This is a genomic window from Rhodovulum kholense (genome assembly GCF_003053725.1).
Taxonomy (GTDB): Bacteria; Pseudomonadota; Alphaproteobacteria; order Rhodobacterales; family Rhodobacteraceae; genus Rhodovulum; species Rhodovulum kholense.
This window is the reverse complement of record NZ_QAYC01000010.1, coordinates 1-55,256: the sequence shown is the minus strand read 5'-3', so window position 1 is coordinate 55,256 and position 55,256 is coordinate 1. Positions and strand designations below refer to the sequence as shown.

General features: G+C 68.5%; 53 protein-coding genes, 1 tRNA gene, 2 pseudogenes and 1 riboswitch (1 of these 57 running past the window's edge). Of the genes and pseudogenes, 18 read left to right on the top strand and 38 right to left on the bottom strand.

Annotated elements, in window-relative coordinates:
• The 3 genes in view from tkt to C8N38_RS13580 are tightly spaced (at most 17 nt apart) and all read right to left on the bottom strand, a layout consistent with a single transcriptional unit that may run on beyond the window.
• Window positions 1-1,867, bottom strand: the 5' portion of a protein-coding gene (gene tkt / locus C8N38_RS13590) for a transketolase (RefSeq protein WP_108027715.1). It extends 125 nt beyond the left edge of the window; 1,867 of the gene's 1,992 nt are visible here — the first part of the coding sequence; it begins with the start codon at window positions 1,865-1,867; its stop codon lies beyond the left edge, outside the window.
• A gap of 12 nt (window positions 1,868-1,879) precedes the next feature.
• Window positions 1,880-2,752 carry a phosphoribulokinase gene (locus C8N38_RS13585; RefSeq protein WP_108027714.1) on the bottom strand — a complete coding sequence of 291 codons (873 nt, stop codon included), beginning with the start codon at window positions 2,750-2,752 and terminating at the stop codon, window positions 1,880-1,882.
• A gap of 17 nt (window positions 2,753-2,769) precedes the next feature.
• Window positions 2,770-3,777, bottom strand: a complete 1,008-nt coding sequence (locus C8N38_RS13580) for a class 1 fructose-bisphosphatase (protein WP_108027713.1) — start codon at window positions 3,775-3,777, stop codon at window positions 2,770-2,772.
• A 110-nt stretch (window positions 3,778-3,887) separates the two neighbouring features.
• On the opposite strand from C8N38_RS13580, the gene C8N38_RS13575 reads away from it, so the two are divergent.
• The 9 genes from C8N38_RS13575 to C8N38_RS13535 all read left to right on the top strand — a co-directional run bounded on the left by C8N38_RS13575 (window position 3,888) and on the right by C8N38_RS13535 (window position 12,211).
• Window positions 3,888-4,814, top strand: coding sequence for a LysR family transcriptional regulator (locus tag C8N38_RS13575; protein ID WP_108027712.1), 927 nt, complete (start codon window positions 3,888-3,890; stop codon window positions 4,812-4,814).
• Window positions 4,815-4,968: 154 nt separating this feature from the next.
• The gene (locus tag C8N38_RS13570) at window positions 4,969-7,410 is read left to right on the top strand and encodes a heavy metal translocating P-type ATPase (RefSeq protein ID WP_108027711.1); all 2,442 of its coding nucleotides are present in this window, start codon (window positions 4,969-4,971) and stop codon (window positions 7,408-7,410) included.
• A complete protein-coding gene (gene cueR / locus C8N38_RS13565; protein WP_108027710.1) occupies window positions 7,407-7,796 on the top strand; it encodes a Cu(I)-responsive transcriptional regulator in 390 nt (129 codons plus the stop codon). Before C8N38_RS13570 ends, cueR begins: the two co-directional genes overlap by 4 nt.
• 39 nt (window positions 7,797-7,835) lie before the next feature.
• Window positions 7,836-8,035: riboswitch (cobalamin riboswitch) on the top strand.
• Between the two features lie 169 nt (window positions 8,036-8,204).
• A complete protein-coding gene (locus tag C8N38_RS13560) occupies window positions 8,205-9,197 on the top strand; it encodes a FecCD family ABC transporter permease (RefSeq protein ID WP_108027709.1) in 993 nt (330 codons plus the stop codon).
• The gene (locus C8N38_RS13555) at window positions 9,194-9,952 is read left to right on the top strand and encodes an ABC transporter ATP-binding protein (RefSeq protein WP_108027708.1); all 759 of its coding nucleotides are present in this window, start codon (window positions 9,194-9,196) and stop codon (window positions 9,950-9,952) included. The genes C8N38_RS13560 and C8N38_RS13555 overlap by 4 nt, the downstream gene beginning before the upstream one ends.
• 34 nt (window positions 9,953-9,986) lie before the next feature.
• Window positions 9,987-10,610, top strand: coding sequence for a MotA/TolQ/ExbB proton channel family protein (locus C8N38_RS13550; protein ID WP_108027707.1), 624 nt, complete (start codon window positions 9,987-9,989; stop codon window positions 10,608-10,610).
• The gene (locus C8N38_RS13545) at window positions 10,610-10,993 is read left to right on the top strand and encodes an ExbD/TolR family protein (protein WP_108027706.1); all 384 of its coding nucleotides are present in this window, start codon (window positions 10,610-10,612) and stop codon (window positions 10,991-10,993) included. Before C8N38_RS13550 ends, C8N38_RS13545 begins: the two co-directional genes overlap by 1 nt.
• Before the next feature lie 4 nt (window positions 10,994-10,997).
• Window positions 10,998-11,384, top strand: a complete 387-nt coding sequence (locus tag C8N38_RS13540; RefSeq protein WP_108027705.1) for an ExbD/TolR family protein — start codon at window positions 10,998-11,000, stop codon at window positions 11,382-11,384.
• Window positions 11,381-12,211 carry an energy transducer TonB family protein gene (locus C8N38_RS13535; protein WP_108027704.1) on the top strand — a complete coding sequence of 277 codons (831 nt, stop codon included), beginning with the start codon at window positions 11,381-11,383 and terminating at the stop codon, window positions 12,209-12,211. Before C8N38_RS13540 ends, C8N38_RS13535 begins: the two co-directional genes overlap by 4 nt.
• A 25-nt stretch (window positions 12,212-12,236) precedes the next feature.
• Here the strand turns inward: C8N38_RS13535 and C8N38_RS13530 are convergent, their stop codons facing one another.
• The 6 genes from C8N38_RS13530 to C8N38_RS13505 form a co-directional block, all read right to left on the bottom strand.
• Complete coding sequence (locus tag C8N38_RS13530) at window positions 12,237-12,458, bottom strand: formate dehydrogenase subunit delta (protein ID WP_108027703.1); 222 nt, start codon at window positions 12,456-12,458, stop codon at window positions 12,237-12,239.
• Window positions 12,448-13,266 carry a formate dehydrogenase accessory sulfurtransferase FdhD gene (gene fdhD, locus C8N38_RS13525; protein WP_108027702.1) on the bottom strand — a complete coding sequence of 273 codons (819 nt, stop codon included), beginning with the start codon at window positions 13,264-13,266 and terminating at the stop codon, window positions 12,448-12,450. Before fdhD ends, C8N38_RS13530 begins: the two co-directional genes overlap by 11 nt.
• A gap of 6 nt (window positions 13,267-13,272) precedes the next feature.
• Window positions 13,273-16,143, bottom strand: a complete 2,871-nt coding sequence (gene fdhF, locus C8N38_RS13520) for a formate dehydrogenase subunit alpha (protein WP_108027701.1) — start codon at window positions 16,141-16,143, stop codon at window positions 13,273-13,275.
• A gap of 259 nt (window positions 16,144-16,402) precedes the next feature.
• A complete protein-coding gene (locus C8N38_RS13515; protein ID WP_108027700.1) occupies window positions 16,403-17,917 on the bottom strand; it encodes an NADH-ubiquinone oxidoreductase-F iron-sulfur binding region domain-containing protein in 1,515 nt (504 codons plus the stop codon).
• On the bottom strand, window positions 17,914-18,378 hold the full coding sequence (locus C8N38_RS13510) for a formate dehydrogenase subunit gamma (protein ID WP_108027699.1): 465 nt from the start codon (window positions 18,376-18,378) through the stop codon (window positions 17,914-17,916). The genes C8N38_RS13515 and C8N38_RS13510 overlap by 4 nt, the downstream gene beginning before the upstream one ends.
• An 84-nt stretch (window positions 18,379-18,462) precedes the next feature.
• On the bottom strand, window positions 18,463-19,347 hold the full coding sequence (locus C8N38_RS13505) for a LysR family transcriptional regulator (RefSeq protein WP_108027698.1): 885 nt from the start codon (window positions 19,345-19,347) through the stop codon (window positions 18,463-18,465).
• 302 nt (window positions 19,348-19,649) lie between these two features.
• On the opposite strand from C8N38_RS13505, the gene C8N38_RS13500 reads away from it, so the two are divergent.
• The 3 genes from C8N38_RS13500 to C8N38_RS13490 all read left to right on the top strand — a co-directional run bounded on the left by C8N38_RS13500 (window position 19,650) and on the right by C8N38_RS13490 (window position 23,565).
• Window positions 19,650-21,407, top strand: coding sequence for a type I secretion system permease/ATPase (locus C8N38_RS13500; protein WP_108027697.1), 1,758 nt, complete (start codon window positions 19,650-19,652; stop codon window positions 21,405-21,407).
• Window positions 21,404-22,705: an HlyD family type I secretion periplasmic adaptor subunit gene (locus C8N38_RS13495; protein ID WP_108027696.1), complete on the top strand. Its 1,302-nt coding sequence runs from the start codon at window positions 21,404-21,406 to the stop codon at window positions 22,703-22,705. The genes C8N38_RS13500 and C8N38_RS13495 overlap by 4 nt, the downstream gene beginning before the upstream one ends.
• Window positions 22,706-22,794: 89 nt before the next feature.
• Window positions 22,795-23,565, top strand: coding sequence for an HpcH/HpaI aldolase family protein (locus C8N38_RS13490; RefSeq protein ID WP_108027695.1), 771 nt, complete (start codon window positions 22,795-22,797; stop codon window positions 23,563-23,565).
• Window positions 23,566-23,568: 3 nt separating this feature from the next.
• Here C8N38_RS13490 and rpoN read toward each other — a convergent pair whose 3' ends face one another.
• From rpoN to C8N38_RS13375, 23 genes are all read right to left on the bottom strand, one after another.
• A complete protein-coding gene (gene rpoN / locus C8N38_RS13485) occupies window positions 23,569-24,876 on the bottom strand; it encodes an RNA polymerase factor sigma-54 (RefSeq protein ID WP_108027694.1) in 1,308 nt (435 codons plus the stop codon).
• 126 nt (window positions 24,877-25,002) lie between these two features.
• Window positions 25,003-25,314: a ferredoxin family protein gene (locus C8N38_RS13480; protein ID WP_108027693.1), complete on the bottom strand. Its 312-nt coding sequence runs from the start codon at window positions 25,312-25,314 to the stop codon at window positions 25,003-25,005.
• Entirely contained in the window at window positions 25,311-26,621 is a 1,311-nt protein-coding gene (locus C8N38_RS13475; RefSeq protein WP_108027692.1) for an FAD-dependent oxidoreductase, read from the bottom strand. The genes C8N38_RS13480 and C8N38_RS13475 overlap by 4 nt, the downstream gene beginning before the upstream one ends.
• A 12-nt stretch (window positions 26,622-26,633) precedes the next feature.
• The gene (locus C8N38_RS13470) at window positions 26,634-27,725 is read right to left on the bottom strand and encodes an electron transfer flavoprotein subunit alpha/FixB family protein (protein ID WP_075786434.1); all 1,092 of its coding nucleotides are present in this window, start codon (window positions 27,723-27,725) and stop codon (window positions 26,634-26,636) included.
• Between the two features lie 12 nt (window positions 27,726-27,737).
• Window positions 27,738-28,670 (bottom strand): electron transfer flavoprotein subunit beta/FixA family protein, encoded by a 933-nt coding sequence (locus C8N38_RS13465; RefSeq protein ID WP_108027691.1) that lies wholly within the window; start codon window positions 28,668-28,670, stop codon window positions 27,738-27,740.
• Window positions 28,667-29,002: a nitrogenase-stabilizing/protective protein NifW gene (locus C8N38_RS13460; RefSeq protein ID WP_108027690.1), complete on the bottom strand. Its 336-nt coding sequence runs from the start codon at window positions 29,000-29,002 to the stop codon at window positions 28,667-28,669. Before C8N38_RS13460 ends, C8N38_RS13465 begins: the two co-directional genes overlap by 4 nt.
• The gene (gene nifV, locus C8N38_RS13455) at window positions 28,999-30,204 is read right to left on the bottom strand and encodes a homocitrate synthase (protein WP_108027689.1); all 1,206 of its coding nucleotides are present in this window, start codon (window positions 30,202-30,204) and stop codon (window positions 28,999-29,001) included. Before nifV ends, C8N38_RS13460 begins: the two co-directional genes overlap by 4 nt.
• Before the next feature lie 11 nt (window positions 30,205-30,215).
• Window positions 30,216-30,917 carry a NifU family protein gene (locus C8N38_RS13450; protein WP_108027688.1) on the bottom strand — a complete coding sequence of 234 codons (702 nt, stop codon included), beginning with the start codon at window positions 30,915-30,917 and terminating at the stop codon, window positions 30,216-30,218.
• A gap of 17 nt (window positions 30,918-30,934) precedes the next feature.
• Entirely contained in the window at window positions 30,935-31,258 is a 324-nt protein-coding gene (locus C8N38_RS13445) for a HesB/IscA family protein (protein WP_108027687.1), read from the bottom strand.
• Between the two features lie 591 nt (window positions 31,259-31,849).
• A complete protein-coding gene (gene fdxB / locus C8N38_RS13440; protein ID WP_108027686.1) occupies window positions 31,850-32,143 on the bottom strand; it encodes a ferredoxin III, nif-specific in 294 nt (97 codons plus the stop codon).
• A 3-nt stretch (window positions 32,144-32,146) separates the two neighbouring features.
• Entirely contained in the window at window positions 32,147-32,356 is a 210-nt protein-coding gene (locus C8N38_RS13435; RefSeq protein WP_108027685.1) for a CCE_0567 family metalloprotein, read from the bottom strand.
• A gap of 90 nt (window positions 32,357-32,446) precedes the next feature.
• The gene (locus C8N38_RS13430; protein ID WP_108027684.1) at window positions 32,447-32,920 is read right to left on the bottom strand and encodes a NifX-associated nitrogen fixation protein; all 474 of its coding nucleotides are present in this window, start codon (window positions 32,918-32,920) and stop codon (window positions 32,447-32,449) included.
• Complete coding sequence (gene nifX, locus C8N38_RS13425; protein WP_170120321.1) at window positions 32,917-33,360, bottom strand: nitrogen fixation protein NifX; 444 nt, start codon at window positions 33,358-33,360, stop codon at window positions 32,917-32,919. The genes C8N38_RS13430 and nifX overlap by 4 nt, the downstream gene beginning before the upstream one ends.
• A 13-nt stretch (window positions 33,361-33,373) precedes the next feature.
• Window positions 33,374-34,768, bottom strand: coding sequence for a nitrogenase iron-molybdenum cofactor biosynthesis protein NifN (nifN, locus tag C8N38_RS13420; RefSeq protein WP_108027682.1), 1,395 nt, complete (start codon window positions 34,766-34,768; stop codon window positions 33,374-33,376).
• A gap of 1 nt (window position 34,769) precedes the next feature.
• Window positions 34,770-36,245: a nitrogenase iron-molybdenum cofactor biosynthesis protein NifE gene (gene nifE / locus C8N38_RS13415; RefSeq protein WP_108027681.1), complete on the bottom strand. Its 1,476-nt coding sequence runs from the start codon at window positions 36,243-36,245 to the stop codon at window positions 34,770-34,772.
• Between the two features lie 174 nt (window positions 36,246-36,419).
• Window positions 36,420-37,502, bottom strand: a complete 1,083-nt coding sequence (locus C8N38_RS13410; RefSeq protein WP_108027680.1) for a 2'-deoxycytidine 5'-triphosphate deaminase — start codon at window positions 37,500-37,502, stop codon at window positions 36,420-36,422.
• Between the two features lie 80 nt (window positions 37,503-37,582).
• A tRNA-Pro gene (locus tag C8N38_RS13405) sits at window positions 37,583-37,658 on the bottom strand.
• A 65-nt stretch (window positions 37,659-37,723) separates the two neighbouring features.
• Entirely contained in the window at window positions 37,724-38,731 is a 1,008-nt protein-coding gene (locus C8N38_RS21990) for a MerR family transcriptional regulator (protein WP_245895753.1), read from the bottom strand.
• Between the two features lie 6 nt (window positions 38,732-38,737).
• Window positions 38,738-39,040 carry an integration host factor subunit alpha gene (gene ihfA, locus C8N38_RS13395; protein WP_075787578.1) on the bottom strand — a complete coding sequence of 101 codons (303 nt, stop codon included), beginning with the start codon at window positions 39,038-39,040 and terminating at the stop codon, window positions 38,738-38,740.
• Window positions 39,041-39,165: 125 nt separating this feature from the next.
• On the bottom strand, window positions 39,166-40,137 hold the full coding sequence (locus C8N38_RS13390) for a beta-ketoacyl-ACP synthase III (protein WP_108027679.1): 972 nt from the start codon (window positions 40,135-40,137) through the stop codon (window positions 39,166-39,168).
• A 2-nt stretch (window positions 40,138-40,139) separates the two neighbouring features.
• Complete coding sequence (gene plsX, locus C8N38_RS13385; RefSeq protein WP_108027678.1) at window positions 40,140-41,243, bottom strand: phosphate acyltransferase PlsX; 1,104 nt, start codon at window positions 41,241-41,243, stop codon at window positions 40,140-40,142.
• 27 nt (window positions 41,244-41,270) lie between these two features.
• Window positions 41,271-41,480, bottom strand: a complete 210-nt coding sequence (rpmF, locus tag C8N38_RS13380; RefSeq protein WP_108027677.1) for a 50S ribosomal protein L32 — start codon at window positions 41,478-41,480, stop codon at window positions 41,271-41,273.
• A gap of 297 nt (window positions 41,481-41,777) precedes the next feature.
• Window positions 41,778-42,374, bottom strand: a complete 597-nt coding sequence (locus C8N38_RS13375; RefSeq protein ID WP_108027676.1) for a YceD family protein — start codon at window positions 42,372-42,374, stop codon at window positions 41,778-41,780.
• A 101-nt stretch (window positions 42,375-42,475) separates the two neighbouring features.
• On the opposite strand from C8N38_RS13375, the gene C8N38_RS13370 reads away from it, so the two are divergent.
• Window positions 42,476-42,922: an outer membrane protein assembly factor BamE gene (locus tag C8N38_RS13370; protein WP_342750304.1), complete on the top strand. Its 447-nt coding sequence runs from the start codon at window positions 42,476-42,478 to the stop codon at window positions 42,920-42,922.
• A gap of 50 nt (window positions 42,923-42,972) precedes the next feature.
• Here C8N38_RS13370 and msrB read toward each other — a convergent pair whose 3' ends face one another.
• Window positions 42,973-43,392 (bottom strand): peptide-methionine (R)-S-oxide reductase MsrB, encoded by a 420-nt coding sequence (msrB, locus tag C8N38_RS13365; protein ID WP_108027674.1) that lies wholly within the window; start codon window positions 43,390-43,392, stop codon window positions 42,973-42,975.
• A 108-nt stretch (window positions 43,393-43,500) separates the two neighbouring features.
• Here msrB and C8N38_RS13360 point away from each other — a divergent pair, with 108 nt between their 5' ends.
• Together C8N38_RS13360 and C8N38_RS13355 are read left to right on the top strand one after the other, a co-directional pair.
• On the top strand, window positions 43,501-44,247 hold the full coding sequence (locus C8N38_RS13360) for a GNAT family N-acetyltransferase (protein WP_108027673.1): 747 nt from the start codon (window positions 43,501-43,503) through the stop codon (window positions 44,245-44,247).
• Between the two features lie 158 nt (window positions 44,248-44,405).
• A complete protein-coding gene (locus tag C8N38_RS13355; RefSeq protein ID WP_108027672.1) occupies window positions 44,406-46,238 on the top strand; it encodes an ABC-F family ATP-binding cassette domain-containing protein in 1,833 nt (610 codons plus the stop codon).
• On the opposite strand, the gene C8N38_RS13350 is transcribed toward C8N38_RS13355, so the two are convergent.
• Together C8N38_RS13350 and C8N38_RS13345 are read right to left on the bottom strand one after the other, a co-directional pair.
• Window positions 46,235-46,846 carry a hypothetical protein gene (locus C8N38_RS13350; protein WP_108027671.1) on the bottom strand — a complete coding sequence of 204 codons (612 nt, stop codon included), beginning with the start codon at window positions 46,844-46,846 and terminating at the stop codon, window positions 46,235-46,237. The genes C8N38_RS13355 and C8N38_RS13350 overlap by 4 nt on opposite strands.
• Entirely contained in the window at window positions 46,843-47,598 is a 756-nt protein-coding gene (locus tag C8N38_RS13345; RefSeq protein WP_108027670.1) for an SDR family NAD(P)-dependent oxidoreductase, read from the bottom strand. Before C8N38_RS13345 ends, C8N38_RS13350 begins: the two co-directional genes overlap by 4 nt.
• Window positions 47,599-48,760: 1,162 nt before the next feature.
• Between C8N38_RS13345 and C8N38_RS13335 the strand changes: the two genes are divergently transcribed.
• Window positions 48,761-49,024: a hypothetical protein gene (locus tag C8N38_RS13335; protein ID WP_108027668.1), complete on the top strand. Its 264-nt coding sequence runs from the start codon at window positions 48,761-48,763 to the stop codon at window positions 49,022-49,024.
• 299 nt (window positions 49,025-49,323) lie between these two features.
• Here C8N38_RS13335 and C8N38_RS13330 read toward each other — a convergent pair whose 3' ends face one another.
• Window positions 49,324-50,907 (bottom strand): ABC-F family ATP-binding cassette domain-containing protein, encoded by a 1,584-nt coding sequence (locus C8N38_RS13330; RefSeq protein WP_108027667.1) that lies wholly within the window; start codon window positions 50,905-50,907, stop codon window positions 49,324-49,326.
• Between the two features lie 218 nt (window positions 50,908-51,125).
• Window positions 51,126-52,553, bottom strand: a complete 1,428-nt coding sequence (locus C8N38_RS13325; protein WP_108027821.1) for an IS1182 family transposase — start codon at window positions 52,551-52,553, stop codon at window positions 51,126-51,128.
• Window positions 52,554-53,036: 483 nt separating this feature from the next.
• On the opposite strand from C8N38_RS13325, the pseudogene C8N38_RS13320 reads away from it, so the two are divergent.
• A pseudogene (locus C8N38_RS13320) lies at window positions 53,037-53,510 on the top strand (integrase core domain-containing protein); the annotation flags it as partial.
• Between the two features lie 53 nt (window positions 53,511-53,563).
• A complete protein-coding gene (locus tag C8N38_RS13315) occupies window positions 53,564-54,175 on the top strand; it encodes a hypothetical protein (RefSeq protein ID WP_108027666.1) in 612 nt (203 codons plus the stop codon).
• Between the two features lie 383 nt (window positions 54,176-54,558).
• Here C8N38_RS13315 and C8N38_RS13310 read toward each other — a convergent pair.
• Window positions 54,559-55,160, bottom strand: a pseudogene (locus tag C8N38_RS13310) (IS3 family transposase); the annotation flags it as partial.
• Window positions 55,161-55,256: the final 96 nt, after the last annotated feature.

The following is a 55,256-nucleotide window of genomic DNA, read 5'->3' as shown; positions in this document are numbered from 1 at the left end:
CCAGAAGCGGCGCCCAGCCCTGTTCCACGGCAGCCTCGACCCCGACCCGGGGTGCGTCGCCGAGGACGGAGGCACGGTAGGCCTCGTCCTGTGCTGCGAATAGCTCGAAACAGGGGGCAGAGACAACGGCCGCCTTGACGTCCTGGCGCGCCAGCTCGTCGGCCGCATTCATCGCGATCTCGACTTCCGAGCCGGTGGCGATCAGCGTCACGTCGCGTCCGCCCTCGGGCTCGCGCAGCACATAGGCGCCCTTGGCGGTCAGGTTCTCGATCCGGTGCTCGGTCCGCAGGCAGGGCAGGTTCTGGCGCGACAGCGCCAGCAGGCTCGGGGTCCTCTCCGAGGTCGCGGCGATTTCCCAGGCCTCGGCGGTCTCGACCACATCGGCGGGCCGGAAGACGTTGAGGTTGGGCATGGCGCGCAGGCTCGCCAGATGTTCCACCGGCTGGTGGGTCGGGCCATCCTCGCCCAGACCGATCGAGTCATGGGTCATGACATAGGCGACCGGCAGCCCCATCAGCGCCGACAGCCGGATCGCGGGCCGCGCATAGTCGGCAAAGACGAGGAAGGTGCCGCCATAGGGGAAGAAGCCCCCGTGGAGCGCGATCCCGTTCATCGCCGCCGACATGCCGAATTCGCGGATGCCGTAATGGATGTAGGTGCCGCCGTAATTGTCCTTGCTGACCGGCGCCATGCCCTTGGTCAGCGTCAGGTTCGAGCCCGTCAGGTCGGCCGAGCCGCCGATGGAATTGGGCAGGGTCGCGTTCACGACCTCCAGCGCCATTTCCGACGCTTTCCGGGTCGCGACCTTAGGCGCATCGGCCGAAAGCTTCTGCTTGTAGGCCGCGATGGCCTCGGCCATGGCCACCTTGTCGGGCCTGGCCAGCGATTTCTCGAAGGCGCCGCCATGCTCGTTGCACAGCAGACGCGCCTCCCAGCCCTCGCGAGCCTGACGGCCGCGCGCGGCAACCGCCTGCCAGGCGGCATAGACGTCCTTCGGCAGGGTGAAAGCCTCGTGGGCCCAGCCCAGCGCGGTGCGGGTCGCGGCGATTTCCTCGGCCCCCAGCGGCGCGCCATGAACCTTGTGGCTGCCCGCCTTGTTGGGCGCGCCCTGACCGATCACCGTCTTGCAGTCGATCAGCGACGGGCGCGGGTCCTTGCGCGCGGCCTCGATGGCGGCGGCGATGGCCTCGCGGTCGTGACCGTCGACCTCCTGCACATGCCAGCCGGCGGCGGCGAACCGCGCCTTCTGGTCGACCGAGGTCGACAGCTCGGTCGAGCCGTCGATGGTGATCTTGTTGTCGTCCCACAGCACGATCATCCGGCCCAGCTGCCAGTGCCCGGCCATGTCGATGGCCTCGTGGCTGATGCCTTCCATCAGGCAGCCGTCGCCCGCGATCACGTAGGTGTAGTGATCGACCAGATCGTCGCCGAAGCGCGCATTATGCATCCGTTCGGCCAGCGCCATGCCGACCGCGGTGGTGATGCCCTGACCCAGCGGGCCGGTCGTGGTCTCGATCCCGTCGGCATGGCCGTATTCCGGATGGCCCGCCGTGCGGGCGCCCCATTGCCGGAAGCTGCGGATCTGGTCCATGTCCATGTCGGCGTAGCCCAGCATGTGGTTGATCGAATAGACCAGCATGGACCCGTGCCCCGCCGACAGCACAAAGCGGTCGCGGTCGGGCCATTTCGGGCAGGATGGGTCGATCTGCATGAACCGGTTGAAGAGCACCGCGGCCACGTCGGCCATGCCCATCGGCATGCCCGGATGGCCCGAATTGGCGGCTTGCACCGCATCCATGGTCAGGACCCGGATGGCGGTGGCCATCAGCGCTTCGGCGCTGGTGTCGATCTTGGTGGGCGCGTTCATTCGGAACCCTCCTCAGGCGCGTTTCGATTCGGAGACGAGGCGATTGATCATCGGCGTCAGGATAAGCTGCATCGCGAGGTCGAGCTTGCCGCCCGGGATCACGATCGAGTTGGCGCGGCTCATCCAGGACCCGTGGATCATCGAGACCAGGTAGGAAAAGTCGATGCCGCGCGGGTTGCGGAACCGGATCACGACGAGGCTTTCGTCGGGGGTGGGGATCCAGCGGGCGACGAAGGGGTTCGAGGTGTCGACCACGGGCACGCGCTGGAAGTTGATGTCGGTCTGGGTGAATTGCGGGCAGATGCAATGCACATAGGCATACATCCGGCGCAGGATCACGTCGGTAATGGCCTCGGTGGTGTAGCCGCGCTTTTCCTTGTCGCGGTGGATCTTCTGGATCCATTCGAGGTTGATCACCGGCACCACCCCGATCTTGAGATCGGCGTGCTGGGCGATGTTGACCTCGTCATTGACGACCGAGCCGTGCAGGCCCTCGTAGAACAGCAGGTCCGACCCGTCCTCGAACGGCGCCCAGTCGGTGAACTCGCCCGGAGGCACGCCGTATTTCTCGGCCTCGTCGGCATCGTGCACATAGTGGCGGGTGCGGCCGGTGCCGGTCTCGGCATACTGGCTGAAGACCTTTTCCAGCTCCTTCAGCTCGTTCGCCTCATAGCTGAAATGGCTGAAGCCGACATTGCCGCCCGCGTATTGGCGGTCGAGCTCGGACTTCATGTCCTTACGGTTGAAGCGGTGGAAGGCGTCGCCCTCGATCGAGACCGCGTTCACGCCCTCGCGGCGGAAGATCTGGTCGAAGGTGTGCTTGACCGTCGAGGTGCCTGCCCCGGAGGAGCCGGTAACGGAGATGATCGGATGCTTCTTGCTCATGACTGTCCTCCAGGAACTCAGACGCGGAACAGGCCGCGATTGCCGAACAGGGCATTGACCTCTTCGTCCGGCAGGTCGTGATAGGCGGCGATGCGGCTGACCTTGTCGGTCGAGCCGAAGACGAACGGCGTGCGGGCATGCAGGCTTTCGGCGGTCTTGCCCAGGATCGGGTCCTGCGCGTCGGTCGCGAGCCCGCCGGCCTGCTGGATCACGAAGGCGATGGGCGCGCATTCATAGACCATCCGCAGACGGCCGCGCTCGTAGCCCTTGCGGGCATCGCCGGGGTACAGGAAGACGCCGCCCCGGGTCAGGATCCGGTGGGTTTCGGCCACCAGCGAGGCGACCCAGCGCATGTTGAAGTTCGAGGCGCGCGGGCCTTCCTCGCCGGCGAGGCAATCGTCGATATAGGCCCGGATCGGCCGCGACCAGTGCCGGTAGTTCGAGGCGTTGATGGCGAATTCGCGCGAGGTGTCGGGCACCTTCACGGCCTCGGCCACCAGCACGAACTGCTTGCTGTCGGGGTCCAGAAGGTATTCCTGGGTGCCCTTGCCGAAGGTGCAGACCAGCATCGTCTGCGGCCCGTAGATGATGTAGCCCGCGCCGATCTGTTCGCTGGCCGGGCGCAGCACGCTGGCATCGCCGGTCGCGGCCGCCTCGAAGATCGAGAAGATCGTGCCTATCGAGACGTTGACGTCGATGTTCGAGGACCCGTCGAGCGGGTCGATGGCAACGGCATAGGCGCCCGCGGGGTCAAGCTCGGCCACGACGTCCTGTTCTTCCGAGGCATAGAAGCGGACATTGGCGGTCTTGAGACGTTCGCAGAAGGCGTCGTCGGCCATCAGGTCCAGCGCCTTCTGGGTGTCGCCGCCCAGGTTTTCGCCGACCGCGGCCCCCAGCGCGCCGCCCAGCGGCCCGCGCTGGATCACCCGCGACAGGTCGATGCCGACCTCGCAGAGCGCGTTCAGGATGGGCTGAAGTGCGGCGGGGATATGCTGCAAATCCCGGATCGGATTTTCTCGTTGCATAAATTTCTCCCGAATCTGGCGACGCGTTGTCGATACCGGTTGCTAAAGGATGACGGCATGGTGGAGAATTTAAAAACGCGGAACCTGTGTTAGATTTTTTTGAAAACCTCATGTCGACACTCCGACCCGAAGCGGTAACCTTCAAGCAACTCAGGGCGTTGCGTGCCGTGGCCGAGCACGGGACCCTGACGGCGGCGGCCGAGTCGATCCACCTGACGACCCCGGCCGTCCATACCCAGCTGCGCCAGCTCGAAGAGAATTTCGGCGCCCGCCTGGTCGATCGCGGCCCCCAGGGCGTGGCGCGACTCACGCGCCAGGGCGAGGCGGTTCTGGTGGGCGCGCGCGCGATCGAGACCGCGCTCGAGGCCTGCGTCGATCATGTGCGCGCGCTCAACGAGGGGATGGAGGGGATGGTGACGCTGGGCGTCGTCGCCACCGCCAAGTATTTTGCGCCGCGCCTGGTGGCCGAGCTGCACCGCGCCTTTGCCGAGATCGACGTGATCCTGCGGGTGGGCTCGCGCGAAATGGTGGTGACGGCGCTGCAGGCGGCAAGCGTCGATATCGCGATCATGGGGCGGCCGCCCCGGGTGCCCGAAGTGCATGCGACGGTGCTGGGACCGCATCCCCATGTGCTGATCGCGCCGCCCGATCACCCGCTGGCCGGGCAGGAGCGGATCGCGGCCGAACGGGTGCTGGCCGAAACCTTTCTCGCGCGCGAGGTGGAGTCCGGAACCCGCGTCCTGATGGATCGGTTCATCGAGCGGCTGGGCAAGGGGCGTCCGCAACGGGTGATCGAGCTGGAAAGCAACGAGACCATCAAGCAGGCGGTGATGGCGGGGCTCGGGATCGCGCTGATCTCGCGTCACACGGTGGTCGAGGAACTGGCCGCCGGGCGGCTGGTCGAACTGGACGCCCCCGCGCTGCCGCTGGTGCGGCAGTGGTTCCTGGTCCATCGCAGCGATACCGCGCTCAGCGCGGCCGGTCGGCGCATCCACGGCTACATTGTGGGCCGCCAGGGCGCGTTCCTGCCGCGATAGGCCGGTCTCCGGCCCCGAATTTTCGCAGAAAATTCGCGCGAGCCCCCAGGCGGTCGGTTTCCCTGACAAAGCGCGGCAGGGCCCTTGACCTTCCAGCGACTGGAGGCCCTATCTGAGGGGCATCCAATCCGACGGACGCTGCACGGAGGCTGTCATGACCGCGATCACCACCACCAGGCTGAAGCTCGAAGGGCTGCATTGCGCGGGCTGCGTGCGGCGGGTCGAGCGCGCCCTGACCGAGCTGCCCGAGGTCGAGGCCGCCCGGGTCAACCTCGCGACCGGCACCGCCGAGGTCGAGCATTCCGGTCCGCCCGCGCCGCTGATCGGGGCGGTCGAGGGGGCGGGCTTCGGCGTCGCCCGGACCGACATCTCGCTCAACGTCGAGGGCGCGACCTGTGCCTCCTGCACCGGCCGGATCGAGCGCACGCTGCTGGCCCAGCCCGGGGTTCTGTCGGCGGCGATGAACCTCGCGACCGGTCAGGCCCGCGTGACCGCCGCCGAGGGCCTGGCCGATGCCCGTGCGCTGGCCCGCGCGGTGACCGAGGCAGGCTATCCGGCGACCCCGCTGACCGCCGAGGCGCGGCCCGAACCCGGCGCGGCCCAGGCCGCCGAGGCCCGCAAGCTCGCTCGCCGGGCCTGGATCGCGGGTCTGCTGGCGCTGCCCGTGGTGCTTCTGGAAATGGGCGGTCACGTGATCCCCGGCGCCCGCGAGGCGCTGGCCGGGATCGTCTCGGAAACCGGGCTGCGCGTCGTTTCGTTCCTGCTGACCACCGCGATCCTCGCCGGTCCGGGCCGGTCCTTCTTCCTGAAGGGCGTGCCGCTCCTGCTGAAGGGCGCGCCCGACATGAACGCGCTGGTCGCGCTCGGCACCGGCGCGGCCTGGGGCTATTCCACGCTCGCGACCTTCGCGCCCAGCCTGCTGCCCGCCGGAACGGCCCATGTCTATTTCGAGGCCGCGGCGGTCATCGTCACCCTGATCCTGATCGGCCGCACCCTCGAGGCCCGCGCCCGGGGCCGCACCGGCGAGGCGATCCGGCATCTGATGGGGCTGCAACCGCACAGCGCCCGGGTCGTCACTGAAACGGGTCTCGAGGACCGGCCCGTCGAGCTGCTTGCCCCCGGCGATCTGATCGAGGTCCGCCCCGGCGAGCGCATCCCTACCGATGGCGAGATCGTCGAGGGGCAGGGGCCGGTCGACGAATCGATGCTGACCGGCGAGCCGATGCCCGCCGACAAGGCGCCCGGCGACGCGGTCACCGGCGGCACCGTCAATGGCGCGGCCGCGCTGAGGTTCCGCGCCACCCGGGTCGGCCGCGAGACCGCGCTGGCCCAGATCGTGGCGATGGTCGAGACGGCGCAGGGCGCCAAGCTGCCGGTGCAGGCGCTGGCCGACCGGATCACCGGCATCTTCGTGCCCGCCGTCCTGGCCGCCGCCGCGCTGACCGTGGCTGTCTGGCTGATCGTCGGGCCCGACCCGGCGCTGGGCCTCGCATTGGTCGCGGGCGTCTCGGTGCTGATCGTCGCCTGTCCCTGCGCCATGGGGCTGGCCACGCCGACCTCGGTGATGGTGGGCACGGGCCGCGCCGCCGAAATGGGGGTTCTCTTCCGCAAGGGCGATGCGTTGCAAAGCCTGTCGGGCGTCGCGACGGTCGCCTTCGACAAGACCGGCACCCTGACCGAGGGCCGCCCCGAACTGACCGAAGCGCGGCTGGCCGAGGGCTTTGATCGCGGCGAGGTCCTGGCCGCGGCCGCCGCGCTCGAGGCCCGATCGGAGCATCCGCTGGCCCGCGCCATCCTGGCCGCCGCGCCAGATCATCCCGAGGCCGAGGGCGTCGAGGCGTTGCCCGGTTTCGGCGTCAGGGGCCGGGTCGGCGGCCGTGATGTCCTGGTGGGCGCCGAACGGCTGATGGCGCGCGAGGGCATCGCGCTTGGCCCCCTCGAGGCCGAGGCGGCGACGCTGGCCGCCACGGGGGCAACGCCCGTTTTCGTGGCCCTCGACGGGCGTGCGGCGGGGGTGCTGGCGCTGGCCGACCCGATCAAGCCCTCGGCGCGCGCGGCGATCGCGGGGCTGCACCGGATGGGTGTCGCGACCGCGCTGATCACCGGCGATACCGAGCCGACCGCGCGCGCCGTCGCGGCCGAGCTTGGCATCGGCCATGTGGTGGCAGGCGTTCTGCCCGGCGGCAAGGTCGAGGCGCTGCAGGGGCTCCGCGCCGAGGGCCCCGTCGCCTTCGTCGGCGACGGGCTCAACGACGCGCCCGCGCTGGCTGCGGCCGATGTGGGGCTTGCCATCGGCACCGGCACCGATGTCGCCATCGAGGCGGGCGACGTGGTGCTGATGTCGGGCGATCCGCAGGGCGTCGTCAACGCGCTCCATGTCAGCCGCCGGACGCTGGCCAATATCCGCCAGAACCTGTTCTGGGCCTTCGCCTATAACGTTGCGCTGATCCCGGTTGCGGCGGGGGTGCTTTATCCGCTGAACGGGCTCATGCTGTCGCCGATGCTGGCGGCGGGGGCGATGGCCTGCTCGAGCCTCTTCGTGCTGTCGAACGCGCTTCGGCTGCGCGGGCTCGGGCCGCTGGAGGCCCGGTCATGAATATCGGCGACATCTCGAAGGCGACGGGCCTGCCCGCCAAGACCATCCGCTATTACGAGGAGATCGGCCTGATCCGTCCGGCCCGGGGCGCCAATGGCTACCGGCATTTCTCGGAAACCGACCTGCACAACCTGACCTTTCTGGGCCGGGCGCGGTCGCTCGGCTTCTCGATCGAGGAATGCCGGGCGCTTCTGGCGCTTTATACCGACAAGGACCGGGCCAGCGCCGATGTGAAAGAGATCGCCCGCACCCATCTGGCGCAGATCGATGCCAAGATCCTGGAGCTGCAGGCGATGCGGGCGACGCTTGCCGATCTGATGGCGGCCTGCGCGGGCGATCATCGTCCCGACTGCCCGATCCTCAAGGGGCTGGCCGGAGAGCCCTGAGCCGCCCGCAATTGGGCTTTGACAATGCGCGCCGATGGGCTAGGCAGGAGCGACTTCGGTTCCGGCCCGCAAGGCCGGAGAAAAGGGAACGCGGTGCGCCCCCGCAAGGGCAACTCCGCGGCTGCCCCCGCAACTGTAGGCGGAGAGCGCGGCTGACAGACGCCACTGGGCCTGTCCCGGGAAGGCCAGCCAAGCGAAGACCCGCAAGCCAGGAGACCTGCCGAAGCGACGATCACCCTTTCCGGGCGCGGGGTGCGCCCCGGAGCGGCCAGACCGCAGCGGTGAGACAGATCACCGTCCGGGGGGCTGGCCCGATCCTGCCGCGCCCCGGACCGCCCGCAAGGGCAGGGAAGGCAGGGCGATGAACGATCCGGAGACAAGACCGGCCGACCGAGACGGAGCGCGCGCATGAGGGGGCAGGGGCTCTTCTGGGCGCTTGCGCTGCTGGTGGTGGCGCTTTTCGGGCTGTCGCTGCTGATCGGCCCGGCGGGACTGTCGGTCGGCGACAGCCTCTCGGCGCTGCTGGCCGGGCGCGGCGAGGCGGCGGTGCTGGTCATGCGCGAGATCCGGCTGCCCCGCGCGATCCTGGCCGTGCTGGTGGGCGCGAGCCTCGGGCTCTCGGGCGCGGCGCTGCAGGGCTACATGCGCAACCCGCTGGCCGAGCCCGGCCTGATCGGCGTCTCGTCGAGCGCCGCGCTGGGCGCGGTACTGGCGCTGCAGACGGGGCTTGCCTCGGCGCATGTGCTGGCGCTTCCCGCTTCGGCTCTGACCGGCGCGCTGATCGCCGTCTCGCTGCTGCTGCTTCTGGCCGGACCCCGCGGCGGGGCCTTCACGCTGATCCTCGCGGGCATCGCCCTTTCGGCGCTGGCGGGCGCGCTGACGCAACTGGTGCTGAACCTCTCGCCCAATCCTTACGCCACGGCCGATATCGTGTTCTGGCTGATGGGCTCGCTGGCCGACCGGTCCTTCACCCATGTCTGGCTGGCGCTGCCGCTGACGCTTCTGGGCTGGTTGATGCTGGCCGGGCTCGGCCGCGGGCTCGATGCCCTGACGCTGGGCGAGGATGCGGCGGCGGCGCTGGGCATCCGGCTCGGGCGGATGCGCCTCGCGCTGGTCCTGGGTGTCGCGGCCTCGGTGGGCGCGGGGGTGGCGGTCGCGGGCGCCATCGGCTTTGTCGGTCTGATCGTGCCGCATCTGCTGCGCCCGCTGGTGGGCGCCCGGCCCGGGCGGCTGCTGGCGGCCTCGGCGCTGGGCGGCGCGGCCCTTCTGCTGGCCGCCGATATCGGCGTGCGGCTGGTTCTGCCCGACCGCGATCTCAAGCTGGGCGTCGTCACAGCACTGATCGGCGCGCCGCTGTTCATCCGGCTGATCTACCGCACCCGGGCGGAGGCGGGCGCATGACCGGGCTTGAGCTTTCGCATCTGACCGTCCGGCGCGGCGCCTGCCCTGTGGTCGACGATGTCACCGCACGGCTGTCGCCGGGCGACTGCGTGGGCCTTGTCGGTCCCAATGGCGCGGGCAAGACCACATTGATGCGCGCAGCCCTCGGCCTTCTGCCGCACAAGGGCACATCGAGCCTCGCGCGCCTCCCCGCGCCCGAGCGTGCCCGCACCGCCGCCTGGCTGCCGCAAACGCGCGAGATCGCCTGGCCGGTCAGCGTCGAGACCCTGGTCGCGCTTGGCCGCACGCCGCATCTGGGGCCGGGCCAGCGTCCCGGACCTGCCGACCGTGCCGCCGTTGACGCCGCGATGGCCCGCCTCGAACTTGGCGGTTTCGCCACGCGCTGCGCGACCGAGCTGTCTGGGGGCGAACAGGCGCGGGTGCTGATCGCCCGGGCGCTGGCGCAGGAGGCGCCGGTGCTGATGGCCGACGAACCCATTGCCGGGCTCGACCCGGCGCATCAGTTTACCACCATGGCGCTGTTCGCGCGCCTTGCCGCCGAAGGCCGCCTGGTGATGGTCTCGCTCCACGATCTGGGGCTGGCGGTCCGGTTCTGCACCCGGCTCCTGCTGATGCATCGCGGCCGTCTGGTGGCCGACGGCCCGCCCCGCGCGGTGCTGAGCGAGGCCAATCTGGCCGAGGTCTTCGGGCTGCGCGCCTATCTGGCCGAGACCCCCGACGGCCCGGTCTTCCAGCCGCTCGAGGTGGTGCGATGACCCCCAATTCACGCCCGGCCGAGGAGCCTGCCGCATGATCGACCCGATCCTGTCCTTCCTTCACACCGGCGGCGCGGCGATGTGGGCCATCGCGGGCCTGTCGGTCGCGACGCTCAGCCTGATCCTCTGGAAGCTCTGGGGCCTCGCGCGGATGGGCGCCTTCGCGGGCGCCCGGGCCGAACGCGCGGTGCGGCTCTGGCAGGAGGGCGCGCGCGAAGCGGCGGCCGAGGCGGTTGCGGGCCGCGTCGGGCTGCGCGCCCGGCTGGTCCGCGCGGCCATTGGGGCGCTGGCGCTGGGCCTGCCCGAGGCGAAGGCGCGCGAGGAAACCACCCGCGTCGCCCGGCGCCTGCTGGTCGAGGCGCGCGCGGGGCTTCGGGCACTGGAACTGATCGCGGTGATCGCGCCGCTTCTGGGTCTTCTCGGCACGGTTCTGGGCATGATCGATGCGTTCCAGGCGCTGCAAGCGGCGGGCTCGGCGGCCGACCCGGCCGATCTGGCGGGCGGCATCTGGGAGGCGCTTCTGACCACGGCCGCCGGCATGGCGGTGGCAATCCCGGCGGCGGTCTCGCTCAGCTGGTTCGAATCCGTGGCCGACAGCGCCCGCGCCGACATGGAAGACCTCGCGACCCGGCTGTTCCTTGCGGCGGAGGCGGGCTGATGTTCAGCTTCGACACGCCCCGGCCGCCACGCCGCCCGAGCCTCACGCCGATGATCGACGTGGTCTTCCTGCTGCTTGTCTTCTTCATGATCGCCGCCCGCTTCGGCCCCGAGGCGGGGATCGGGATCGTCGCGGCACAAGGCGGCGGCGCGGGCGACTGGCAGGGGCCGCCAAGGCTGATCGAGGTGCGCCCGGACGGGCTCTCGCTGAACGGGCAGGCGATGGCGCCCGATGCGATCGCCACAGAGCTGGCGCGGATCACGCCCGCGCCGGGCGATCCGGTCCTGCTGCGCGCCCGGGACGGGGCCGATCTGCAGGCGCTGGTCGATGCGATGGACGCGCTCGGCCGGGCCGGGGTCGCGGGGCTCATGCTGGTGGAGTAGGGCGATGTTCGACTTCGGCGCGGACGACCGGCAGCGCAGGCAGGGCGAAAGCATCGTGCCGATGATCAATGTCGTCTTCCTTTTGCTGATCTTCTTTCTGATGAGCGCGCGGCTGGTGCCGCCCGCGCCCTTCGAGACCGCGCCGCCGCAGGCGGACGCGGCCGAGCCCGCCACGGGTGACATGTTGCACCTGTCGGCCGCGGGCGATCTGGCCTTCGGCGATCTTAGGGGCGAGGCGGTCTTTGCGGCGCTCGCCGCCCGTCCCGTGGGCGCCGGGCCGCTGGTGATCCGGGCCGATGCCGGGGTCGAGGCGGCGGCGCTGGCACGTATTGCCGCGCGGCTGACGGCCGAGGGGCGCGGCCCGTTGCGGCTGGTGACGGTGCCGCGATGAAACGGGCGGGCGAGCTTCTGGCCTTCGTGCCGCTGGCGCTGGCGCTCCATGTCGGGGCCTTCGCGCTGGCGCGGCCGCCGCAGGGGGGCGTTGCCGGGGCCGAGGGCGGCCCGGGGGGCGACGCGCTGGTGACGCTGGCGGCGGCGCCTGCGTCCTATGCCAGGCTTGCCGAGGACTGGACCGAGGCCCCGGCGCCCGAGACCGAGCTTGCGGGCCTGCCCGCGCCAGAGCCAGAGCCAGAGCCCAAAAGCGTCCCGCGTGCCGAGCCGCTCAGCGCTGCGACGCCGCGTCCGGCCCTGCCGAAGCTTGCCGAGCCGCGCTCCGAGGCCGACCTGCCCGCGCCCCCCGAGACAGTCGAGCCCCGGCGCGTGCCGGACCCGGCGCCGACGCTTAGGCCCGAAGCCCGTCCGGCGAGGGCCGCCCGGCCCGCGCCGCCCTCGGAGGCGCGCGCGGCGCAGGTGGCGCGGGGCCGGGCGGAGGCCGCCGAGGCCGGGGCGGGGGCCACTGGCGGCGCGCCGACGCTGACGCCCGCCCGGGCCTCGTCGCTGCAGGCCGAATGGGGCGCGCGGATTCTGGCGCGGGTCGATCGCAGCCACCGCTATCCGCGCGGCACGCGGGCCAGCGGCCGGGCGCTGATCGAGCTGGTGCTGGCGCGCGACGGGCAGCTGGTCTCGGCCCGCCTGGTCCAAAGCGCGGGCGACCCGCGCCTCGACGAGGCCGCGCTGGCGGCGGTGCGCCGCGCCGGCCGGTTCCCGCCCGCGCCCCGGGGGCTCGCGGCCGCGCGCTACAGCTTCACCCTGCCGCTGAGGTTCGAGTGGCAGGGCTAGCGCCCGCCCGATCCGGACGGAGCCCTCAGGCGGTCTCGGGCCGCCGGATCAGCGCCGCCGCGCCACGCGCCCGGTCGGAAAGCCCGGTATTCGGGCTTTCGGCCAGGCTCAGCAGCCGCGCCCGCATGCGCGGGTCCCAGAACTGGTCGATATGGGCGGCGATGGCGGCCTCGGCCTCGTCATCGGGCAGGCGGGCAAAGGCGGTCGCGATCTGATTGGCCATATAGGCCAGTTTGTCAGGGGTCATGGGGCATCTCCTCCGCAGCGATCCGCCGGGCATGGGTGTGAATGTCGAAACTCGGACCGCGCGCCCGGGCGATGAGCGTCAGCTCTGCGGCGTCTGCTGCGGCGACGGCGCGGGCGGTCGGCGCCGAGACGGCGATCAGCGCCGGTGCCCGGGCAAGAACCGCCTTCTGCACCAGCTCGATCGAGACCCGCGAGGTCAGCAGGATCGCGCCGCCCGAGGCGTCGCGCCCCATCCGCGCCAGCCGTCCCACCAGCTTGTCGAGCGCATTGTGCCGCCCGACATCCTCGCACAGCGCGACCAGCCCCTCCGCGCGGGTCCAGAACCCCGCCGCATGGGCCGCCCGCGTCGCGCCGTGCAACTCCTGACCGAGGCTCAGCGCGGTCATCGCCCCGGCGATCTCGGGCGGCGTCAGGCACAGCCCGTCCGGCGGCAGCACCGGCAGCGGACGGCTTGCTTCGGCAAGGCTTTCGACACCGCAAAGCCCGCAACCGACCGGCCCCGCCATGCGGCGGCGCCGCCCGGCCAGCCGCGCGCCCAGCCCGGGCGCCAGCCAGATCCGCAGCTCGATCCCCTCGTCATGGTCGGCGCGCTCGATCCGCGCGATCTGGTCGGGGCGCGCGACGATGCCTTCGGTCAGCGAGAAGCCCAGCGCGAAATCGTCAAGATCGGCGGGGCTGGCCAGCATCACCGCATGGGTGGTGCCGTCATAGCACAGCGCGACCGGCACCTCCTCTGCCAGCCGCCGGATGTCGGGCGCGGCCCCGTCGGGGCCGAGGCTCTGCACCTGCGATGTTGTCCAGGGCCGCATCGGGGCCTATTCCGCCGCGGGCAGGATGCGGCGCGCGGCGCGGGCCTGGGCGGCGTAATCCTCCTGCCAGTCCGACGGCCCGTTCGACAGCGCCACCTGCACCGCCGTCACCTTGTATTCGGGGCAGTTGGTGGCCCAGTCGGAATAGTCCGAGGTCACCACATTGGCCTGTGTCTCGGGGTGGTGGAAGGTGGTGTAGACGACGCCCGGGCTGACGCGGTCGGTCAGGGTCGCCCTCAGCGAGGTCTCGCCCGAGCGCGAGGCCAGCCGCACCCAGTCGCCCTCGGCGATGCCCCGAGTCTCGGCGTCATGGGGGTGGATCTCCAGCCGGTCCTCGCCATGCCAGGCGGTATTGGCGGTGCGCCGGGTCTGGGCGCCCACATTGTACTGGCTGAGAATGCGCCCCGTCGTCAGCAGAAGCGGGAAGCGCGGGCCGGTGCGCTCGTCGGTCGGCACATAATCGGTAATGACGAACAGCCCCTTGCCGCGCACGAAGCCCGCCTCGTGCATGACCGGCGTGCCCAGGGGGGCGGCCGCGTTGCAGGGCCATTGCACCGAGCCCTCGCGCTCGAGCAGATCGTAGCTCACGCCCGCGAAGCTGGGCGTCGTGGCGGCGATCTCGTCCATGATCTCGGACGGGTGGGCATAGTCCCAGCCCGCCCCCATGGCATTGGCGAGCGCCATGGTGACCTCCCAGTCGGCCAGCCCGGTCATGGGCGCCATCACCCGGCGGACCCGGTTCAGCCGCCGTTCGGCATTGGTGAAGGTGCCGTCCTTTTCCAGAAAGCTCGATCCCGGCAGGAAAACATGGGCGTAATTCGCGGTCTCGTTCAGGAAAAGATCGTGGACGATCACGCAATCCATCGCCGCGAGCCCGGCGGCCACATGCTTGGTGTCGGGGTCCGATTGCAGGATGTCCTCGCCTTGCACGTACAGCCCGCGGAAGCTGCCATCGACGGCGGCGTCCAGCATGTTGGGGATGCGCAGCCCCGGCTCGTCCGAGATCGTTACGTTCCAGAGCCGCTCGAACACCCCGCGCGCCTCGGCGTCATGGACATGGCGGTAGCCCGGCAGCTCATGCGGGAAGCTGCCCATGTCGCAGGACCCCTGCACGTTGTTCTGGCCGCGCAGCGGGTTCACGCCAACGCCCGGCCGCCCGATATTGCCCGTCGCCATCGCAAGATTCGCGATCGCCATGACGGTGGTCGAGCCCTGGCTGTGTTCGGTCACCCCCAGCCCGTAATAGATCGCGGCATTGCCGCCCGTGGCGTAAAGCCGTGCGGCCTGCCGCACCTGATCGGCCGGAACGCCCGTCAGCGCCTCGGTCGCTTCTGGGCTCAGATGCTCTTCCGAGACGAAGGCGGCCCAGTCGGCGAAGGCCTCGGCATCGCAACGCTCAGTGATGAAGGCGCTGTCGGTCAGCCCTTCGGTGACGATCACATGGGCCATGGCAGTCAGAAGCGCCACATTGGTCCCCGGCCGCAGCGCCAGATGATGGGCGGCCTGCACATGCGGACCCTTCACCAGATCGATCCGGCGCGGATCGGCCACGATCAGTTTCGCACCCTGCCGCAGCCGCTTCTTCAGCCGCGAGGCAAAGACCGGATGCCCGTCGGTCGGGTTGGCGCCGATCACCAGCACCACATCGGCCGCCTCGACGCTGTCGAAATCCTGCGTGCCCGCCGAGGTGCCGAAGGTGGTCTTGAGGCCATAGCCCGTGGGCGAATGGCAGACCCGCGCGCAGGTATCGACATTGTTGTTGCCGAAGACCTGCCGGATCAGCTTCTGCACGAGGAAGGTCTCCTCGTTGGTGCAGCGCGACGAGGTGATACCGCCGATGGCGCCGGTGCCGCTTTCGGCCTGGATCGCGCGCAGCCTTTGCGCGGTGAAGGCCAGCGCCTCGTCCCACGAGACCTCGCGCCAGGGCTGGTCGATGGTTTCGCGGATCATCGGGTTCCGGATGCGGTCGGGATGGGCGGCATAGCCGAAGGCAAAGCGGCCCTTGACGCAGCTGTGGCCGCGATTGGCCTTGCCGTCCTTCCAGGGCACCATGCGGATCAGCCGGTCGCCCTTCATCTCGGCCCGGAGGGAACAGCCGACACCGCAATAGGCGCAGGTGGTGACGATGGCGCGGTCGGGCGTGCCATGCTCGATCACCGCGTTTTCCTGCAGGGTCGCGGTCGGGCAGGCCTGCACGCAGGCGCCGCAGCTGACGCAGTCGGAATTCAGGAAATCACTGGTGCCCGAGGCGATCCGCGCCTCGAAGCCGCGCCCCTCGACGGTCAGCGCGAAGGTGCCCTGCACCTCTTCGCAGGCCCGCACGCAGCGGAAGCAGGCGATGCATTTCGCCGGATCATAGGTGAAATAGGGGTTCGAGGTATCCTTGGCCTCGAAGCGCGGGTTCGCCTCGCCATTCTGCCGGGTCTGGAAATGGTTGGCGCCGGGGGTATAGCGCACCTCGCGCAGCCCCACGGCACCCGCCATGTCCTGCAACTGGCAATCGCCATTGGCCGCACAGGTCAGGCAGTCAAGCGGGTGGTCCGAGATGTAAAGCTCCATCACCCCGCGCCGCAGCTTCGCAAGCTTGGGCGTCTGGGTATGCACCTCCATGCCGTCCGCGGCGGGCGTGGTGCAGGAGGCGGGGGTGCCGCGGCGACCCTCGATCTCGACCATGCAAAGCCGGCAGGACCCGATGGGTTCAAGGCTGTCGGTGGCGCAAAGCTTGGGGATCTCGATCCCGGCCATGGCGGCGGCGCGCATGACCGAGGTGCCCTCGGGCACGGTCACGTCCATGCCGTCGATGGTCAGCGTCACGGTCTTGTCGGACCGGCGGGCGGGGGTGCCGAAATCGGCATCGGGAAGGATGAAGTCTTTCATCTGCTGGCCTCCGGGCTGGCGGATTGGTCATGCGATGCGAAAAGGGACGCGCCCGATCCTGGGAGGGCGTCGCCTGACAGAAGAGCGGCGCGATTCATGGTGCAATCCGCTGCCACGCGTTCCACTGCGTGAAACGTTGCAATGCGCCCTCCCTTGGGGAGGATCGGACGCGGCCCGGGCTGGTCGCCCGGGCCAGAGGGTTGGGCACCTCGGGACAGGACGGCGGAGCGTTGTGCCATCGAAGGCACTTCGGACACGATCATTCCGCCGCCTCCCGTGCCCCGCCGAAATCCTCGGGGAAATGCCTCAGCGCGCTTTCCACAGGGTAGGGGGTGAAGCCCCCCAGCGCACAAAGCGAGCCCGCGCGCATCGTCTCGCACAGATCGGCCAGGATCGCGGGCGCGGCCGGATCGCCCGCGAGGATGCGGTCGATGGTCTCCATGCCCCGGACCGCGCCGATCCGGCAGGGGGTGCAGGTGCCGCAGCTCTCGACCGCGCAGAATTCCATGGCAAAGCGCGCCATCGCGCCCATCTCGACCGTATCGTCGAAGACCACGAGCCCGGCATGGCCGATCAGCCCGCCCGCCGCGTCGCATTCCTCATAGCCCAGCGGCGTGTCGAAAAGAGACCGGGGGAAATAGGCGCCGAGCGGCCCGCCGATCTGCACCGCCTTCACCGGACGGCCCGAGGCGGTGCCGCCGCACACACCCTCGACGAGTTCGCCGATGGTCATGCCGAAGGCCGCCTCGAAAAGCCCCCCATACCTGACATTGCCCGCGATCTGCAGCGGCACGGTGCCAAGCGAGCGGCCCAGCCCGAAGGAGCGGTAATGCTCGGCCCCTTCCGACAGGATCGCCGGGACAGAGGCCAGCGTGATCAGGTTGTTGACGACGGTCGGCCGCCCCATGAAGCCCTTATGGGCGGGCAGGGGCGGCTTGGGGCGCACGATGCCGCGCTTGCCTTCCATCGAGTTCAGAAGCGCGGTTTCCTCGCCGCAGACATAGGACCCGGCGCCGACCCGGTCCTCGATGTCGAAGTGATCGCCCAGAATGCCCGCCTCGCGCGCGACGCGCAGCGAGGCGTCGAGCATCGCGATCGCCTGAGGATATTCCGAGCGCATGTAGACATAGCCCCGGTCGGCACCGACCGCGCGGGCGCAGATCGCCATGCCCTCGATCAGGCAGAACGGATCGCCCTCGATCAGCATCCGGTCGGCAAATGTGCCGCTGTCGCCCTCGTCGGCATTGCAGACCACGGCCTTGCGCGCGCCCTCGGCCTCGAGCACGGTCTGCCACTTGATGCCGGTCGGAAAGCCCGCGCCGCCTCGGCCGCGCAGGCCCGAGGCGGTGATCTCGGCCACGATCTCTTCGGGCGTCATCGTCATCGCCCGTTCCAGCCCCTTCATCCCGCCATGGGCGCGATAGGCGTCGAGATCCAGAGGCTCGACGATGCCGCAGCGGGCGAAGGCGAGGCGCGTCTGGCGGGCGAAGAAGGGGATCTGTTCGACCGGGCCAAGCGCTTTCGGGTGATCCTCGAAGGCCCCGTCGAAAAGCGCGGGCACATCGGCGGGGCCGAGCGGGCCGAAGCCCATGCGCACGCCGTCTTCCTCGATTTCCAGCAGCGGCTCCAGCCAGACCATGCCGCGCGTGCCGGTGCGTTTCAGCACCAAATCGAGCCCGCGCGCCCGGGCCTCGGCCTGCAGGGCAGCGGCGACCTCGTCGGCGCCCAGCGCCAGGGCGGCCGCGTCGAGCGGCAGATACAGCGTGAGGCTCATGCCGATCCCTCCCGCGCGAGGCGTTCCAGCCGGTCGGCCGTGACCCGGCCCACCGGGCGGTCATCGACCAGCGCCGCGGGCGCGCAGGCGCAGAGGCCCAGGCAATAGGCCGGTTCCAGCGTCACCGCGCCATCTTCGGTCGTGCCGTGCCACTCGACCCCAAGCCGCGCCTTCAGATCCTCGCCCAGCGCGGCCGCGCCCATCGCCTGGCAGGCCTCGGCCCGGCAGACGCGCAGCACCCGGCGGCCGCCGGGCTCGGTCCGAAAGTCGGGGTAGAAGCTGACCACGCCATGGATCTCGGCTGCACTCAGGCCCAGTTCCTCGGCCAGCGCCGGATAGGCCACGACCGGCACATGGCCGAAGCTTTCCTGCACGGCATGCAGCACGGGCAGCAGCGGGCCGTCCAGATGCGCATGGGCCGCGGCGATGACGCGGCATCGCGCGATGATGTCGGTGGTCATGCAGTCCTCCCTTTGCATGCCATAGTGTGCCGACTCGGCCCCAAGGGGATCAATGCCCGCGATTCGTCGGGCGATAGAGATATTCTATTGAAAAGCCGCCTTGCGCGCGGCCTCCATCAGGGCATCGAGCACCGGCGTCATCGGTTCGCGATGGGGCGCGATCAGCCCGACGACATGCTCGGCCACGGGCTCGGTCAGCGGCACCGCGACCAGCGATCCGGTGCCCAGAAACGGCTGGGCGCTGCGCAAGGGCAGGATCGTGACCCAGCCCGAGGCCTGCACATGGGCGATGAGCGCCAGCAGGGAATTCGATTCAAGCCGCGCCCGGGCCACGGCGCCGGCTTCGGCCATGTGGCGGTCGACGATCCGGCGGTTCTGCATGTCGGGGGTCAGCAGGCACAAAGGCTCGGACGCGGCCTCGGCCCAGGGTACCGCCTCGCGCCCGGCCAGCGGATGATCGGCGCGCATCACCAGATTGTAATGCTCGGCATAAAGCGGGACGGTGGCGACCCGACCGAGCGGCTCGTTTTCGAGATAGGTGATTCCCGCATCGACCTGCAGATCGTCCAGCATCTGCACGATGGCCGCCGAGTTTCGCGAGAAGACGGTGATTCGCAAATTCGGGTGACGCAACGTCAAAGGGCCGGTCAGCGCGGTGATCGCGGCCAAAGCGGTCGGTACCGCCGCCAGCCGCAGATCGCCCGAGAGCCCGCGCTTGGCGGTGCGCATCTCTTCGCGCAGCGCGCGCGTGTCGGCGACGATCACCCGGGCGCGTTCCAGCACCCGTGCGCCCTCGGGTGTCAGCCCCCCGAAGCGCGAGCCGCGCCAGACCAGAAGAACCCCAAGCTGTTCCTCCAACTGCTTGATTGCGGCCGAAAGCGTGGGCTGGGTCACCCCGCAGGCCTCGGCCGCACGGCCGAAATGACGCTCGCGCGCAAGCGCAATGAACATCTCGAGCTTGTCGATCATCGCTCCCCTCCCGGCGCCAGACTGCACCGGACGGCGGGCGCGGCAAAGGGCCTTAACCAAGCTGTAACATGAATACGATCTATGCAGGCGTCGTGCGTCGCCGTTGATGCGTGCGCTTGAAAAGTGACCGAGAAGCCGTTTTGACTGCGGCACGTGGCCCCGCGCGCCAACGGGGCCGAACCGAAAGGACGCCAGATGAGGCCCCGCCAGCCTGCCGCCTGCCTGTTCCGCCAGTTCTTCACTGCGCCGGGTCGGGGACCCGATCCTGTGCCCGCAGCGGGCCGCGATGCGGGGGCCGCGCGATGAGCCTCAGAGCCCCGCAGAAGGAACTGACACTGGGCCGGGCGCAAAGCCGCGGGCTTCTTTTCGCGGTGCTGGTCTTCAGCGTCTTCACCAACCTGCTGATGCTGACCGGGCCGCTTTTCATGCTGCAGGTCTACGACCGGGTGCTGGGCTCGCGCTCCGAAGAGACGCTGGTCGCGCTCTTCATCCTGGTGGGGGCGCTTTATCTCTTCTACTGGCTGCTCGACTATGCCCGCGGCCGGGTGATGGCCCGGATCGGCGCGCGGCTGCAGGCGGCGCTGGCGCGGCGGGTGTTCTCGGCCATGGTAGAACGCGCGGCGCTGCGCGGCGGGCAGGGGCCGGGCGCGACCGCCATCGGCGATCTCGACGCGATCCGGAACCTCTTTGCGGCGCCGGTGCTTCTGGCGCTGTTCGACATGCCCTGGACGCCGTTCTTCCTGGCCGCGATCTTCCTGTTCCACCCCTTGCTGGGGCTGGCGGCCATCGGTGGCGGCGCGGTGCTGATCCTCGCCACGCTGGTCAACCGCTGGGTCACGAATGGGGCGCTGGAACGGTCGCAGGCCAAATCCTCGCGCGCGGCGCGGCTGGCACGGCAGGCCGAAGAGGGTGGCGGGCTGATCTGGTCGCAGGGCATGGCCTCGGTCATGGCCGACCGCTGGGCGCGGATGCAGGAGGATGCCAGCGCCGAGGGCATGGATGCCAACGACCGCAGCGGCACGCTTGCCAGTTTCTCGCGCGCCTTCCGCTTCTTCCTGCAATCGGGGCTGCTGGCGCTGGGCGCCTATCTGGTGCTGCAGCACGCGGTGACGCCGGGCGCGATGATCGCCTCGTCGATCCTGATGGGCCGGGCCCTCGCGCCGATCGAGCAGGTGCTTGGCCAGTGGGCGCTGATCCAGCGTGCCCGCAGCGGCTGGAAGACGCTGGGCGAGTTCCTGCAATCGGTGCCCGAGCGGATCCAGCCGACCCAGTTGCCCGATCCGGTGGCGCAGCTGACGGTGACGAATATCGGCCTGCGCGCCTCGGCGCCCGGCGCGCCGCCGGTGTTGCAGGGCATCAGCTTCGAGCTCAATCCCGGCGAGGCGCTGGGCGTGATCGGCAAAAGCGGCGTCGGCAAGACCACGCTGGCGCGGATCATCCAGGGCCTGTTGCCGCCCACCACCGGCGAGGTCCGGCTGGCGGGTGCGACGCTCGATCAGTACGGGCACGAACGGCTGGGCCGGGTGATGGGCTGCCTGCCGCAGGAGGTGCGCTTCTTCGACGGCACGGTGGCCGAGAACATCGCCCATATGGAACTGAACCCCGATCCGGCGCGGGTCGTGCAGGCGGCCACGCTGGCGCGGGTGCATGACATCATCCTCAAGCTGCCGCAGGGCTACGACACCATGCTGATCGAGGGCAGCGGGCTTCTGTCGGGCGGTCAGCGCCAGCGGCTGGCGCTGGCGCGCGCGCTGTATCACGACCCGGTGCTGCTGGTGCTGGACGAGCCCAACTCGGCGCTCGATGCCGACGGGTCCGAGGCGCTGAACGCGGTCGTTGTCGACATGAAGCGGGCCGGCAAGTCGGTCCTGATCATGACCCACCGGCCGACCGCCATCGCGGTCTGCGACCGGCTGATGGTGATCGATGCGGGCCAGCAAAAGGCGCTGGGTCCGCGCGACGAGGTGTTGAAAAGCGTGATCCGCAACGCGCCCGAGGTGCAGCGCGCCATGGGCGCGGCGCGCGTGAACGTGGTGCCCCAGAAGGAGGCGCAGGGATGAGCGCGAAATCGCAGATCAGCGCCCGGCTGCCGCTGGTGGTGGGCATGATCGCCGTGGTCTGCCTGGTCGGCGGCATCGGGGTCTGGAGCGTGGCGACCAACATCGCGGGCGCGGTGGTGGCGCCGGGCACGGTCAAGGTCGAATCCGAACGCCAGGTCGTGCAGCATGCCGATGGCGGCGTGGTGGGCGAGATCCTGGCCAAGGATGGCGACACGGTCGCGGCGGGTCAGGTTCTGGTGCGGCTCGACGGCACCTTCCTGCGGTCCGAACTGATGATCGTCGAACGGCAGCTTCTTGAAATTCAGGCCCGCAAGGCCCGTCTGGTGGCCGAACGCGACGGCGTCGACAGCCCCGATTTCAGCGGGCTCGACAGTTTCAGCAACATCGAGCCGGTCTGGGTGGCCGAACATATCGACGGCCAGACCCGGCTGTTCGCCGCGCGCAAGGCCGCGCAGGCGCAGGAACTGGACCAGCTGCACGAACAGACCGTGCAGATCGAGAACCAGATCGACGGCACCGGGTCTCAGCAGGGGGCGCTGGTCAAGCAGCTTGCCCTGATCGAGAAGGAACTGGCCGACAAGATGACGCTTTACAAGCAGAACCTCGTGCCCGCGAGCCAGGTTCTGGCCCTGCAGCGCGAAGAGGCGGGGCTTGAGGGCGATATCGGCCGGCTGACCTCGCAGGAGGCCGAGCTGCGCGCCAAGATTTCCGAACTGGCGGTGCAGGGTCTTCGGCTTCAGGAAAGCCGCCGCGAGGACGCGATCACCACGCTCCGCGACCTGCAATACTCGGAAATCGAGCTGCAGGAACGGCGGCTGAGCCTGACCGAACGGCTGTCGCGGCTCGATGTGCGCAGCCCGGTCGACGGGGTCGTCTTCGGGTCGAAGGTGTTTGCCCTGGGCTCGGTGGTGCAGGCGGCCGAACCGATGATGTATGTCGTGCCGGGCGGTCAGGCGCTTCTGGTCTCGGCCAAGGTCGAGACCACCGATATCGACGAGGTGTTCCCGGGCCAGCCGGTCTCGCTGAAATTCACCACCTTCGACAGCCGCACGACGCCCAATGTCTCGGGCACCGTGCTGCGGGTCTCGGCCGATGCGCTGACTGACGAGGCGACGCGCGCCACCTATTACGAGGTGGTGATCCAGCCCGATATCGACGAGATGGCGGCGCTTCCGAATGTCGAACTGGTGCCCGGCATGCCGGTCGAATCCTTCATCCGCACCCGCGACCGCTCGCCTCTGTCCTATCTGCTACACCCGCTCGCGGTCTATTTCGAGCGCGCCTTCCGCGAGACCTGATCCACCGGGACCGGCCGCCGGTCCGGGCTTGACCCCGGCCCGGCCGCGTCGCAGCCTGCGCCCGGTCACGGGCAAGCGGGAGGAGACGCATGGAAAATCCGGTCAACAGGTTCAAGGCGGGGCTGAGGGAGGGGCGCCATCAGCTTGGGGTGTGGAACGCGATCCCGCATCCGACGGTCACCGAATGTCTGGCCGCCTGCGGCTTCGACTGGATCGTGATCGACACCGAACACGGCGCGATGGAGGTGACGGACGCGCTGCCCGCGCTGCAGGCGGTGGCGGGCTATCCGGCGGCTTCGGCCGTGGTCCGACCGGCGATCAACGACTGGGTGCTGATCAAGCGCCATCTCGATCAGGGCGCGCAGACGCTGATGCTGCCTTATGTGCAGTCGCGCGACGAGGCCGAGGCGGCAGTCCGCGCGATGCGCTATCCGCCGCGCGGGCTGCGGGGTGTCGCGGGCATGACGCGGGCCAGCCGCTACGGGCTGGTCGAGGACTACAGCCACCGCGCCGAGGACGAGCTGTGCCTGATCCTGCAGGTCGAGACCGCCGCGGCGCTTGACCGGCTGGAAGAGATCGCGACGGTCGAGGGCGTAGACGGCATCTTCATCGGCCCGGCGGATCTTTCGGCCAGCATGGGCTATCCGGGCCAGCCCGAACATCCCGCCGTGGTTGCGGCCATCGAGGGCGCCATCGCCCGGCTGAAGGCCGTGGGCGTGCCTTCGGGCATCCTGACGCTCGATCCCGATTTCGCCCGGCGGTGCATCGCGCTTGGCACCGGGTTCACGGCGGTCGGCGTCGACATGCTGTCGCTGCGAAACGGGGCTATGGGGCTGGTCGAGGCCTTCGGCAACGCCTGACGCTCAGGCCGACAGCCGCGCCGTGTGCCGCCGGTCGTAGGAGGATGGAATGCCCAGAACGTCGCGGTATTTCGCGACGGTGCGGCGGGCCAGCGTAAAGCCCGCGGCCTTGGCCTGGGCCACGATGGCGGCGTCGGACAACGGCCGGGCGGGGTTTTCCTTCGCCACGATGTCGCCCACCAGCGCGATCAGCGCGTCCTGCGACGGCCCGTCCTCGCCCGATCCGGGCGTGAAGGCGCGGCTGAAGAAGGCCCGCAGCGGCACCGTGCCCCGGGGCGTCTCGATCATCCGGTGCTGGACCGCGCGGCTGATGGTCGAGGCATGCAGCCCAAGTTCCTCGGCGACGTCCTCGGTGCTGAGCGGGCGCAGATGGCGCGGTCCGCTGTCCAGATAGTCGGTCTGCCGCCGCACCAGACAGACCGCTGCCGCCAGCAGCGTCGAATGCCGCCGCTCGACCGCCCGGGCCAGCCACTGCGCGCGCGACCGGGCGCGGGCCATGAAGGTCCGGGCGGCGGCATCGCGCCCGGTGTCCGGCGGCTCGGTGATCTTGACCGCGGGCAGGCTCGAGCGGTTCAGCTCGACCGCCCAGGTGCCGTCCTTGCGGATCACCCGCAGATCGGGCGGCAGGATCGGCGGTTCGGCCGCTGCGAAGGCCAGCCCCGGCTTGGGGTCGAGCGCGCGAATGGACCGCAGCGCGTTGCGCACGTCCTGGGGGGTACCGTCGCACAGGTCGGCCAGCGCGTCGATCCGGCCCTCGGCGACCATGTCGAGATTGTCGAGGATCACCGACAGTTCCCAGGTCAGCATGCCCCGATCCTCGGCCTGCAGCCTGAGGCATTCGGCCAGTCCCCGGGCGAAAAGGCCCGCCGGTTCGAATTGCTGCAGCCGCGCCAGCACCGCCTCGGCCACGCTCAGCGGCACCCGGGTCGCGGCGGCCACGGTCTCGGGGGCGGCGCCCAGCCAGCCCGTGGGCTCCAGCGCCTCGGCGAAGGCCTCGGCCACGCGGGCGAGGCGCGGATTGGGAAAGGCCAGCGCGATCTGGCGGAAGACGTGGTCGTAGAGGCTGGGCTTGTCCGAGGCGAGCGCCGCGATGGCATCGAAATCGGACCCCGCGCCGCGGCCCGCGACGCCCGTCGGCACCGCGCGCAAGGCCTGCGGCACCGACACCTCGAGGCAGGGATTTTCCAGCGCCTCCTCGGCCAGATAGGCCGACAGGTCGACCGCGGTCATCTGCAGGATCTTGAGCGCCGCCTGCATCTTCGCGGTCATGGCCAGACCCTGGGTCTGGCGCTGGGAAACTGTCATCTCCATGGCAGCATCCTAGCACGGAAACGGGCGCGGCGGGCAATGATGGCATCGCCCCGACCCGGGACCGAAGGCCTTGCACGCTGGCGCCCGGCCGCAGAACAACGGCCGGGCTGCCTCATCTCGCGGCACTCAGCCGAACTTGAAGAGGATCCCGTAGCCGCCGCGCGGATAGGACCATTCCAGTTCGCCCGTGGCCTGGCACACGATCCGGCAGGTGCCGCATTCCATGCAGCCATCCGCCGCCACCTCGACCTGGCCGTCCTCGTTGATCGAGTAGCAGCCCGCCGGGCAGATCTTGGTCAGCGCCTTCAGTTCTTCGCTGTCGCCGCCCGCCTGATGGTTGATCTTCACATGCGGCCGGCCCTCGTCCACCTGGTAGCGGTTCTGATAAAGCCGCTCTTCCATGCGGGGGGATTTGCTGCCGTTGGTCTTGTCCGTCATCGCCAGGCCCTCGCCACTTTAAGCATATCAAAGGCAACATTGAGCCAGTTGCCACGGGCTTTCTTGAGACCCTTCAGGATCTCGGTCTCCTTGGACCGCTTGTCGCGACCGTCGACCCGCAGGAAAGCGTTCATCGAGCGGTTGAGCAAGGCGGGATAGGTGGTGAAGAGCTGCCGGTTCTTCTCGAGCAGCCCCGGGATCTTGCGGTATTTCTTGAGGTCCTTGATCACGACGCTGTCTTCCAGCGCGTCGCGATACAGCTTGAGGTTGTCGTTGGTCGCGGGCAGCCCCTGCGCCTTCAGCGCGATCAGGCTTTCGCCTGCCAGCCGCCCCGAGGTCATCGCCAGGTTCGAGCCCTCGCGGTGGACCGCGTTCACGAACTGCCCGGCATCGCCCACGATCAGCCAGCCGTCGCCCGTGAGCTGCGGGATCGCGTCATAGCCGCCCTCGGGGATCAGGTGGGCGACATATTCCTTCATCTCGGCGCCCTTCAGCAGCGGCTTGACCGAGGGGTGGTTCTTGAACCGGTCGAGCAGCTCGTAGGGCGGGATCTTCTCGCGGGCGAAGTCGGCGACCAGACAGCCGACGCCGATCGAGATCGATTCCTTGTTGGTGTAAAGGAACCCGGTCCCGACCATGCCGGAAGACACCGACCCCAGCACCTCGATCACCACGCCCTCGTCCTCGTCGGCGAGGTTGAAGCGCTCGCGCACGGTTTCCTCGGGCAGGAAATGGGTTTCCTTGACCGCAAGCGCCACATGCTGCGGCTTGATCTCGCTCCGCAGGCCGGAGCGCTGGCCCACGAGCCCGTTCACGCCCTCGGCCAGCACCACCACATCGGCATAGACCGGGCCGCCCTCGCGGTCGGTCAGCACGCCGATGACCTTGCCGGCCTCGTTCTTGACCAGCTCGGTCACCGTGGTCTCGGTGATCAGCGTGACCCCGGCCTCGCGCACCTGCTTGGAAAACCACTTGTCGAACTGCGCGCGCAGGATCGTGTAGCGGTTGGGTTTTTCCTCGTTGAAGGTGTCCGACCGGTGATGGGTGCCGGTATGGGATTTCTCCGACAGCATCCAGAACCGCTGTTCCACCACATGGCGTTCCAGGGGCGCCGTCTCGCGGAAGTCGGGGATGATGCGTTCCAGGGCATCGGCATAGAGGATCGCGCCCTGCACGTTCTTCGAGCCGGGATATTCGCCCCGGTCGATCTGCAGCACGTTCAGTCCCGCCTTGCCCATCGTGTAGGCCGCCGCGTTGCCGGACGGACCGGCCCCGACGACGATGGCATCGAAATGTTCAGCAGGCATCGGTCAGTCCTCTCAGCTGGCCATCGCACGCGCCGAAAGGCGGCGGGCGAAGGCGTCGGTCAGGGCCGGCAACACGGTCAGCGCGTCGGCCACCACGCCCAGATGGGCGAATTCGAAGATCTTGGCCTCGGGGTCGGTGTTGATCGCGATGATCAGGTCCGCCCCCTCGACACCCACCCGGTGCTGGATCGCGCCGGAAATCCCGGCGGCGATGTAAAGCTTCGGCCGGATCGTGTTGCCGGTCTGGCCGATCTGGCGTTCGGCCGGCGCCCAGCCCTTCTGCACCAGCGGACGCGAGACGCCCCATTCGGCGCCCAGCACCGCGGCCAGCCGCTGCACCAGCGCGAGGTTCTGCGGCTGTTGCAGCCCCATGCCGCCCGCGACCACGATATCGGCATAGGCAAGGTTGGCCTTCTCGACCTGCGCGTCCGAGACGAATTCCAGCACCTTGGTGACGATGTCGTCTTCCTTCATCCGCAGCGAATGCCAGACCATCCGGCCCGAGCGCGAGGTGTCGGGTTCGGGCATCGCCATCACGCGGGGCCGCACCGTCGCCATCTGCGGGCGGTGGTTCAGCGTATGGATGGTGCACAGAAGCGTGCCGCCGAAAGTCGGCCGGGTCGCGGCCAGCGACTTGTCGTCGGCGATCTTCAGTTCGGTCGAGTCGGCCGTCAGACCGGTCTGCAGCGTGGTCGCGACCGACCCCGCCAGATCGCGACCCAGAGGCGTCGCGCCCAAGAGCAGGATCTCGGGCTGGTACTTGTTGACCAGATCGGTCATCGCCCGGGTATAGGGCTCGTTGCGGTAATCGGCGAGCAGCGGGTCCTCGCAGATGTAGCAGACATCGGCGCCGTAGTGATAGGCCTCCTTGATCGCCTGCTTGGTGCCCTCGTCGCGCGGCCCCAGAACGACGCCGCACAGATCGACGCCCAGGTCATCGGCCAGCTTGCGGCCTTCGCCCATCAGCTCCCACGACACCGGGTGGACCTTGCCGCGCTCGATCTCGACGAAGACCCAGACATGCTTGTAGCTCTTGAATTTCTCGGCCAGCTGCATCTGCATCGCAGCGCGGCTGCTGGCGGGGTTTTGCGGAGCTTGTGCCATCACGCGATCTCCTTACGCAGTGATCTTGGCGGACACGTCCGCCTCGAGTTTCGGGCTCTTCGCGAAGAGGACGTCGAGGATCGCGTCGCCGATCTGGGCGGGCGTCTTGCCCTCGACGGCGACCATCTCGGCCTTCTCGGCGCGGGGCTGGGGCGCGAAGACGCGCTTGACGACCGTGGGCGAGCCGCGCAGCCCGCATTTCATCGGGTCCTCGATGCCCGCATCGTCGGCCGACCAGACCGTCAGCGGCGCGCGGGCGGCGCGCAGCATGTCCTGCAGGGTGCCGCGGCGCAGGTGGTTGGTGTCCTCGAGCATGGTGATCAGGCAGGGCAGCTTCGATTGCAGCACCTGAACCCCGCCCTCGGACCGGCGGCGCACGGTGATGGTGGCGGCCTCGGTTTCCAGCGAGTCGATGGCCGAGACATAGGTCAGCTGGTTCAGCCCCATCCGCCGGGCGATGCCCGGGCCGACCTGCGCGGTGTCGCCGTCGATGGTCTGCTTGCCGGTGAAGACGATGTCGATCGGCGCCTCTTCGGCCAGTTTGGTCAGTGCCGAGGTCAGCGCGAACGAGGTCGCCAGCGTGTCCGACCCGGCAAAGCGGCGGTCGGTGATCAGCACCGCCTTGTCGGCGCCAAGCCCCAGCGCGCGGCGCAGCGCGTCCTCGGCCATGGGCGGACCCATGGTCAGGACGGTGACCGTCCCGCCGTAATCGTCCCGAAGCCGCATCGCCTCTTCGAGCGCGAAAAGATCATAGGGGTTGATGATCGTCGGCACGCCCTGACGCATGATCGTGTTGGTGACCGGGTGAACCCGGATCTGGGCCGAGTCCGGCACCTGCTTGATGCAGACGACGATGTTGAGCCCCTTCCGGGTCTCGACGGGCTCTTCGGGCGCGTCGATGGCCTCGGCGGCGGGGAAGTCGGGTTCGTTGAGTTTCTCGCTCATTGGACAGACAGCCGAAGCCCCTCCATCGGCACGACATTGCCGCGCGGTTGCGTGTAGATTTTCAGCGCCTTCTGGGCGCGCGGGGTGGAATTCTCGAAATCGGCATGGGCCTTTTGCAGGGCCGCGCGGGCGGCGGCGCGCACGGCGTCGTCGTCAAGCTGGCCGAGATCGGATTCGGCCAGATACTGGCCCATCCGTTTCATCACATGCAGACGCGCCCGGTTGAGCACCGCCTGATCGAAAGGCAGGTCGAGAAAGGCGAAGAGGTCTTCGGCCGAGGACAGGGCGTAGAGCTGGTCGAGCATGCTCGGCCGGGACGCGGGGCGTGTCATGTCAGGCTCCGTTCTTGGGTTTCGGTCGGTCCGGGATGGCGGGCAAGCGCCTCGGCCCGGGCGGTGAGAAGAATGAGATCGGCCGGGGTGGCCGCGCGCTTTTCGCGGTCGGCCCAGTCGCGCAGAAGCGGCAGCACGGCGCGCGCGGTGGTCTCGTCCGAGGGCAGCCCGGCGGCCTCCAGCGCCTGGATCAGCGCAGCGAGCCCCGAATGCTTGCCCAGCACGATTTCGCGGGCGCGGCCGAAGCGGGCCGGGCTCAGCGCCTGGGCCTCGTAGGTGCCGGGGTCCTTCAGAAGCCCGTCGACATGGATGCCGCTTTCATGGCTGAAGACATTGGCGCCAACGATGGGCCGGGTCGGCGACAGCGGCCGGTTCGAGGCCCGGGCGACGATCTGCGACAGCCCGCAGAGCCTATCGAGCGCGACCCCGGTCGGCCGGCCCTGAACGGCAAGGGCTGCCACGACCTGTTCAAGCGCGGCATTGCCCGCGCGTTCGCCCAGCCCGTTGACCGTCACCGACAGGAAGGCCGCGCCGCCGCGATGGGCCGCCAGCGTGTTGGCGGTGGCGAGCCCCAGGTCGTCATGGGCGTGAAATTCCAGCGGCAACGGCCCCGGCGCCAGGATCGAGACCAGCGTATGGGCCGCGAACGGGTCCATCAGCCCCAGCGTGTCGGCCAGCCGCATCCGGATCGCGCCCGCCTCGGCCGCGACCTGCGCGAGCTGGGCCAGAAAGCCGATATCGGCGCGCGAGGCATCCTCGGCGCCGACCGAGACCTGAAATCCCGCCCGCGCGGCCAGCCGGACCAGTCGCGAGACCTCTTTCAGCGCCCAGTCGCGGTCGCGCCCGAGCTTGCCCGCCAGCTGGCGGTCCGAGGCGGGCACCGTCAGGTGGATGCGCGACAGCGCGGTCATCGCCGCCAGTTCCAGATCGCTGTCGCGCAGCCGGCACCAGGCGACGCCCCGGGCGCGGGTCAGACGCGCGCCCGCCTCGCGGATCGCCGCGACCTCGGCCATGCCCATGGCGGGCACGCCCAGCTCGATCTCGGCCACGCCCGCCCGGTCGAGCGCCACCGCGATCTCGACCTTTTCGGCGGCCGAGAAGGCAACGCCCGCCGCCTGTTCGCCGTCCCGCAGCGTGGTGTCGCAGATCTGCGCCGGGGGCGGGGCGGGGGTGAACTGGTCGGGGACATAGGGGGCAGTCATGGGGGCAGTCCTTAGCGGCTGGGGGCGGGAACGACGAAGACCGGCCGGCCGAGTTCCTCGGCAAGTCGTTTCTGCAGGCCGCCGAGGGTCAGCCCGGCCAGCTGGCAGCCCGAACAGCTGCCCTTCAGATGCACCCGGACGCGGGGGCCGAGGATGTCGTGGAAGGCGACATCGCCGCCATCGGCGCGAAACCGGGGCCGCATCTCGTCCAGCACCGCCTCGACCCGGGCGCGCTCCTCGTCGGCCGAAAGCCTGGGGGCGCCGGTCTTCGAGGGCAGGGCGGGCTTGATCGGGGCAACGCCCAGCGGCTGGGCGACGCGGATGCCCTGGGCGGCGCGGAAGGCCGGGGGCTGGGCGTAATCCTTCAGCGCGGCGACAAGACCCTCGGCCGCGACCTCGGCGGCCGAGCGGTCCTCGGCGGGCAGCCCGCCCAGCGCGGCCTCGATGGCATCGGCGTCGATCTTGCGGGCCTCGGCAAGGGGCTTGCCGATCACCAGCTCGGTCAGGGCCGAGCCCGCGGCGACTTCGGGTCCGCCGCCGGTCGACTGGAACATCGCGGCAGCGATCCGGCCGGCCTCGATTTTCAGGGTCAGACGGAAGGCATTGCCGCTGCGCACCGCCCCGGCTTCGCCCAGTGCATTGGCGCCCTCGAGCGTGCCGCGGTTGCGCGGGTTCAGGAAATGGTCGGTGAGGATCTCGGAATAGTCCAGCATCTCTCTCTCCGGGTCCATCAGCAGAAGGATTTGCCGCAGCCGCAGCCGCTTTTGGCGTTGGGATTGTCGAAGACGAAGCCCGAGCCCTCGAGCCCGGAGACGAAGTCGATGGTGGTGCCGAGCAAATAGCCCTGGCTGTCGGGGTCGATCAGCACGGTGACCCCGCCTTCGGCCTCGACCACGGCATCGGTCTCTTCGCGGGTCAGCTCGAGCGCCATGGCATATTGCAGCCCGGCGCAGCCGCCCGATTGCACCATCAGGCGCAGCCCCGCGATGGGCTGGCCCGCGCCCTCGATCGCGCTGGCCATGGCGTCTCTGGCGGCTTCGGTGATCTGGATCATGGCTGTCTCCTGTCGGTCTCGGTCCCTGACAGGAGTTAAGCAATGAGCGTGCCAAGACTTCAGGGCATTGCTTTCAAGGAGATTTCCTGCCCCGTTCTTTACAGTGTCGGCTTTGTCGGTGAGGTCTTTGGCGGATATGCGACACGAGGGCTGCGGCAGATTGTCAGAACCGGGAAGGCTCCCGCGCCCGGCCTGCGCGGGGCTTTCGCCCCGCTTGTCCGGCCTTGGGCCGGGCCGCGCCCCTGCGGGCCGCGGCCGCTGCGCGGAGGGTATTTGCGCCAAGAAGAAAGGAACATTTCGCGTCTTCTTCTTGGCCGAAATACCCCGGGGGTCCGGGGGCAGCGCCCCCGGTGCGGTCCAGATGGTTTGATACCGAGCGCAAGACGTGGCCTGCCTTTTCGGGCGGCCGTGAGGGGGCTGGTTCACGAGGTTTGAGGCCGATGGGGACTGCCGGGCTCTTGCGGGATCGTCCCGTGCGAACCATCGGTACCGGACCGGCTGACCGGTCACACCGGCCCCCGACACGAGGCGAGCCGGCTCCGGTGCGGGAGCCGGCTCACCGGGCCGGTCGTCGATGTGGGGACGGGCCGCTCAGGCCGGGGCGTGGGTCTGACAGCCCGAGGGGCAGACGCGGGCGCAGGCGCCGCAGCCGATGCAATCGTCGCCATCGGCGATGACCATGATCTTGCGCTCGATCTCGTCCTCGTATTCCTCGTCGTCGAGATCGACGATCTCGTCCTCGTCGGTGACGCCCTTCAGGGTCAGCACGCTGCGGGCGCAGACCTTGAAGCAGCGGCCGCAGCCGATGCATTTGCCCTGATCGATCGCCATCAGGAATTCGGGGATGTATTCGGTGCCGCCGCGGGTCGTGGCTGTGATCGGCATGGCTCAGGCCTCCTCTGCGGCGTTCCGGGCCGCTTTCAATGCGTTGCGTGCATCTTCCAGGTCCTTGAAGACCTGATGGGTTTCGGCGGCGACCTCGGGGATGCGCTGCCAGTCGACGGGAAGCTCCTCGGCCAGATCGTGCAGGTTCATCTTGGCGTTGGTGGCGCGCATCGACAGTTTCCTGACTTTCGCTTCAAGCTCTTCAAGGCTCATCGGCTGTCCTCGGGATGATGGGACGAAAACGGAACACGGGCCCGGCCGGGGCCGGGCACCACGGTGGGCTGGACCCTGCGGCCGCGGCCTTCAGGCCCGGGCGGCCTCGGGGAAGCGCGCCACCATGTCGGCCGCGTCCGCCGTCAGCTGCTCGCCGGTTTCGGCCAGCCTGGCGAAGGTCTCGAAGCCGAAGCGGTGGATGTCGCGCACATGTTTCGAGAGCACGACGAGCCGCCCCGAGATCAGCACGATCCGCCCGAAGCCCTCATGGGTGATCCGCGACATCTGCGCGGCCTGGGCGCCGGTCCGGCGTTCCAGAAGAAGGGCGACCGCGTCGTAGAACCGCTCGACCCGCCATAGCACGTCGGGGTCGGGGTCGCAGATGATCGGGATTTCGCGGCGTTCTTCCTTGGTCACGATGAAATCGGCCAGGATCTCGGCATCGGGCTTGCCGTCCCAGCTGCCATGGGTGTCCTCGGCGCGGATCACCGCGATCAGCTGGGTCAGGTATTCGCTGGTCGGCAGCGCGCCGCCGCGGGGCAGGGTGTCGGCCTCGCTGCTCATTCGCTGTAATCCTCGGCATAATCGGAGGCGAAATCGGTCTGCGGCCGGCCCAGCACCTTGCGCAGGAAGGGCGGGGGCGAGCCTTTCAGCATGGTCTGGGTCTGGGCGATGACCTCGGCGATGGGCTCGGGGTCCTTGCGCTTGATCGGGTGGATGCCCGCGCGCACCACCTTGGCGGCCGACGGCCCGCCGATCGCCAGCACGAACAGCAGCGCGCAGCCGGTCAGGGCCTCGACCTTGGGGGTGATCCGGTCGTCAAGATTGTCATGGCCGCCCTTCTGGTCGGTCACGGTGTCGAATTCCAGCACCTCGACCAGGCGCGACGACGCGGTCGTCACCTCGTAGATGGCGAATTTCGCGGCCGATCCGAAATGCGCGTCGAGACGCTCCATATCGTTGGTCGCAATGGCGATTTTCAGCGGGATTTCGCTGTCGGTCATGTCTGTCTCCGGCTCAATGAGGCGCAGTCTGCGGGCGGTCATGGTCGAACTCCGGGTCGATGGGGGCGGCGCCGAAATCCTCGGGGCGCGCAGCATGCGGATGGGCCAGCACCGCATTGGCCACCTCGAAGAGGAAGGCGCGGGTGCCGCGATAGCCGACCCGGCAGATGTCCTGCGCGCCGAGCCGGTCGTTGATGGGAAAGCCCGCGCGCACCAGCGGCAGGCCCAGCGCCTGGGCCGCGTGGCGGCCATGGGCATGGCTGATCAGAAGGCTCGCCTCGCCCTTGCGCGCCCCGGCCTCGAGATCGCCGAGATCGCCCAGAACGGCCTCTTCGGCCGGGATCAGCTCGACGATGGGATTGGCGCCCGAGGTGGTGACGACGGCCACCGCCTCGGCGCCCATGCCCGCAAGCGCCGAGCTCAGCGCATAGGCGAGGTCGGGATCGGCGGCGATGGCATAGCGCAGGCCCCCGGTCTGGAAATGCGCATCCAGCATCGCATCCTGCAGCCGGGCGCGGTCGCGCTTGATCGCGTCGGGCGCATCGGCGGTCCCCGCCAGCGCCATCAGCGCATGGACGAAGCTGTCGACGGCGCGCAGCCCGGTCAGCGACGGAAAGACCTGCACCTCCATATGGCCGCGCTGGCCCAGAAGCCGCGCCGCGCCTTGCATGCTTTCGCCGATGGCGAAGGTCGCGGCCGATTTCGCCATGGCCGGGATCGCGTCAAGCCGGGTCCCGCCCAGCGAGCGCCCCGACCAGTCCTCGGCCAGATGGCCGTCAAGCGCGGTCGAGAGATCGGGCAGGAAGATCGGGGTCAGGTCGAAGGCGCGGATCAGGCGGTCGATTTCCTCGATTTCGGCCGGGGTGACGTTGGCCGAGGGCAGCACGTTGACCTGACGCGCGACCGTCTCGGAGTGCGCTGGGTCGCGTTCCGGCACCAGCGCCTCGACGATGGCGGTGACGGCGGCGGCCCAGCCATCCTCGATCGCGCCCTCGAAATCGGGGGTCGAGGCATAGACGACCTTCAGATCGCCGAAATCCTTGCGCCGGGCCAGGATCTCGCGCAGCTCGCCCGGCACGTCCTCGCCGCGGGTTTCGGTCAGCGCGGTCGAGGCGATGCCGATAAAGCGGGGATGGGCGCGCTTGCGGATATTGGCGATGGCCTCCTCGATCTGGTCCGGGCCGCCGAGGATGGTCGAGACCTCGTTCATCGCCGTGGTCTGCAGCGGGATCGCTTCCTTGAAATGGCGCACCATATGGACCATGGCAAAGGCGGTGCAGCCCTGCGCGCCGTGGAACAGCGGCACCGCGCCCTCGATGCCCAGATAGGCCATCGCGGCGCCCAGCGGTGCGCTAGATTTCAGCGGGTTGGTCGACAAGGCGCGGCGGGGCCGGGTGAGGCGGGCCATCTCAGCAGTCCTCGAACTCTTTTGGGTCATTGACGGGACCCGGGGCCGGGTCGGCTTGGGTGGCAAGGCGAAGCCCGGTCGCGGGGCGCGGGTCGTCCCAGGGGGCGGGGCGGCGAACATCTTCCCAGACGGGATTGTTGACCGACCGGTCGATGGCGCGGACCAGATCCACCATGCCCATGTAGCCGGCATAGGGTTCGTGCTTTTCCTGGTTCACGTCGATCCAGGGCGTGCGCGCCTTCAGCGCCACGAACTGGCTGCGCGCGCCCGACATCAGGATGTCGGCCTTGGCGGCCTTGAGCGTCGCGTACATCTCTTTCGGCGCCATGTTCTCGTACATGTGGGTTTCGTCGCCCATGATCTGGACGACGCGGGCCTTGTCGTTTTCGGTGGCCTTGCGCACCGAGGTGCCGACGACCTCGATCCCCAGTTCCTGCAGCGCCGAGACCACCGACCAGCTTTTGTGCCCGCCGGTGTAAAGCAGCACCCGCCGGCCTTCGACGCGCGGCCGGTACGGTGCCAGCGCGGCCCGGGCCTTGGCCTCTTCCTCGGCGATCAGCGCCTCGCAGCGGTCGATCAGATCGGCAGGTGCGCCGCGTTCGACCAGCATCCGGCACATGGTCCGAAGCGACTCGGAGGTATCGGAAATGCCGTAAAAGGACCCCTCGAAGAACGGGATGCCCCAGGTTTCCTCCATCTTGCGCGCGAGCCCGATCAGCGCATGCGAACAGACCAGCATCGTCACGCGCGCCCGGTGCATCACCGCGACCTGCCGGTAACGCGCATCGGCCGCCAGAGACCCGAGGATGCGGATGCCAAGCCGGTCGAGCAGCGGCTTGATCTGCCAGAGCTCGCCGTTGAGGTTGTAATCACCGATAATGTTGATGTCGCACTCGGTGCTGCGCTCGGGCTCGATGGTGCCGATCACATGGCGATACATCATCTCGCCCGCGAGCTTGCAGCCGAGGTTCTTGGACCCGGCATAGCCCGGCACGTCGACCGGGATCGCGGGCGTGCCGAAGGCTTCTGTCGCGGCCTTGCAGACCGCCGCGATATCGTCGCCGATCATCGAGGTCACGCAGGTCGCATAGACGAAGACGGCGGGCGGGGCGTGCTTTTCGACGATTTCGCGGATCGCGGCATAGAGCTTCTTCTCGCCCTTGCCCATGACGATGTCGAGTTCGCTGAGATCGGTGGTGAAGCCGGTCTTGTACAGCATCGAGCCCGACGAGGCCGAGCCGCGATTGTCCCAGGAATTGCCGCCGCAGGCCAGCGGGGCATGAACCAGATGGGCGACATCGACGATGGGTTGCAGGGTGATCATGGCGCCGTCGAAGGCGCAGCCGCCCGCCGCGGCCCCCGGGGTCAGCGGCTTGGCGCAGCCCTTCTTGCGGGCCTCGGCCGACTTGGCGCGGTTGGTGGCGCAGCCGGGCTCGTTGAAGGCTTCCTGCACGGTTTGCTTGAGCGCGTCGGACATCCGGGTCTCCCTGCTTCATGGGGGATGAAGCAGGAAGCGTGCCAGGATTGGACCGGGGGCGCGAAAGACCAGCGTTTCAAGGGTGCCCGAGGGCGTGCATCGGGTATTTGGGCCAAGAAGAAGAAGCGTGTCGGAGGGGAAGCGTCGGGTTTTGTCGGGTCTCCGACACGACCCCTACATCCGGAAATGCTTGGACAGCTTCAGCCCCTGGCCCTGATAGTTCGACGCGATGCCCTGGCCGTACAGCGCGTCGGGCCGGGCCGACATCCGTTCATAGACGAGGCGGCCGACGATCTGGCCATGTTCCAGCACGAAGGGCGCTTCGTGGCAGCGCACCTCCAGCACGCCGCGCGAGCCCGCGCCGCCGGCCGCGTCATGGCCGAAGCCCGGATCGAAGAAACCCGCGTAATGCACCCGGAATTCACCCACCATGGCCAGATAGGGCGCCATCTCGGCGGCGTAATCGGGCGGGATATGCACCGCCTCGCGGCTGACGAGGATATAGAAGGCGCCCGGATCGAGGATGATCCGGCCCGAGGTCGAGCGAATCTCCTCCCAGAACTCGGCGGGATCATGGGCGCCGATGCCGTCGAGATCGACGACGCCGGAATGGGGCTTGGCGCGATAGCCGACAAGGCCGTCCCCGGCGGGCCGCAGATCGACCGAAAAGCCCAGGCCCTCGTCGATCACGGCGGGGCCGCCGGTCACCAGACGCGCCTCGGCATCAAGCGCGCGCAGTTCGTCGTCGGACAGCACGGCCTGGCCCGCGCGAAAGCGGATCTGGTTCAGCCGCTGGCCGGGCCGGACCAGCACCGAGAAAGAACGCGGGCAGATCTCGGCGTAAAGCGGGCCGCGATAGCCTGCGCGAATCCGGTCGAACTCGACCCCGCCATCGGTGATCGTGCGCGTCAGCAGATCGAGCCGCCCGGTCGAGCTTTTGGCATTGGCGACCGCCTGGATACCCGGGGGCAGGGCGAGGCGCTCCATCAGCGGCACGACATAGACGCAGCCCTTTTCGAGGACCGCGCCCTGGCTGAGGTCGATTTCATGCATCCCGAAATCGGCGATCCGGTCGGCCACCTTGCGGCCTTCGCCCGCCAGAAACGAGGCGCGCACCCGGTAGGCACGGTCGCCGAGCCGGAGATCGAGCGAGGCGGGCTGGACCTGGCCCGCATCGGGCGGGGCCGAAAGGCCGATGGCGCCGGTCTCGATCAGATGGCGGATTTCCTGTGCGGGCAGCACGCCGGGTGCGGTCATGGATCCCTCCCTCGGCCCGGCGCGGGGCCCCGAAAACACAACCGCCCGCGACCCCGAAGGGCGCGGGCGGATGGGGGAATTGGTCGGGCTAGCAGGACTTGAACCTGCGACCTTCCGCCCCCCAGACGGACGCGCTACCACCTGCGCTATAGCCCGACGTGGGGCGCTTCTTAGCATGTCTGACGGCGGGGGCAAGACAGAAATCCCGCCCGAAAGCGCCGTCAGTCCTGCGAGACGGCCTCGATCCTCCGGGCGACGTCGTTCAGCCGGTCAACGGCACCGCGAGCGGCCTCGGGATCGGCGGCAAGATGGCGCCGCAGCCCCGGTTGCAGCAGCTGGCTGCGGGCGGGCAGGCCTGACGCCGCGTAGGCGGGATCGTCGTCTTCGGGGTCCGCGACGGGCAGATCGGTCCCAAGCGGTTGCGGCTCGGGGTCCGGTTCCGGTTCCGGTTCGGGCGCCGGTTCCGGCGTGTCGGCGGCGTCGGCGGGCCAGTCGGACTCGGCAGGCGCGAGGTCGATCGGGGCCTCCGGCTCGGGGGCGTGGTCCGGTTCGACCGCGGGCTCGGGGTCGCGGGTCGGTTGCGGCAGAGGCTCCGCCATCGGCGGCGGAGAGGCCCAGGCGTCCGATTCGGCCAGGTCCTCCGCGGCGCTGTCCGGGTCCTGCCGGGGCCAGGGGGCATCGGCGATGTCGGGTGGAGGGGCAGGGCGCCCTGCCGGCGCGGCGGTCGGTGCAGGGACTGGTGCTGGGGCCGGTGCAGGGGCCGGTGTTGGCGCAGGGCGCCGCAGTTCGAGCCCGGGCAGGATCGCCTCGTCGGGTTCGGGCGGCGGACGCCGCCGCATCGGCAGCACCTCGGCCACCTCGGCCTGGGCATCGAGCGCCATCGGCGCTTCGGTGTCCGGCTCGTCGGTGTCCGAGAAGGCGCCTGCGATATCGACGGTTTCCTCGTCGTCGAGCGGCTGCGACAGCGCCGCGACATGTTTGACCCCGTCTTCGCGCAGGATCTTCTGCACGCCGCGGATCGTCATCCCGTCTTCATGCAGGAGCTTCTTGATGCCGCCCAGCAACAGCATGTCGGCCGGGCGGTAATAGCGCCGCCCGCCCGCCCGCTTGACCGGCTTGACCTGCGTGAACCGGCTTTCCCAGAACCGCAGGACATGGGCCGGGGTATCCAGCCAGGTCGATACCTCGCTGATGGTCCGGAAGGCCTCGGGAGACTTGTCCGTGGCCAATGCCGGTCAGCCCTTGTTGCCGGCCGCCACGCGGTCTTTCATCAGATGCGAGGGCCGGAAGGTCAGCACCCGCCGCGGATGGATCGGCACCTCTTCCCCGGTCTTGGGATTGCGCCCGACCCGCGCCGCCTTCGAGCGGATCGAGAAGGTCCCGAAGGACGAGATCTTGACCGTCTCACCCCGGACCAGCGCGTCGGACATGTGCTGCAGCACACTTTCGACCAGGGATGCGGATTCGTTGCGCGACAGACCGACCTCGCGGAATACCGCCTCGGTCAGGTCCATGCGCGTCAGCGTGTTGCCTGCCATGATCTCCCCCATTCTCTGACAGCAAATATTGAAACCCTTGGTTGCCAAAACCTTAGGTAGATTTGATTTTCCGTGTCAATACGGGGAACTTGACGGGACGGGCGAAGGTGGCACGCGAAGCGCGCCTACCAGCGCAGGACGACCGATCCCCAGGCAAGGCCGCCGCCGATTGCCTCGGTCACGACCAGATCGCCATCCTTGATCCGGCCTTCGTGCCGCCCGACCGACAGCGCCAGCGGAATCGACGCGGCCGAGGTGTTGCCGTGGTCCTGGACGGTGACGATCACCTTCTCCATCGGCAGGTGCAGCCGCTGCGCGGTGGCCTTGATGATCCTGAGATTGGCCTGATGCGGCACCAGCCAGTCGACATCGGTCCCGGCCAGCCCGGCCTTGTCCAGCGCGGAATGGGCGGTATCGGCCAGTTTCTCGACGGCATGTCGGAAGACTTCCTTGCCATGCATCACCAGATGCCCGGTGGTGCCGGTCGAGACCCCGCCATCGACATAGAGGATATCGCGGTGGCGCCCGTCGGAATTCAGATCGACCGCGAGAATGCCGCGATCGGCGGCCGCACCGGTGCCCTCGGCCGCCTCGAGGATCAGCGCGCCCGCGCCGTCGCCGAACAGAACGCAGGTGCCGCGGTCGGTCCAGTCCATGATCCGGCTGAAGGTCTCGGCGCCGATCACCATCACGCGGCGGGCCAGGCCCGAAGAAATCATCGCATTGGCATTGGCCATGGCAAAGACAAAGCCCGCGCAGACCGCCTGCACGTCATAGGCAAAGCCCCGGCTCATGCCCAGCCCGGCCTGCACCATAGTCGCGGCGGACGGGAAGGTCAGATCGGCGGTCGAGGTCGCCAGCACGATGGCGTCGATGTCGTCGGCCTCAAGCCCGGCATCGTCCAGCGCGGCGCGGGCGGCGGCGATGGCCATCTGCGAGGTGGTCTCGCCCTCGGCCGCGAAATGCCGCCGTTCGATCCCCGAGCGCGAGCGGATCCATTCGTCCGATGTGTCGAGCGTCGCCTCGAATTCGGCGTTTTCCACAACGCGCGCCGGAAGATAATGCCCGACACCCCGGACGATCGCCCTCGTACCCATTCCTACCCCTTACGCCCGCCGGCAAGTTCCCGGAGCGCGTCCGGTCCTGTCGCATTGCTGGCCGCGACCCGCGCGGCCAGACGTTCGGTGAAGCCCGACTGCGCCAGCTCGAAGGCGAGCTTGACCGCAGCCGACACGCCCGTCGCATCCGACGAGCCGTGCGATTTCACCACCGTTCCGTTCAGCCCGAGAAACACGCCGCCATTGGCGCGCCTTGGGTCCATTCTTTTCTTGAGACGCCTGAGCGAGGTATAGGCCAGCAGAGCCGCGACCTTCGACAGCGGCGTCGCGGTGAAGGCCTCGCGCATGAAATCGCCCAGCAGCTTGGCGGTGCCCTCGCCGGTCTTCAGCGCCACATTGCCGGTAAACCCGTCGGTGACGATGACATCGACCTTCGACGAGGGAATATCGCCGCCCTCGACGAAGCCGACGAAGCTGTAATTCGCCTGTTCGGCCGCGGCCTCGATCAGGTCATGGGCGGCCTTCAGCTCGGCCCGGCCCTTGTTCTCTTCGGTGCCGACATTCAGAAGCCCGACGCGCGGCCGGTCGAGCCCCAGCCCGTTCCGGGCATAAGAGGTGCCCATCAGCGCATATTGCAGCAGGTCGCGCTCGTCCGCGCGCACATCGGCGCCGACATCGAGCATCACGTTGAACCCGCCGGGATTGCGCGACGGCCACAGACAGGCGATGGCCGGCCGGTTCACGCCCGGCAGTTTCCTGAGCCGCATGATCGACAGCAGCATCAGCGCCCCGGTATTGCCGCAGGACACGGCCACCGTGGCCTCGCCATGGCGCACCGAGTCGATGGCCGACCACATCGAGGTGTCCTGGCCGTGGCGCATCACATGGCTGGGCTTGGCGTCCATGGTGACGACGCCATCCGCATGCCGGATCTCCACCCGCCCGCGCAGGGGCTTGCGTCGCGCGACCAGCTTTTCAAGCTCGTCGCGCTGCCCATGCAGAATGAAGCGGATGTCCGGATTCTTGGCTGCGGACAAGGCAATGCCCGCGACAACAGCCGCAGGGCCGCGATCGCCACCCATGGCGTCCACCGATATCACGGTGCGCGGGGCGGCGCGCAGCTCCTGGAGATGCTCTTCGGTCATGGAGAGACGCGCGCCTTTTGGGGCGGATTATGCCGCGTCTTCTTCGTCCAGGTCGATCTCGTCGGCTTGGGCCACGATCTCGCGATCGTCATAATGGCCGCAGGCCGCGCAGACGTGGTGCGGACGCTTCAGCTCGCCGCAGTTCGAGCATTCGGCCGGGTTGCCCGGGACGAGCGCATCGTGCGAACGGCGTTGGTTGCGGCGGGACCGCGTGACTTTATTCTGAGGGACAGCCATGTCTCAACCTCGGTCTGGAGGGGCCTTGGCCCGGTGTTCTTTCGTTGGGAACGCGCGTCTCTCAGCGCCCTTGGCGCGGCGTCCGATCCATCGTGCAAGCGAGGCCGGGAACATACTGCGATTCTGGTCGGGCGCAAGCCCCTTTCTGGCCCTGTCTTTCAGGTGCGAGGCGCGATTTTCCGTCGCGTTGCGACACCGGGGTATCCCGATCCCGAAACCGGCCCCGCAGCGCGCCCAAAGGGGCGGGGCGAGGTCGCAGGCCGGGGCAGGGCGCGCGGCAAAACCCGTCCGCCCCGATCAGTCGCCGCCGTTTTCGCCGTCCGGGCCGTGGTCGGTTTCGCCTTCCGCACGGTCGCGCAGCCGGGCCAGGGCGGCAAAGGGCTTGACCTCGGCATCCTGCATCGGCGCCGTTCCGGGCGCGGCAAAGCTCGCCTCGCCCAGTTCGGCCCCCTCGGCGCGCGGATAAAGCGGCAGCGCCAAGGCCAGCGCCTCTTCCATCACCCGCGCGAGGTCGAGCGTGTCGGGCAGCGGTTCCTCGCTGTCGTCCTCGGGCATCTCGATCTCGTCGCCCTCGGGCCGGGACGGCATGTCGGCGCGGTAAAGCCGCAGGACCGGACTGTCGATCCGGGTGCTCACGGGCGCCAGCGTGACGACGCAGGGCTGCACCACGGTGGCGCCAAGCTCGGCCTCGAGCCGCCAGTCGCGCGCGCCTTCGGGGCGGATCTCGCCCGCGAAGCGCAGCTTCTTCAGCGCGGAAAGGCCAAGCCGACCGGCGATCTCGCTGCGCTCGGCGGGTTCGGGGATCAGCGTGAAGGCGACCGGGTCGCGGCCTCCGCGGCGGTCAAGCCGCAGGGGCGGGTGGGTGCCTTTGGGCGTTTCAGCTGTGTTGGCCATGGTTCACGTTCCATTCTTGAACCCGGGGCATACGATCTGCTAAGCGGGATAGAAGTGAAAAACCCCTGTGACAAGAGGTTGCGATGGCAAGGCCCCGGGCAGTGCACGCCAAACTGGCGCTGACGGCCATTCTCTCCGCCGGTCTGCTGGCCTGCTCTCCGATCCAGCGCAGCCACGGCTATGCTCCGTCCGACGAGGATCTCGCCGGGGTCACGGTCGGTGTCGACACGCGCGACAGCGTGGCCGAACTGGTCGGACCGCCGACGATGGGCGGCGTGATGCGCGACGACGCATGGTATTACGTGCAAAGCGACTGGGAGACGGTCGGTTTCCGCGAACCCAAGGAGACCGAGCGTCAGGTCGTCGCGATCTCCTTCGACAAGGCCGGGACGGTCGAGAATGTCGAACGGTTCGGGCTGGAGGACGGCCGCGTGATCGCGCTGAACCGGCGTGTGACCGAAAGCAACATCAAGGGCGTCTCGTTCCTGCGGCAGATGCTGGGCAATATCGGCCAGTTCAATGCCGAGGACATCATCGGCGACCGTTAGGCGCGCGCCGCGTCCCGCCCGGGACGCGGCCGGGGGATCGGGCTCTGACGCTAGTCCGCGTCGGTGCCGTCTCCGGTGCTTTCCGGCGTGAAGTCGAGCGCCACGCCGTTGATGCAGTAGCGCAGCCCGGTCGGTGCGGGGCCGTCCGGAAAGACATGGCCCAGATGGGCCGCGCAGGCCGCGCAATGCACCTCGGTGCGCTTCATCAGAAGGCTCCGGTCGCTCTGCTCGCCGACCGCCTCGGGGCTGGCCGGACGGGTGAAACTGGGCCAGCCGGTGCCGCTGTCGAACTTGTCGGATTGCGCGAAAAGCGGGGCGCCGCAGCAGACGCAGGTGTAGGTGCCGGGCGCCTTCGGAAAGTCGTCATGCGAAAAGGGGCGTTCGGTCGCGTGCTTGCGGGTGACCCGGTAGGCGAGGTCCGACAGCTCGGCGCGCCATTCGGAATCGGGTTTGGAAACTTTCTGGGTCATTTGGTCTCGCGGGTCCTGTCAGGGTTCTGTCACATCTTGTGTGCTATCGGCCTTCGGACAATATCTAGGCGGGCGATCCAGTCCCGCCAGTCCCGTGGAGCCGTCACGATGCTGTCACTTCGCAAGGGCCGCTATGCCGCGCGGCTGGCCGAAACCCCGGCCGACATCCTCGCCGCGCAGCGTCTGCGCTATCTGGCCTTTCGCGCCACGGACACCCATCCCGAAGGGGCCGATGCGGATTGCTTCGATGCGGTCTGCCGCCATGTGCTGGTCGAGGAGACCCGCAGCGGCACGCTGGTCTGCTGTTTCCGGCTGCTGCCACTGAAGGGCGGGGCCGAGATCGGGCAAAGCTATTCGGCCCAGTATTACGAGCTATCCGCGCTCGAGACCTTCGACGGGCCGATGGTCGAGATGGGGCGGTTCTGCATCCACCCGGCCTGGCGCGACCCCGACATCCTGCGCGTGGCCTGGGGGGCGATGACCCGATTCGTGGATGAGGAGAAGGTCGAGATGCTGTTCGGCTGCTCGTCCTTCAAGGGCACCGAGGCCGAGACCTACATGGATGCCTTCGCGCTCTTGCAGGACCGGCATCTGGCGCCGAAACGCTGGCTGCCGAGGGTCAAGGCGCCGAACGTGTTCCGCTTCGGGCAGATGCTGCGGCGGCGCCAGCCAGATGCCCGGCGGGCGATGCTGGGGATGCCGCCGCTCCTGCGCAGCTATCTGGTGATGGGCGGCTGGGTGTCCGACCATGCGGTGGTCGATCGCGACCTCAACACGCTGCATGTCTTCACCGGGCTCGAAATCCGGGCGATTCCTCCCGCCCGCAAGCGGCTTCTGCGCGCCTCGGCCGGATAGCGCGCCCGGAATTTCGCACGAAATTCCGTGACCGGTCCCCGGCGCCGCCGCCCCGGGTCCCAAAATTCTTCGCCGAAGAATTTTGCCCGCCCCGCCCCGACCGGCGTTTCCCTCTTCTGCCGCTTGACCGGGGCAACCCGGCATCATACCCAGCGCTCATGGCCCGCGCACCCCTTCTTCAGCTGTCGTCGATCTCGCTCACCTTCGGCGGAGGCCCGGTCTTTGCCGGGCTCGATCTGGTGATCCAGGAAGGCGACCGGGTCGCGCTGGTCGGCCGCAACGGGTCGGGAAAATCGACCCTGATGAAGGTCATGGCCGCCCTCGTCGAGCCCGATTCCGGCGCCCGCGTGCTCTCGCCCGGCACCTCCGTCGGCTATATGGAACAGGAGCCCGACCTCTCGGCCTATGCCACGCTGGGCGATTTCGCCGCCGCGGCACTGGCCCCGGGCGAAGGCTATCGCGCCGAGATGGCGGCCGAGGGGCTCAAGCTCGATCTTTCCGCCCCGGCCGCCACCGCCTCGGGCGGCGAGCGCAGGCGGGCGGCGCTGGCGCGCCTGCTGGCCGCCGCACCCGACCTGATGCTGCTCGACGAGCCCACCAACCATCTCGATATCGAGGCAATCGGCTGGCTCGAGGCCCAGCTGGCCGAGACCCGGTCGGCCTATGTGCTGATCTCGCACGACCGCGCCTTCCTGCGCGCCCTGACCCGGGCCACGCTGTGGATCGACCGGGGCGAGGTCCGCCGCCAGGATCGTGGCTTTGCCGACTTCGAGGACTGGCGCGACAAGGTCTGGGCCGACGAGGACGAGGCCCGCCACAAGCTCGACCGCAAGATCAAGGCCGAATCCCGCTGGGCGGTCGAGGGCATCTCGGCCCGCCGCAAGCGCAACCAGGGCCGCCTGCGGGCACTGCATGCCATGCGCGACGACCGCTCGGCGATGATCCGCCGCCAGGGCACCGCGGCGATGGCGCTGGAGGCGGGGCCCAAATCCGGCAAGCGGGTGATCGAAGCGACCGACATCTCGAAGAGCTTCGGCGACCGCGTCATCCTCAAGCCCTTCTCGCTGCGCGTCCAGCGCGGCGAGCGGGTGGCGCTGGTCGGTCCCAACGGTGTCGGCAAGACCACGCTTCTGAAGATGCTGACCGGCGAGCTTGCCCCCGACAGCGGCGAGGTCCGGCTTGGCACCAATCTGCAGATGGCCGTTTTCGACCAGAATCGCGCGGCGCTCGATCCCGACATGACGCTGTGGGAAAGCCTGACCGGCGATCCCGAGATGCGGGTGTCGGGCAAGGCCGACCAGGTTCTGGTCCGCGGTCAGCCCAAGCATGTCGTGGGCTATCTCAAGGAATTCCTCTTCGACGACGCCCAGGCCCGCGCGCCGGTGCGGTCCCTTTCCGGCGGCGAACGGGCGCGGCTGCTGCTGGCCCGGATCATGGCGCGCGAATCGAACCTGCTGGTGCTGGACGAACCGACCAACGATCTTGACGTCGAGACGCTCGATCTGTTGCAGGAGCTGGTGTCGGACTTCGACGGCACCGTCCTTCTGGTCAGCCACGACCGCGATTTCCTCGACCGCGTCGCGACCACCACCGTCGCCATGGAGGGCGACGGCCGCGCGGTCGTCTATGCCGGCGGCTGGAGCGACTATCGCGCGCAGCGGGCCGAGACCGCCGGTTCCGAGCGGACCGGCGGGAAGTCCGCCGAAAAACCTTCCGCCGCGCAGGCCAAACCGGAACCCTTACGCCCGAAGAAGGCGCCGGGGCTCAGCTATACCGAAAAGCACCGCTTCGACGCGCTTCCGGCCGAGATCGCGCGGCTGGAGGCCGAGATCGCCAAGCTCGAGGAACTGCTCGACGACCCCGATCTTTTCACCCGCGAGCCGGTGAAATTCCGCAAGGCGACCGAGGCGCTGGTCGCGCGCCAGGAGGCCCTGTCCAAGGCCGAGGAAGACTGGCTGGAGCTGGCCGAAAAGGCCGAGAACGCAGGCTAGCCCGGTCCGGCGGCGGCACTTGGGTGCAGCACCGGCCGATAGCCCGCCGTCAGTGCCGCGACCGTCGGCGCCGGGGTCAGAACCGTGACCTCCCCGCCCGGGCGGGGGCGGGCCGCGCCATAGCCCGAGGCCTGCCAGGGCAGGGCGGCGGCGCCCAGAATCAGATGCGGGGTTCCCTCCAGCAGCACGAAGGTGCCGTCGGGCAGGGCGGCAGCCGGGGCCGTGTGGCGCCGCTGATCCCGGCTGGACGGGCAAAGCCGCGCCGCATGCAGAGCCGCATCGAGCGCTGTCGCCGTCCCGACCCCGAAGGCCTGGGCGAAGCGCCGGAAATCGGCGCGGCGGCACTCGGCGCAGGGCCGGTGCCCGGCCGCCAGCGCCACCGCCTCGTCCAGAAAGAAAAGCTCGGTATAGCGCCCCGGCGTCATCACCGCGCGGTGGCGGTCGCGAAACTGCAAAAGACAGCAGATCCAGGCCTTGTGGCGCCAGCGCGCCCGGCCAAGCCGCCCCTCGGCATCGTGCAGGCAGCCGCGATTGCCCATGAAGAGACCGCGCGCCGGGTCGGCCACGATCTCGCCCAGGGGCGTGACGCGGGTCTGCCGCGGGCTCATCTCATCCGAAGCCCCGCATCCAGCCGGATCACCTCGCCGTTCATGTAGCCGTTCTGCAGGATATGCAGCACAAGGGCTGCGTATTCCGCCGGATCGCCCAGCCGGGGCGGGTTCGGCACATCGGCGGCGAGCCCGTCCATGACCTCCTGACCCAGCCCCTCCAGCATCGGGGTGCGGAAGATCCCCGGCGCGATCGCCATCACCCGGATCCGGAGTCCGGCCAGATCGCGCGCCAGCGGCAGCGTCATCGCCGCGATACCGCCCTTCGAGGCCGCATAGGCGGCCTGCCCCTTCTGCCCGTCATAGGCGGCGATCGAGGCGGTGTTGACGATCACCCCGCGGCAGCCGTCGTCATCGGGGGCGTTCTGCGCCATCTCGGCCGCGGCCAGCCTGAGCACGTTGAAACTGCCGATCAGGTTGATCTCGACGGTGCGGCGAAAGCTTTCCAGCCCGTGCGGCCCGGACCGGCCCAGCGTGCGCTCGGCCGTCGCGATGCCCGCGCAGCTGATGCAGGCGGTGATACCGCCCATCTGCGCCGAGGCCTCGCCCACGGCCTGTTCGACCGAGGGTTCGTCGGTCACGTCGACCGGCTGAAAGCCCGCGCCGATTTCGGCGGCCAGCTCCATGCCGCGGTCGGTATCCCGGTCAAGAATGGTCACCGCCGCCTCTGCCGCGCAAAGCGCCCGCGCCGTCGCCGCGCCAAGTCCCGACGCGCCACCGGTGACGATGGCCCTCGTTTCGCTGATCTGCATCCGCCCCTCCGTTTGCCTCAGAGCTAGCGCCCGGCCGCGGGGCTTGTCCAGTGCCGGGCCGCCGCGACGGAGGGTCGCCATAGGATTGCGCCGGGTGGCGGGCGGCGATCCCCTGAGGCCCGGATCCGGCGGGGTGTCGTGTCGGTCCGGCCGGATGGGGGAGATCAGGAGTTGACGTGAGGTCTTAGCGTGAGCCAGTAATAATAAGAAAATAAACGATAAATAAGCTATTTCAGTTCGGGATGACCTCTTGCTGACAAGGCGCCCCTCGGGGCCACAGTCAACGGACCGGAACCCGCCTCCGCGACCGCGACGACCTCGATCCCGCCCCCCACGCAGACGACGGTCGCCGTACGGAACCCGGCGCGACACGGGCGCGACACGGGCGCGGCCTGGCCCGGTCCCTGGTCCTCCGGACGGGTTCCCCTTGACCCATCCGGAGCCGTTGCGGGCGGGATCGGAAGGACGATCCGGAGCAGCGGGCGGCCCCCTTGGCGCCCGGTCCCGGCATCGCCTCCCGCAGGAGACGACGGTGCCGCGCTACCAGTCGTGGCGGCGGCGCGCTGTGCGGATATCGCCCCGTGTCAGCCCGCTTTCGTTCCGCAGATAGTCGGGCATGCCTTCGAGGGGACGAAAATCTGCCGCCTCCGCATCCGGCGCCGGAGTCGGCCAAGAAAGGTCATGTCCTCCTCGCGCCGCGTCGGGGCCGGGGCCGGGGCGAAATGACAGGTGAGACCCGAAAAGAGAAGCTCGGTGAAGATTGGGGAATTCCTCGGAAAGAAAAGAGGTTGGATCAATTCGGCACGGCGGTCCTCCGGACCGGGCCAAGCACCGGCCGCGGTCTGGCGGCGGGCGCAGTGGCCGGGACCGCCAGAGCGACATTTTGCAGCCGCGCCAGGGCGCGCGGCCGGTCCGGGTCGACGGGCAGAAGATGCGCGAAGCTCACCCGGCGCAGCATGCCAAGCGTCTCGGCGTTTGCGACGATCCGCCTTTGTCCGCCGCGCCAGCGCATCGGGGACGCGGCGACCACGAGCCCGCCAATTCGGGCATGCAGGATCCGGGCCCCTGGTGAGAACCCCATCAGCAGCCGGGTGCCGCCAGAGCGTATCCTGTCGACCGGCAGGTCGCCGCCCGACCCCGGATCATCGCTGACCGCGAGCGTGTGGCCTTCGATGACGAGGGGCTGAGCGCCGATCGGCAGGCGATCCGCACCCGTCTCGGCGACGCCGCAGCCAGCTTTGCCGAGCTTGAGGATGCCGCACGGCGGCTGGGCGAGGTGTTTCTCGACGCGCTCGACGGGTCGGGCGAAGCGGCCTTCGCGTCATGGCTGGTGGCCGAGCGCGAGAATGCCGCGGTGATCCGGGCCGAGGTTCTGGAGCCTCCGGCCCGCCATCCGGACACCCCGCGCGGGGCCGTGCAGAACTGACTGCGGCTCCGGGAAGAGGCCGATCCCGTGGCGGCGCCGGGCCCATCTGCGCGAGCAGCGGATCGGCTTCTGCCGGGTGCGGGATGGGACCAGGAACGCCCATGGCACGGCGGGCGCCGGTCCGCCGCTGGCGAAGGCGGCCAACTGGCTGCCCCAAATCGAACATGACTGGAACGGTAAGCGCTGCATACTCTCTATGACGCCCGCGATTTCTGCTGAAGCGGGCCGGGCGACGGGCCGCGATGGCTGCGGTGTCTGGGAGAGTCGCGGTCCGGAGGGCGGGTATGCGGACAAAGTAGTCATGCCCCAAGATCAATCGTCCTGCCCGGTGCGAGGGATTCAAGGAATGCCGTGTCATGGCTGATCGCCAAAACTGCCCCATCATAAGCAGCCAGCGCAGCCTCAAGTGCTGTGATACCATCAAGATCAAGGTGATTGGTCGGCTCGTCCAAGATCAGCAACGGCGGCGGCGGGGTGGCTCCGAGGGCACAGGCCAGTCCAGCGCGCAGACGCTCGCCCCCGCTCAACTCTCCCGCGTAACGCAAGGTATCCGCGGCGCGGAAACCGAACCTGGCCAGTGCCGCGTGCGCGGTATGGGGATCAGCCAAGGGATTAAGGTGACGGAAATTATCGCGAAGGGACAGAGCGGTGTCGATCAGCTGGACATGCTGATCCAGCAGCGCAAATGGAACCGAAAGCGCCACGAGACCACTTTGCGGCACGATCTCTCCGGTAATGATCTTCAGAAGCGTCGTCTTTCCGCAGCCATTCGGCCCTGTAATGACAATGCGCTCGGGACCAATCACGGTCAGCGACAGATCACGGATCAAGGGATGATCGGGATCATGGCCGCCGGTCACCTTCTCCAGTCGCAGCACCGTTCTACTGGTGGCAAGGCCGGTTGGGGGAATGTCCATGCGCAAGGGTTGCAGGGGTTCGATCTTAACGCGGGCGGCGGACAACGCCTTATCTGCCGCCTCGCGCCGGGCATCGCGCAGGCGCACACCCGCACCGCCCGACGCCTCGGCCCGCCCCTTGGCGGCGTCCATCAGAATTTTCGGCTGATCGCCCCTTGCGCGCGCGCGGTGTCCGGCACTGTCCTTGCGGGCCTTGCGTTCGCTTGCCTGCTGCGCGCGACGGGCAGCGTCGGCGCGGGTTTTCTCCGCATCCGCGAGGTCACGCGCTGCCGCGTCCATCTCGGTGTCCTTCCGCTGCCGGAAATCGCTGTAATTCCCGCCATACCGGGCCGCGCCAAGCGAGGTGAGTTCGACGATGGCGTCCATTTCCTCCAGAAGCTCGCGGTCATGGCTGGCGATGATCGCACCCCCTGTCCACCCCCGGATGAGGTCGATCACCGCCTTGCGACCGTCCCGGTCGAGATTGTTCGTCGGTTCGTCCAGCAACAGAAAATCCGGCTCGGCAAAGATCAGGGCGGCAAGAGCGGCACGGCTGCGCTGGCCGCCGGATAGCGTCGCCAGGAGGGTCTGCGGCCCGACCGACAAACCACAGCGCAAAAGCGCCCCTTCCATCCGCGCGGGCAGGGTCCAATCCGCGTCTGCCAGTTCATCGGCATCGGCAAGCCCGGCCTCCGCCCGGTCAAGCAGATCGAGCGCGGATCGTGCGCCGAAAAGATCGGCGATGATGTCATCGGGCCGCTCCAACGCCTCCTGCCGCATCATCGCGATGGAGCCGGTCACGCGGACCTGCCCCGAAGCGGGATGCTGATCACCAGAAATCAGGCTAAGGAGGGTACTCTTGCCGATGCCATTGCGTCCGACGATGCCGGTACGCTCCGGGCCGAAAGTCAGGTTGAGATCGGTAACAAGGGGCGCGTCGTCAGGCGTGGACCAAGACAGGCCGGAGAGGGAAACGGATGCAGGCATGGGACAGAACTTCTCGCAGCAAAATCGAAGGGGCGAATGCGGCGAGGTTCAGGTCCATGTTGATGGCATCTCCAGTTCCAGGATGTCTTAAAAAATAGTGGTCGCTCGGTGATTTTGCAAGCCAGAGCCAACGGAGCTTCCCCGTCGACTCCGTGGAAAAACACCTGTTCGCGACCGCAGCAATTCCCCGCCTGAGGCGGCCGTGAATGCCTTTCCTGTCATGCTTTCCCCAGTTGCTGCGGTGCGGGAAGGATCTTGGCCAGTTTCCGGAGGTTCTGGACGGTTGCGGCAAGCAGGAATTCGTCATTTGCGCCGCATGGGCCGCGTAATCGAAGCCTGTTCAGGCCGAGGATGCGCTTGAGGTGGGCAAAGAGCCTCTCGACTTTCTTCCTCGGCTTCATCGAGATCACGTATTGGTCGGTCCTGGCGATCTGGCGGGCAACCTGTCGGGCGTCTTCATGTTCCTCGCGGGTGATCTTGCGAGCATCCGCGTTCGGGCAGCACATGGCCTTGGATGGGCAGGCTTGGCAGACCTCTTTCAGGGCGCGATAGCGGGCGGTCCCCTTGCCGGTCGGCCCGCGGGTGGGGTCGGAATAGTTCCGGCGGACCTGCTTCAGCTCGTGCCCCTCGGGGCAGATGTATTGGTCGTTCTCTGCATCCCACTCGAAGTCGGCGCGAGTCCAGGTCCCATCATTGCGCCCCGACTTGTCGATGACGGGGATATGCGGGGCGATCTTGCGATCGACCAGCCAGCCCCGCATCGGCCCGGTGCCGTATGCGGTGTCCGCGATCAGGCGTTCAGGGTGACGGTCAAACCTGGCCTTCACGCGCCTCAGCATGGTCTTGGTTGATCCTGCTTCGGCCTGCCGGATCGACCCGTTCGGCGGGAAAACGATCCCCCGGATCGTTTTCTGCTCCGCCTCACCTTCCACGTCCACGATGACACCATGGTCCGTGTCGATCAGGTAATTGTCAGAATAGCCGAAGAATGCCGGGCCTTTCCGGGCCGCGGTGCACAGGCTCGCCGGGTCGGAATGCGAGGTGAACTTGGGCTGGACCTCGCTTGCCGCGCCGAATGCGGCTTGGTCCAAGACGTCCGGATACTCGCGAACGGCTCGGGGCGCATCAGCGGGATTGATCTGCCTCGCGTCCCAGTCCTCCTTCGGCGATGAGTTCTGCTTGTTCGCATCCGCTTCGATAAGGCTGGCATCAACTGCCATGCGCTGGCCGCTAACCAGCCCCTCGTCGATGCACCGGGCCAAGGTGGTCTCGAACGGATGCCGCAATAGCTCGCTGTCACGGAACCGACCGTGCCGGTTCTTCGAAAAAGTCGAGTGATCCGGGACCCGGTCACTGAGGTCCAGGCGGCAGAACCAACGGTAAGCGAGGTTCAGATGCACCTTTTCGCAGAGCCGCCGTTCCGACCGGATGCCGAAGCAATACCCCACCAACAGCATGCGGATCAGCAACTCCGGATCGACAGACGGACGACCCGCATGGCTGTAGAAATCGGCGAGGTAAGCACGGATGCCGGACAGATCCACGAACCGGTCAATCGAGCGCAGAAGGTAATCTGGCGGGACATGATCTTCCAGCGAGAACTCGCAGAACAGCGCCGGCTGCGCCTCCTGCCGCGGTCCCATCAGTGCCGATCCTCCCACCCAGTGAGGGAATTGAATCAGCCGAAGACACCTCGATCAAGCACGAGTTTTTCAACGGAATATGCCGATAGCCGACGTTCGACACCTCAAGCCCGCGCCGCCCGCGGATCACGGAAGCGGCCATTCGTGGTCGCCGCGGCGAGAGCAGTCTCGGCGCGATCCTGGCCACCGGGAATTGCGCCCTTGTGGCCCCCCGGGACGGCCTCGGTACCTGATCTTGGCAGGGCTCGGTCCTGTCCCGTCGGCCAGCCTTGCCGCCCCTCAAATCGGCACGCTGCCGCCAATGCCCGCGCCTCCCAAAGCGAACGGCAGTCGGGGGGTGTCACGGCACGACGTGCGCCACCACTTTCGCGGTATTGAAAAGAGGGTATTTCATGAGTGACTTCTTCCGTCAGGACGCCCGCATGGCCCTGATTTCCACGGTGCTGGGGCAGGACGTCCTGGTGCTGCGCCGGTTCGAAGGCAAGGATTTTCGTGCGCTTCTATCCCGCACAGGCCGCGGCCAACGCCCGCCGTTTCCTTCGCGATCTGGAGCGCGCGGCCCCGATGAAGATCGCCCGCGTGCTGACCGATAACGGCAAGGCTTTGACCGACCGCCTCTTCGGCCTGCGCAAGCGCGTTGCAACCGGACAACACGCGTTCGACCTCCTCTGCGCGGACCTCGGCATCGAGCATCGTCTCGCGCCGCCGATGCGGCCGCAGACGAACGGCATGGTCGAGCGGTTCAACGTCAGGAACGAGGATGTCCCGCAGCGCCAGCGCATCCAGCGTGGCGAGGACCTTGAGCAGACCCTCCTGCGCTACGCCCAGCTCTACAAGAAACAGCTCCCGCAATCAGCCCTGAAGGGGCAAACCCCCGTCGGACCCCTCAGGGACTGGCGACGTCACAGGCCCGAGCTGTTCAGGAAGCGCATCTGCAATCTCGCGGGATGTGACAGCTAGGCGGAATGCTTGCGTAACGCAGGCATGATCCGATGAAACAGAGGAAAACTCCGATGAGTGATAGCTGGGAAATCTTACCAGAGAGCGGATTGGGACCTTTGCGCTTTGGCATGTCCGAAGCCGAAGCTCGGCCCATCGCGCAGCCACTCTACGGCGAAATCGAGGCGGAAGGGCCGGCAGGTCTGCAAAGCAATGATGAAGTCTACCGGGTTCTCCTCGAAACCATGGGAGAAGAGGCGGCCCGTGAAGCGATAGGAACGCTTGAGAAAAGCGGTGTGGACCTGCAGCCCTCCCGTCGCATCAACTTTGTCTCCGGACTGATGCTCGATTTCGTCGAGGATGGTCTCGATAGCATCATGTGCCATTCTGCGGCTTTCCCCTTGCACGTCGGCAACAAGCCTTTTTTCGGAGTTGATCCGCTGCCTGCCCCGCGGCAGTTACAGCAGCTCAACGGAGAGCCCCCTTTCGTGAAGGGCCCCGACTGCTATTTCTCGAACATCGAAGTCACGGCGTTCGAATGCCTGCTGCTGATGCCGGGTGTCGGGTTCCGTGCAACGCGGGAAGGAACGGAAGAGGCCGGACAGAAGACGATCGGTTGGCAGAGAAAGCAGCGGACGCCGCCTGAGGACCTGACAGGTCACGTGCGTCTTGATCTTGCCACTTGAGCGAAATCGCTCCAGCTCTTTATCTGATTAACGTGATGGCTGAAGACGCAAACAGGGACCACACAACCTTCTATCGAGGTGCGGCGCTGGACCGGCACAGGTTCGCGGCTCTGGCGAGTTCAGACGGAAGCTACAGCCCGAACCGGCCGTTTTCCTCCAGCACCGATGTGGTGGAGTTCGATCTGCGCACGGGCGCGTGGCAGGAGATTGCCCATCGCAAGTGGTTGGGCGTGGGCGTCGCGCGGTGGCCAGGCGCGGGAGCGGCCGGAGCGGCAGGGCTCATGGTGCTGTCGCAGCGGGGGGATGAGAGGTGGTTCGGTTGATCTGAACAGGTTCCGGGGGGCCAAGTGGTTTTCCGCCTCGGTTACGCCGCCACCGCTTGGGGGCATTGGCTCGCGGAAGTCGGCCTGATCGGGGGGGGGCGTCAAGCGATGAAGGCGGGTGGCGGCCATTGTGGAAGGTCAGATACCGGCCGATCCGGGTCCGGGCTTCGGACACGCTGGCATAGGCGCGCAGGTAGACCTCTTCGTATTTGATGGTCCGCCACAAGCGCTCGACGAAGACATTGTCCCGCCACGCGCCCTTACCATCCATGCTGATCTTGATGTCGCGGGCGGCCAGCACCTTGATGAACTCGCTCGAGGTGAACTGGCTGCCCTGATCGGTTTTGAAGAACTCGGGCGCGCCGTGACGCACAAGCGCCTCTTCCACAGCTTCCATGCAAAAACCGGCCTTCAGCGTGATCGACACGCGCCAGGCAAGGACGCAGCGGGGGGAACCAGTCCAGCACGGCGGCGAGGGAGATGAAGCCCCGCGCCATCGGGATGCAGGTGATGTCCATCGCCCAGACCTGGTTGGGCCGCGTGATCGGCAGCTTTCTCGGAAGATAGGGGCAGATCTTGTGCCCGGGTGCGGGTTTCGAGGTGTTCGGTCGGCGATAGAGAGCCGCGATGCCCATCCGTTCCATCAGCGTGGCAACATGCAGTGGCGTTGTTGCGCAAATCCAGGGGATTCATCTCGTGAATCCAGCATGCTAGCCGGGCAGCATGAGCAGACCTCCGAAGCCGACCTGCAAGACGAT

Bases quoted from the DNA above. Each gene is read 5' to 3' on its own strand.
- fdhD (WP_108027702.1), bottom strand. From the start codon at position 13,266: ATGCGGCCCTGGACAACATCGCAGGTGCAGAGCCTCGGCCCCGACGGG.
- C8N38_RS13575 (WP_108027712.1), top strand. From the start codon at position 3,888: ATGTCGACACTCCGACCCGAAGCGGTAACCTTCAAGCAACTCAGGGCG.
- C8N38_RS13570 (WP_108027711.1), top strand. From the start codon at position 4,969: ATGACCGCGATCACCACCACCAGGCTGAAGCTCGAAGGGCTGCATTGC.
- C8N38_RS13500 (WP_108027697.1), top strand. From the start codon at position 19,650: ATGAGCCTCAGAGCCCCGCAGAAGGAACTGACACTGGGCCGGGCGCAA.
- C8N38_RS13530 (WP_108027703.1), bottom strand. From the start codon at position 12,458: ATGACCCCTGACAAACTGGCCTATATGGCCAATCAGATCGCGACCGCC.
- C8N38_RS13460 (WP_108027690.1), bottom strand. From the start codon at position 29,002: ATGACACGCCCCGCGTCCCGGCCGAGCATGCTCGACCAGCTCTACGCC.
- nifE (WP_108027681.1), bottom strand. From the start codon at position 36,245: ATGTCCGACGCGCTCAAGCAAACCGTGCAGGAAGCCTTCAACGAGCCC.
- C8N38_RS13515 (WP_108027700.1), bottom strand. From the start codon at position 17,917: ATGAGCCTCACGCTGTATCTGCCGCTCGACGCGGCCGCCCTGGCGCTG.
- C8N38_RS13550 (WP_108027707.1), top strand. From the start codon at position 9,987: ATGATCGACCCGATCCTGTCCTTCCTTCACACCGGCGGCGCGGCGATG.
- C8N38_RS13315 (WP_108027666.1), top strand. From the start codon at position 53,564: ATGAGTGATAGCTGGGAAATCTTACCAGAGAGCGGATTGGGACCTTTG.
- C8N38_RS13480 (WP_108027693.1), bottom strand. From the start codon at position 25,314: ATGACGGACAAGACCAACGGCAGCAAATCCCCCCGCATGGAAGAGCGG.
- C8N38_RS13510 (WP_108027699.1), bottom strand. From the start codon at position 18,378: ATGACCACCGACATCATCGCGCGATGCCGCGTCATCGCCGCGGCCCAT.
- msrB (WP_108027674.1), bottom strand. From the start codon at position 43,392: ATGACCCAGAAAGTTTCCAAACCCGATTCCGAATGGCGCGCCGAGCTG.
- C8N38_RS13490 (WP_108027695.1), top strand. From the start codon at position 22,795: ATGGAAAATCCGGTCAACAGGTTCAAGGCGGGGCTGAGGGAGGGGCGC.
- ihfA (WP_075787578.1), bottom strand. From the start codon at position 39,040: ATGGCAGGCAACACGCTGACGCGCATGGACCTGACCGAGGCGGTATTC.
- C8N38_RS13345 (WP_108027670.1), bottom strand. From the start codon at position 47,598: ATGCAGATCAGCGAAACGAGGGCCATCGTCACCGGTGGCGCGTCGGGA.
- rpoN (WP_108027694.1), bottom strand. From the start codon at position 24,876: ATGGAGATGACAGTTTCCCAGCGCCAGACCCAGGGTCTGGCCATGACC.
- C8N38_RS13410 (WP_108027680.1), bottom strand. From the start codon at position 37,502: ATGACCGCACCCGGCGTGCTGCCCGCACAGGAAATCCGCCATCTGATC.
- C8N38_RS13330 (WP_108027667.1), bottom strand. From the start codon at position 50,907: ATGCCTGCATCCGTTTCCCTCTCCGGCCTGTCTTGGTCCACGCCTGAC.
- C8N38_RS13560 (WP_108027709.1), top strand. From the start codon at position 8,205: ATGAGGGGGCAGGGGCTCTTCTGGGCGCTTGCGCTGCTGGTGGTGGCG.
- C8N38_RS13585 (WP_108027714.1), bottom strand. From the start codon at position 2,752: ATGAGCAAGAAGCATCCGATCATCTCCGTTACCGGCTCCTCCGGGGCA.
- C8N38_RS13470 (WP_075786434.1), bottom strand. From the start codon at position 27,725: ATGGCACAAGCTCCGCAAAACCCCGCCAGCAGCCGCGCTGCGATGCAG.
- plsX (WP_108027678.1), bottom strand. From the start codon at position 41,243: ATGACCGAAGAGCATCTCCAGGAGCTGCGCGCCGCCCCGCGCACCGTG.
- C8N38_RS13545 (WP_108027706.1), top strand. From the start codon at position 10,610: ATGTTCAGCTTCGACACGCCCCGGCCGCCACGCCGCCCGAGCCTCACG.
- C8N38_RS13475 (WP_108027692.1), bottom strand. From the start codon at position 26,621: ATGCCTGCTGAACATTTCGATGCCATCGTCGTCGGGGCCGGTCCGTCC.
- C8N38_RS13350 (WP_108027671.1), bottom strand. From the start codon at position 46,846: ATGAGCCCGCGGCAGACCCGCGTCACGCCCCTGGGCGAGATCGTGGCC.
- nifV (WP_108027689.1), bottom strand. From the start codon at position 30,204: ATGACTGCCCCCTATGTCCCCGACCAGTTCACCCCCGCCCCGCCCCCG.
- C8N38_RS13390 (WP_108027679.1), bottom strand. From the start codon at position 40,137: ATGGGTACGAGGGCGATCGTCCGGGGTGTCGGGCATTATCTTCCGGCG.
- C8N38_RS13535 (WP_108027704.1), top strand. From the start codon at position 11,381: ATGAAACGGGCGGGCGAGCTTCTGGCCTTCGTGCCGCTGGCGCTGGCG.
- C8N38_RS13505 (WP_108027698.1), bottom strand. From the start codon at position 19,347: ATGATCGACAAGCTCGAGATGTTCATTGCGCTTGCGCGCGAGCGTCAT.
- C8N38_RS13465 (WP_108027691.1), bottom strand. From the start codon at position 28,670: ATGAGCGAGAAACTCAACGAACCCGACTTCCCCGCCGCCGAGGCCATC.
- C8N38_RS13450 (WP_108027688.1), bottom strand. From the start codon at position 30,917: ATGCTGGACTATTCCGAGATCCTCACCGACCATTTCCTGAACCCGCGC.
- rpmF (WP_108027677.1), bottom strand. From the start codon at position 41,480: ATGGCTGTCCCTCAGAATAAAGTCACGCGGTCCCGCCGCAACCAACGC.
- nifX (WP_170120321.1), bottom strand. From the start codon at position 33,360: ATGACCGACAGCGAAATCCCGCTGAAAATCGCCATTGCGACCAACGAT.
- C8N38_RS13555 (WP_108027708.1), top strand. From the start codon at position 9,194: ATGACCGGGCTTGAGCTTTCGCATCTGACCGTCCGGCGCGGCGCCTGC.
- cueR (WP_108027710.1), top strand. From the start codon at position 7,407: ATGAATATCGGCGACATCTCGAAGGCGACGGGCCTGCCCGCCAAGACC.
- C8N38_RS13375 (WP_108027676.1), bottom strand. From the start codon at position 42,374: ATGGCCAACACAGCTGAAACGCCCAAAGGCACCCACCCGCCCCTGCGG.
- C8N38_RS13430 (WP_108027684.1), bottom strand. From the start codon at position 32,920: ATGAGCAGCGAGGCCGACACCCTGCCCCGCGGCGGCGCGCTGCCGACC.
- C8N38_RS13580 (WP_108027713.1), bottom strand. From the start codon at position 3,777: ATGCAACGAGAAAATCCGATCCGGGATTTGCAGCATATCCCCGCCGCA.
- C8N38_RS13445 (WP_108027687.1), bottom strand. From the start codon at position 31,258: ATGATCCAGATCACCGAAGCCGCCAGAGACGCCATGGCCAGCGCGATC.
- C8N38_RS13435 (WP_108027685.1), bottom strand. From the start codon at position 32,356: ATGAGCCTTGAAGAGCTTGAAGCGAAAGTCAGGAAACTGTCGATGCGC.
- C8N38_RS13360 (WP_108027673.1), top strand. From the start codon at position 43,501: ATGCTGTCACTTCGCAAGGGCCGCTATGCCGCGCGGCTGGCCGAAACC.
- C8N38_RS13355 (WP_108027672.1), top strand. From the start codon at position 44,406: ATGGCCCGCGCACCCCTTCTTCAGCTGTCGTCGATCTCGCTCACCTTC.
- fdxB (WP_108027686.1), bottom strand. From the start codon at position 32,143: ATGCCGATCACAGCCACGACCCGCGGCGGCACCGAATACATCCCCGAA.
- fdhF (WP_108027701.1), bottom strand. From the start codon at position 16,143: ATGAAAGACTTCATCCTTCCCGATGCCGATTTCGGCACCCCCGCCCGC.
- C8N38_RS13495 (WP_108027696.1), top strand. From the start codon at position 21,404: ATGAGCGCGAAATCGCAGATCAGCGCCCGGCTGCCGCTGGTGGTGGGC.
- nifN (WP_108027682.1), bottom strand. From the start codon at position 34,768: ATGGCCCGCCTCACCCGGCCCCGCCGCGCCTTGTCGACCAACCCGCTG.
- C8N38_RS13540 (WP_108027705.1), top strand. From the start codon at position 10,998: ATGTTCGACTTCGGCGCGGACGACCGGCAGCGCAGGCAGGGCGAAAGC.